Origin of the sequence: Alcaligenes sp., assembly GCF_050255915.1 — a bacterium.
Classification (GTDB): domain Bacteria; phylum Pseudomonadota; class Gammaproteobacteria; order Burkholderiales; family Burkholderiaceae_B; genus Alcaligenes; species Alcaligenes aquatilis.
The window spans coordinates 229326-286996 of sequence record NZ_JBFWIQ010000004.1 but is presented as its reverse complement, the minus strand read 5'-3'; the positions used below and the strand labels follow the sequence as shown (position 1 = coordinate 286996).

Sequence of the window (57671 nt, the reverse complement as noted above, 5' to 3'; positions counted from 1 at the left end):
TACAAGGACTGCACAAGCAGTTCGGCTCCTTTACCGCATTAGACCAGGTCAGCTTGGACATACAAGCCGGTGAACTGGTGTGTTTGCTGGGCCCCTCGGGCTGTGGCAAAACCACCTTGCTGCGCTGCATTGCCGGGCTGCAACAAGCCGATAAAGGCATCATCGTGATGGCAGGCCGAGACATTACCCACCTGCCGCCCCAACAGCGTGACTACGGCATTCTGTTTCAGTCCTACGCCCTGTTTCCCAATTTGACCGTGGCCCAGAACATTGCCTACGGCCTGTCTCCACGCAAGAACCTGGCTACCCAAGTACGTCAGCGCGTGTCTGAAATGCTGGACCTGGTAGGTTTGTCCGGATCGGAAAACAAATACCCGGCACAACTGTCCGGTGGCCAGCAACAGCGCGTGGCCCTGGCCCGTGCGCTGGCTCCCTCACCCTCGCTGCTCTTGCTCGATGAGCCCATGTCGGCTCTGGATGCCCAGGTGCGCGAACGCCTGCGCAGCGAGCTGCGCGATCTGCAAAAACAACTGTCCATTACGACCCTGATGGTCACGCACGATCAGGAAGAGGCCATGGTCATGGCCGACCGTATCGCCGTCATGGACAAAGGCCGCCTGGTGCAGTTTGATCGCCCCCAGGCCTTGTACCGCGCTCCTGCGGATCCGTTTGTAGCTGGCTTTATCGGTGATGCAAACTGGCTGCCCTTTACCCCCTTGCACGATTGCTCAGTACTGGTAGAGCGTGTCCGCCTGGACTTGAGCCAGGAAGCCCCCACCCGCGCCGGACGCCTCTTCATTCGTCCTGAGAACATTCGTGTGTTGGACAACAACAGCCCCGCTCCTGTCACCAATACCTTTTTGGCCGACATTGTGGATGGCATCTTTCTGGGTCGTCACTACAAGCTGACGCTGCGCCCCGAAGGTATGGATGGACTGACCGTGCAGGCCATCGTCAACCCCGAGCAGGGCGACCGCTTGCTTGATCCCTTGGCCGCGCGTCGCTGCCGAATCCAGCTTCCCAGCGAGGCGCTGCATGCCCACCACTGATTCCATGCCACAGCCTGGCACTGCGCCCCTGACATCCACCAGCCTGTATAGCCTGCCTGTAGCTAAAACCAGCGTGAAGAACCACCCCTTGATTCGCCCCGTGCTGCCGGCCTGGATAGGCTCGGCAGTACGACGCATCTTATTGATTGCCCTGTTTGCCCTGCTGATCCTCTTTCTGGCCTTGCCCATGCTGTTTATCTTGCTGCGCGCCATCCAGGACGGTGACGGGCAGTTAGTGGGCGTGGGGCAGTTCTGGTCGATTATCAGCGCACCCGGCTTTATGTCCATGGTGGGCCGCAGTGTGCTGGTCGGCGTAACCACGCTGATTATTGTCATCCCCGCCGCCTACGCCTTTGCCTTTGCCCTGCAACGCTGTTGCATACGGGGCGCAGGCATGTTCCGTGCCCTGGGCCTGTTGCCCTTGCTGGCTCCCTCCTTGATGCCGGGTTTATCGTTGATTTACTTGTTCGGCAATCAGGGCTTGCTGCGCCACTGGTTGGGCGGCGAGACAATTTATGGTTTCTGGGGCATTGTGCTGGGTGAAGCCTTCTACACCTTCCCGCATGCTCTGATGATTCTGAGCACGGGTCTGGCCCTGGCCGACGCTCGCCTGTATGACGCCGCCCGCGCCATGGGTGCGAACTCCTGGCGCCGTTTCCTGACGGTGACACTGCCCGCCAGCCGGTATGCCATCTTTTCTGCTGCTTGCCTGGTCTTTACGCTGACCGTCACCGACTTCGGTGTACCTAAAGTCGTGGGTGGCTCCTACAACGTACTGGCCATGGAAGCCTATAAAGCCGTGGTCGGTCAGTTGCAGTTCTCCAAAGGCGCCGCCATTGGCGTGCTGTTGCTGATTCCCGCTGTGCTGACTTTCTTTCTGGATCGCCACCTGCGGGCTCGTGCCCGTGGCCAGGCTCAAGGATCGCTGAGCGCCTATTCGCCCCTGCCACACCGTCAGCGCGACCGTTATTTCACCGCTGTCCTGATACTGGTTTCCCTGGCCATTCTGACGATTGTGGGCATGGCGGTCTGGGCCTCGCTGATCAAGTTCTGGCCTTACAACCTGAGCCTGTCCCTGAAGTCCTACGACTTCAACAATATGGACGGTGGCGGCTGGTTGGCCTGGCGTAACAGTCTGACCATGGCCTTGTTTACCGCCGTTCTGGGCTCGGCCCTGATCTTTCTGGGTGCCTGGGTACTGGAGAAACTGCCAGCCCGAGGCAAGGCCGAAAAAGGACTGTACGGCATGCTGCACATGCTGGCACTGGCCCCTATGGCCATTCCCGGTCTGGTGCTGGGCCTGGGCTACATCTTCTTTTTCAATCACCCCGAGAACCCCTTGGCGGGACTGTACGGCTCCATGACCTTGCTGGTGCTGTGTACCGTCATCCACCTGTACACCAGTGCTCACCTGAACTTTGTCACTGCTCTGAAAGCCATTCCCGGCGAGCTGGAAGCGGCGGCTGCGTCCCTGAAAGCGCCACGCCTTTCCACCTTGATGGGCGTGACCGTGCCACTGTGCCTGCCCGCCCTGCTATCGGTTTCGCGCTACCTGTTTGTATCGGCCATGACAACCGTGTCTGCCGTGGTCTTTCTGTACAGCCCGCAAACCGTGCTGGCCTCGGTCGCGGTCATGAATATGGATGATGCCGGCTTTATTGGCCCGGCGGCTGCCATGTGTACGGTCATCATGCTCAGCTCCGGCTTTGTCTGTCTGCTGGTTCATGTTCTGAGCCGTGCCGCCTTGCGCCGCAGCCAAGCCTGGCGTTCCACCTCTTCCCTTTCCCCAACCCGATAGGACCGCAATGCCATCCCCTACTTGCGCGAATACGCCATTAGCCACGCCACGCTCCCAGGCCCCGCGCCTTGAAGCCCTGATCTTTGACTGGGCCGGTACGCTGGTGGATTTTGGCTCCTTTGCCCCGACCCAAATTCTGGTGGAAGCCTTCAAATGCTTTGACTTGACCCTAAACCTGGACCAGGCCCGCAGCGCCATGGGCATCGGTAAATGGGACCACATCAAAGCCATGCTGGCACTGCCAGAGGTGCATGCCCAGTTCATGGCCCTGCACAATCGTGAGCCCGATGACAGTGATGTGGACCGTATCTACAACACCTTCTTGCCCATGCAAAACGAGCGCGTGGGCGAGTTTTCCACCGCCATTCCCGGTGCGCGCGAAACGCTGTCCTGGGCACGCCGCCAAGGGCTGAAAATTGGTTCCTGCTCCGGCTATCCGCGCCTGGTGCTGGACAACCTGCTGCAACACGCGCACCGCCAGCAAGTGCTGGTGGACTACCACGTGGCTTTTGACGAAGTCCCCCAAGCGCGTCCCTGGCCTGCCATGGCGTTGGAAAACGTCATTCGCCTGGAGATCACGAATGTCGGTGCCTGCGTGAAGATTGACGATACCCCGGTCGGTATCGAAGAAGGTCGCAATGCCGGCATGTGGACCGTGGGCTTGCTGCTGTCGGGCAACGCCGCTGGCCTGACCGAGCTGGAATTTCTGGCTCTGGACGAGCAAAGCCGCCAAACCCTGCGCGATCGCGCAGCGGCCACCTTTGCCCATGCCCAGCCCCACTACCTGATTGATACCGTTGCCCAACTACCCGCCGTGATTGAGCAAATCACCGAGCGCATGGCCCAGGGCGAATGCCCTGCCGACTCCCTCTAACCCCCACCCCCCTTTTGCTGTCACAAGGACACTTCTCCATGAAAACCATTGTTCTGAGCTCCTTGGCTGCCGCTTTGATGGGCGCCGCTTCCCTGGCTCAAGCCGCTACAACCCTGACCGTCTACACGGCGCTGGAAGCCGATCAGCTCAAGGCTTATCAGGCTGCTTTCGAGAAAAAAAATCCCGATATCAAGATCCAGTGGGTACGCGACTCCACCGGCATCATTACCGCCAAATTGCTGGCTGAAAAGAACAACCCAAAGGCTGACGCCGTCTGGGGTCTGGCCGGCTCCTCACTGGGTTTGATGGCCAGCCAGGACATGCTGCAACCCTACGCTCCCCAAGGCCTGGACAAGATCGACGCCAAAATGCGCGACCAGAACAACCCGCCTAGCTGGGTTGGTATGGACGGCTTTGCCGCTGCCCTGTGTGTCAACACCATTGAGCTGGAAAAAAACAAGCTCCCTATGCCCACCTCCTGGGAAGATCTGACCAAACCCGAATACGCCGGCAAGATTGTTATGCCTAACCCCGCCTCCTCGGGTACCGGCTTTCTGGACGTGAGCGCCTGGCTGCAACTGTTTGGTGAAGACAAGGGCTGGGCCTTCATGGACGGTCTGCACAAGAACATCGGTGCCTACACCCACTCCGGCTCCAAGCCTTGCAATATGGCCGCTGCTGGTGAATACACGATTGGCGTGTCCTTTGACTACCGTGGCGCTCGCCTGAAAGAAGAAGGCGCTCCCCTGGAACTGGTGTTCCCCAAAGAGGGCCTGGGCTGGGAAATCGAAGCCGCTGCCATCATGAAAGGCACCAAGAACCTGGAAGCCGCACAGAAACTGGCTGACTTCTCCGCCAGTGAAGAAGCCAACCACTTGTACAAGACCAACTTTGCCGTGCTGGCCATTCCTTCCATCGCCACGGCTAACCCACATCTGCCTACAGACCTGAACCAACGTCTGATCGACAACAACTTCGTCTGGGCCGCTGAGAACCGCGAGCGCATCATCGAAGAGTGGACCAAACGTTACGACGGTAAATCGGAAGCCAAGAAGTAATGAACACACAACACTACGATGTAATCGTGGTGGGGGGCGGCATCCTGGGCATGGCACATGCCTGGGCGGCTGCCCGCCGCAAGCTGAGCGTCGCTGTGCTGGAGCGCAGTCACCAGGCCCAAGGCGCCACCATACGTAATTTCGGTCAGGTTCTGGTCACTGGCCAGGCACCAGGCATCATGATGGATCTGGCTCGCCAAAGCCGCGGTCTGTGGTTGGAACTGGCTGAGCAAGCCGGTTTCCATGTACGCAGCAATGGCTCGCTGGTGCTGGCACGCAATCATCTGGAACTGGAACTGCTGGAGGATTTTGCCCAGGGCCGTGCCCAAGAAGAAAACGTCGCCTGCAAAATGCTCAACGGCAAAGAACTGGCCTCCCTATTTGATGGCCGTTTGGGGCATCACCACGGAGCGCTGCAAGGCTTTGATGATTTGCAGATCTACTCGCGCGACGCCCTGCCCGCCATCACCAGCAGCTTGCAAGCCATGGGCGTGGATGTGTACACCCAGGCGCATGTGCATTATGCGCAAGAAGGCCAGGTACACAGCAGCGCGGGCAACTTCACAGCCAACAGCATTTTTGTGTGCCCCGGCCACGACTACAGCAGCCTGCATCGCGACCTGCTCGACACTGTCAAACCCTCGGTCACCCGTTTGCAGATGCTCAAAGTGCGCGCGCAAGATACCGGCTGGGCTTTGGACCGCCCTTTGCTGACGGGTTTGTCCTGCCTGCACTACGGTGCCTTCAGCGATCTGCCTCTGGCAGACACGCTGCGTGAACAAGTACAACAACGCCATGGTGTCTTGCTGGATCAAGGCATCCATCTGCTGATCAGCCCCACACCAGAAGGTGACCTGATCATTGGCGACTCGCACGACTACGGTCTGCAAGCCAGTCCCTTCAATCAGGAGGACACCGATCAGTACTTGCTGGCTCTGGCAGAAACGGTGCTGGGTTGCCCGGTACAGATTTTGCAACGCTGGCAAGGCGTGTATGGCGCCAAAGGCCCTGGACCGTTTTCGGTTCTGCAAGCCGATGGCAGCACGCAAGTGACGGTCATGCACACCGGCTTGGGAATGACTACAGGCCTGGCCATTGGCGAACGCAATATTGCGGCGCGCTACGATTGATCAGTACCCCTGCCCTGCCGCTCCGGCAAGGCAAGTGCCAGAGATAACTGATCTGTATACTGGCCCAAAAAACGCGCAGCCCACGCTGCGCGTTTTTCTTTTCCTAAAGCGTGTGTCTGGATGGCGGAATCCAAGCCGCAAAATAGGGCAAATCTATGCATTTTCTTACTGGGAATTTCCCATGAGAAACCCAATAGAGTGGAATAAAATACGCCACACAATAGGCCAGAGCGGGCGCTCATGAGCTTTAGCAATCCACATAGCCATGTCGCCAAGTACCTCATCGCGATTGGCGATGAAATCCCAGCCTACCCCATGACAGGAACGGATCAATGAAAGACAGTGAGAGCGGGTTGCACTTTATAGACTGCAATCAAGAGCAGCATGCAACCGCCATTTTGGCAATTCTGAACGAGGCCATCGTGAACTCCACCGCACTCTACGACTATGTGCCGCGCCCGCCCGAGGCCATGGTGAGCTGGTTTGCCACCAAACGCGCCAATGACTTTCCGGTGGTCGGAGTGATCGATAAAACCGGCACACTGATGGGCTTTGCCAGTTGGGGCAGCTTTCGCGCTTTTCCCGCCTACAAATACACCATGGAGCACAGTGTGTATGTGCACCCGGAACACCGTGGCAAAGGTTTGGGCAAAATCCTGATGCAAGAGTTGATACGTCGTGCTCGTCAGGCCAATATCCATACGCTGGTCGGTTGCATTGATGCCAGTAATGCCGGCAGTATCCACCTGCACCAAAGCCTGGGCTTTACGCATGCCGGCACCTTCAAGGAAGTGGGCTTCAAATTTGGCCGCTGGCTGGATGTGGCTTTCTACCTGCTGACCCTGGATACGCCTGCCGAGCCGGTAGACGGCTGAAGAGTATCAAAAAAGCCCCCACGCTGCGCCTTCGGCTTGCTGCCCCCCAAGGGGGAGCTTTTGCCTTGGGGCGGCCCGGCGGCAAAAAAGCCCCCACGCTGCGCCTTCGGCTTGCTGCCCCCCAAGGGGGAGCTTTTGCCTTGGGGCGGCCCGGCGGCAAAAAAGCCCCCACGCTGCGCCTTCGGCTTGCTGCCCCCCAAGGGGGAGCTTTTGCCTTGGGGCGGCCCGGCGGCAAAAAAGCCCCCACGCTGCGCCTTCGGCTTGCGCTCCACCTCGCGGCTTGTATGCCGCTCGGATTCGCTAGGCACACAGCAGTCCGCAATGGACTGCTGTGTGTCCAGGCTCATCCCCGAGGGAGAGGTTTCGCCGGGGGCGCCGAGCCTTGGGGCGGCACGGCGACAAAAAAACCATCGCTGGCAGCACGCCGCGATGGTTTTTCTCAAACGGTTTGTCCCTGACTCAGGCGCTGGCTTTCGGCTTTTCGTAACAGACCGCAAAGGCAATCACGCCCAGCACAAGACTGAACATCCCCACACCCACTGCCACGGCAGCCACCAGGCCCAGACCAATTGCAATAAACACGCCGGGAAAGGCGTAGTTTCGCAACCAAGAAGGCTTCTTGGGAACAAGAAATAGCCCTAAAAACAAGAACCAGGGCATCACAATCGTCCAGAACAGACTGTCCATTAGCACGTCACGCATCATTATTCCATTGAAGTAGGAGGGGCTTGGGCGAGAGCTAGACACCCCCGCCGTTCTGGGTGGATTGTAAACGTCCTGAGGCTGGCCTCCCAGTATGGGCGACTGTTATAAAAGAGAATTATTGTTTTACAGCTAAAGGACACGCCATGAGTACGCTTAGCTTGACCAGCGCAGACCAGCACCGTTTCCAGGCCTATGCCGCAGGCGACGAAAAGGCCGAACGTGGCTTGATCGTGTTGCAGGAAATTTTTGGTGTGAATCAACACATACGCAACACCTGCGAGCGTTTTGCCGAGCAGGGCTACCGGGTCTTGTCCCCCGCCCTGTTTGATCGGCAGCAAAAGAATGTAGAACTGGGCTACACCGCCCAGGACGTGCAAGCCGGTCTGGCCCTGCGCAACGGCATTGCCCAGGATAAAACCCTGCTGGATATCCAGGCCTGCGTGGACGCCTTGGGTTCGCGCAAGATTGGCATTGTGGGGTATTGCTGGGGGGGCTCCTTGAGCTGGCTGGCCGCCTGCCACGTGCAGGGTCTGAAAGCGGCCAGTTGCTGGTATGGTTCGCAGATTGCCCAGAACGCCCAGGAACAGCCCAAGATTCCGGTGCAAATGCACTTTGGTGCCCAGGACCACTCCATTCCCGCCAGCGCCATTCAGACGATCAAAGACGCTCAGAAGGAGGTGGCCATTTACGTGTATGAGCCTGCCGGTCATGGTTTTGGCTGCGACCACCGCCCTGACTTTCACGAGGCGTCCTACAAACTGGCTCAGGAACGTACACTAGCCTTCTTTGCCGAACATCTGCGTTAACCATCCATGCTTGAATCCAGCGACGACCTGCTTGCCCTGTTGAACACCACCATGCCTTATGGGAAATACAAAGGTCGCTTGCTGGCGGACCTACCGGGGCATTATCTGAACTGGTTTGCCCGCGAAGGCTTTCCTTCCGGGCGGCTGGGTCAACTACTGGCTCTGATGCACGAACTGGATCATAACGGTCTGAAATCCTTGCTGGATCCCTTGCGCCCGCGTGGCCGGTAAGCAGACCAATACCTTACTGAAAAGCAGGCTGCGGCGGTCTGTCGACAGCCCGCTTGCTACTATCAACACTTCCTCTACGCCCCATTGTGAAGGACGTCATGACCATCGATCTCTCTGCCTTTCCCATCACCCGCAAATGGCCCGCTCAGCACCCCGAGCATCTGCAACTGTATTCCTTGCCCACCCCCAACGGCGTCAAGGTTTCCATCATGCTGGAAGAAATTGGCCTGCCCTACGAGCCGCATCTGGTCAGCTTTGAGCGCAACGACCAGCTCAGCCCGGAGTTTATTTCGCTCAGCAGCAACAACAAGATCCCGGCCATTCTGGACCCCAATGGCCCCGGCAATAAGCCGCTGGCCCTGTTCGAATCCGGTGCCATCCTGATCTATCTGGCCGAAAAATCCGGTCAGCTCCTGTCGGTTGACCCAGCCCAGCGCTATGAAACCCTGCAATGGCTGATGTTCCAGATGGGGGGCGTCGGTCCCATGTTTGGTCAGCTAGGCTTCTTTCACAAATTTGCCGGCAAGGACTTTGAGGACAAGCGCCCTCGCGACCGCTATGTCAACGAATCCAAGCGTCTGCTGGGTGTGATCGACAAGCACTTGGACGGCAAGGACTGGATGGTGGGCAACCACTACTCTATCGCCGATATTGCCCTGTTCCCCTGGATTGCCAACCTGATTGGTTTTTACGGCGCAGGCGAGCTGGTGGAGTACGAGCAATTCAAGAACGTGGCTCGCGTTCTGCAACAATTCCAGGCCCGCCCGGCAGTACAACGCGGCCTGAATATCCCTGTTCGCGATTAATGGATAAGCAGCGCCAATCAATGCTTATAAGCCAATATGCAATAGCCCTGCTATCAAACTGGTCTTTTTTGTTTCGCTTGGCGCCAATCCGTACAATTGGCCTCCTAAACATTCTGCGCAAGCGGTACTATTCCGTTTGCCAGGCTTGCCCATCAATCAAAAAACCAGTCTGCTCATAGAGCGGATACAGGCAAATCCACCAGCCTGATGAGCAAGCCTTCAAAGCCCTGGATTCTTTCCAGGGCTTTTTTTTGTGTACGGTTTGGCGCCTTCGCTGCTACGCTTTTGGCTCCCTGCGACCTTGCCAGAACACCGCCATGAAAACGCACCACTATGAATTGTTGATCAACTGGACCGGCAACACTGGAAACGGCACCCGTACACTCCATTCCTACTCACGCAATCATGAGCTAAGCGCGGCCGGCCTTGACACTATTGCCGCCTCTTCAGACCCCGCCTTTCGAGGTGATCCGGACCGTTGGAACCCCGAGCAGCTTTTCCTGGCATCGATCGCTCAGTGCCATATGCTGTGGTATCTGGGACTGGCGGCAGAAGCCGGCATTGTGGTCACGGCCTATGAAGACCGCCCTGTTGGCAGCATGATCGAACAGGCCAACGGGGCCGGTCAATTCGAGAGTGTTACCTTGCGCCCACGTATCACAATCACACCAGACAGTGACGCTGCCTTGGCCAAATCGCTTCATGATCGCGTGGGCGAATACTGTTTTATTGCCCGCTCGGTCAAAACCCCGATTGACCATGACGTCACGGTTCAGATACACGCCCCGAGGCCTCCGCAGCAGACATAAACATTACACTGCCGGCAAAGGAATGAACTGCTCATCATCCAGCGGTGGCAGCTTGATTCGGCCATGAAGCCAATCGTCCTTGGCCTGCTCGATACGGTCCTTGCTCGAGGACACGAAGTTCCACCAGATATGGCGTGGCCCCAAAGGCTCACCGCCCAGCAGCATCAAATGGCTGTTTTGCTCAGCAAGGATACGGGGGCTGTCGCCTTTGGCAAAGACCAGCATCTGACCGGCTCGATAGCGTTGTCCCCCCACTTCCAGCTCGCCCGCACAGATATAAATTGCGCGCTCTTCATGGCCGGTTGGCAAGGGTACGGACTGGCCGCATTGAACGCGCAACTCCATATAGAACAGGGGCGAGTCCACACTAACAGGACTAGACAAACCCAGCGCCGAACCGGCAATCAGGCGGCCTTCCAGGCCTATGTCCTGAATCAGGGGCAATTGCTCGGCTTCGTAATGCACAAAGTCCGGGTTCTGTTCTTCTTTGTGTTCCGGCAAGGCCACCCAAGCCTGGATCCCATCCATGCGGCCGCCTTGCGTGCGCATGGGTTCAAAACGCTCGGAGTGACTAATACCTGAACCGGCGCTCATCCAATTCAGCGCGCCGGGCGTAATGTCCTGCTCCACGCCCAGACTGTCACGATGCGTCATGGCCCCTTCAAACAAATAGGTGACGGTAGACAGGCCGATATGCGGATGTGGCAGCACATCGTTCTCCGTTCCTACCGGTGCCCTCAGCGCTTGCGGCCCCATGCGATCAAAGAAGATAAAAGGCCCCACCATACGCCGTTGGCGAAAAGGCAAAACGCGCCCCACCTCAAATGCTCCAATGCTGTGCTGACGTTGTGGAATAAGTAGCTCGACCATAGACACCTCTACTGGAAAGTCACACACATACAATCCCGATTACTATACTCTGGTCCCTGATTGGTTCGCCCACTCTCGCATGTCCACACTCTCACTCTTCGATCCCGTTCCCGGCCATGTGCTGACTCTGGATACCGGCCTGATAGCCCTGCCTGGTTTGGCCTTGCCCTACGCCTGCGCCTTGGCACAGGCCATTCAAGAACTGCTGCACAGCGCCCCCTGGCGACATATGCAGGTTCCATCAGGACATCGCATGTCGGCTGCACAAAGCAGTTGTGGCGTTTTGGGTTGGACATCGGACGAGCACGGCTACCGCTACAGTCCTACAGACCCGCAAACAGGTTTGGCCTGGCCAGCTATGCCTGCTGTATTCAAGGATTTGCTAACGCACATTGCCCAGGAGTCGGGCCATGGCCCTTTTCAGGCCGATACCTGCCTGATCAATTACTACGATGAGCAGGCGCATATGTCCTTGCATCAGGACAAAAACGAGCGCGACTTGCAGCACCCGATTATCTCGGTGTCCCTGGGACGTGAAGCCTTGTTTTTATGGGGTGGCGCAAAACGCAGCGACCCGGTGCGTACCCTGCGTCTACGCGATGGCGATGTGCTGGTCTGGTGGGGGCCATCCAGACTGAATTTCCATGGGGTGCGCAGACTGGAAGGCCCGGCCCATCCACACTGGGGCTCGGGCCGGGTCAATCTGACCTTCAGAAAAGCAGGCTAAGCGGGTGTAATCAACCCAGTTCGGGCGGTGCAAAACGACGGTTTTCCAGCACGGGCAAAATCCGGCGAGCATACGCCAGACGCTCCCGATCCAGATCCACCAACAGCAGGGCCGGTGCCTCTGCCGCCTGGGCCACGATCACGCCCAAAGGATCCACCACCAGACTTTGGCCGATATTGCGTTCGCCACATTCCCCCACGGCTACCATATAGGCCGTGTTCTCCAAAGCACGCGCCGTCGTCAGCACACGCCAATGGTGCTCTTTCAACGGTCCTTTCAGCCAGGCCGAAGGCGCCAGCAAGACTTGAGCCCCATCCACGCACAAGCGTCTGGCCAGTTCAGGAAAACGCAGATCGTAGCAAGTCATCAAACCGACCTTGAAACCGGCCACATCAATCAAGGCAGGGATTTCAGTGCCCGGCTGGACATAGCGCGACTCCTGCACCGAAAAGGCATCATACAAATGGAGCTTGTTGTAATGCGCCAGCACCTGACCATCACGCAGCACCACCAAAGTATTCCAGACCTTACCTTCCCCTGCCGGCGTATGAATGCAAAACACCACGGTCAAATCGGTATCGCGGGTCGCAACGCTCAGGCGGCTGACAAATTCCCCGTCCAGGGCCTGCGCGGATTTCAGGACCACTTCGGGGTCGGCCACATTTCTGGCCAGCACACCCTCAGGCAACACCAATAACTGCGCATCAGACCGTAAGGCCTGCTCGATCAACCCCAAGCATGCGCTCAGGTTTTCCTGCGAATCTCTGGATACGGCCATCTGGCCCAATGCAACTTTCATGACCACCTCCTTGAGTATGCTGCCTAAATGATTCTAACGCAGCACCCCGGCTTGGCCAGCCAACAGTCCGAGCACACAAAGGGTTCACCTGGTGATCAAACGTAAAACAACACTTTGCCCTTCTGTATCACTGATACGTTTGCCTATCGCTCCCTTCCCAGCATGTAAAAAAAAAAACATGAATTGAAATTAAAAAACAGCTCATATTTTCGTCAATACCCCAAATGCGTTTAACCACACTAAACAGGTTAGACGAATTCACGAACATTCCAGTAAGACTTTCCGCTTAATTAAGCGACTGAACAAGCAAACAATACAATAGCTTGCCGACCTGCAAGCTGCGCTCTGGGAGCTTATCTACACAACTTGCATTCTTCCCTCATGAACTTGAATTGGATTCAAGCAAGAAGCTCGGAACACAATACTTCCTGCCAAGCAAATCCTTAAAAACCATCAAATATATGATAATGAGATATAAAAAATAATCATATTTACAATGTCATAAAAGATATACAAACAGGCAAAATTACTCTTTCATTAAGCCGGACAAAAATGGCAGAAATTAGGGTTAGTCTTGATACAGTCTGGAAATTATCTGCTTTACTCCCTTCAAGGGATCGCTTAACCTTGACAATTTATGACCGGACATAATCAAAAAATCAACTTATCCTGGATAAGCCAATAAATCAAAGAAAGAGAAAAATCAGCTTAAAAAAAATGGGCCTGCTGCAAACATGCACAGGCCCACTCTTTAATTCCTAACACCACCCAATCGCCTGAAAAAAGGCATTGAGCCAGGGCTGAATGCCGCTTCGACATTAGACCTTCAATGTACCAATGATTGAAACTCAAAATAAGTAAAACAAAAAAAACCCCCGATTTCTTGCAAAATCAGGGGAAAGCTACCACAGGAAAATGATTGGATACAAAACACCCAATACCGTGATTCTATATAAAAAATATAAAAAAATCTCTATACGTTGCTTCGGACTAACGCTGTAGATCATTAAATTAATTTGTGCTAGGACGTAATAAAAACTAAAAATTTAAAAAGAACTTCAATACCCTGCAGTTACATAACCTTATTCAAGCTCTAGAAATCTTGAGTCAGACACCAGGACTGCGTGACAATAAGGCCTCTTACGGGTGGACGTGCCACCCCTCTTGTTTCTCAGGCTTTTATCTTGTCTTCATCACACGACTCTTTATCCCCACGCCAGGTTCTGCTGGCGATTCTGGCCTTGGCAGTGGGTGGTTTTTCCATCGGTACGGGCGAATTTGTCATCATGGGTTTGCTGCCTGATGTCGCCCAGGATCTCGGTATCGATATTCCCACTGCGGGCCATTTAATCAGCGCTTATGCGCTGGGCGTGGTTATCGGCGCGCCAGTGTTAGCTGTGCTCGGGGCGCGCTGGCCTTGGCGACGCCTCTTGATTGCCTTGATGGGCGCCTACGCCATAGGCAATTTTCTGACCGTCATCGCCCCCAGCTATGAAACCGTGTTAGTCACCCGCTTTTTGGCAGGCTTTCCACATGGCACTTACTTTGGTGTTGCGGCTCTGGTGGCCGCCCGTTTGGTGCCGCCCCATCGCCGCGCACAGGCGGTGGCCTATGTCATGCTGGGATTGACCGTCGCCACCTTATTAGGTGTACCCATTGCGACCGCTTTGGGCCAATGGCTGAGCTGGCAGGCGGCCTTTACTTTTGTCAGCATCATTGCCCTGATCACCATGGCACTGGTGCTGCGGTTTGTGCCTTTTGTCCCTCCCAATACCTTGGCCAGTCCCTTGCGCGAGCTAGGCGCCCTGAAACGCAAGCAAGTCTGGTTGACTCTAGGTATAGGCGCGATTGGCTTTGGCGGCATGTTCTCGGTATTCAGCTATGTGAAATCCACGCTGATGGAGCTGGCCGGGCTGTCAGCAAGCGCCATTCCCGTTGTACTGGCTCTGTTTGGGGTCGGTATGATCTTGGGTAATCTGCTGGGCGCACGCTATGCTGACCGCTATCTGGATCGCAGTATCCGTCTGGTGCTGATCTGGGCAACCGGTGTGCTGCTCTTGTTCATGATTACGGCCCACCACCCTATTCTTGGCCCTTTGAATATCATGCTGATCGGCACCTTGGTGGCTTTGGGTCCAGCCTTACAAATTCGTTTAATGGACGTGGCCGGAGATGCCCAAACACTGGCTGCTGCCTTGAATCACTCCGCCTTCAATATGGCCAATGCCTTGGGAGCCTGGTTAGGCGGCCTGACGATTGCGGCTGGTTGGGGCTGGACCTCCACCGCCTGGGTCGGCGCCCTGCTGGCATTGGGCGGCTTGGGCCTGCACACCCTTTCACTGCGCATCAAAGAATAAGGACAGAAATTGCCCCCAAAGCAATGGGCGTCGCTATATAGCTACAACAACGTCAAGACAGGCAAACTTGCTACTTCCCAATAGCCGTGGCAGAACAAGCAATCCGCCAGTCGTCCCCAAAAAAAGGCCTGTGATTGCAAGAATCTCGCAATCACAGGCTTTTTTTCAACCCTCTCTCGACGAACCAGCTCTTTACGGCTTACAAATTCGGCTCAAGCCTTACCAGTCAATGCAGGGCGGGCCGCCAGCCAACCGGCATAGCTCATTGCGAAACTGACCAAAATACACAAGCCCAGAGCCCAGCCCCAGCTATCGAACAGATCATGCAAGCCGCCCATGGCGGGCGGACCAAAGGCAGCCAGCAAATAGCCCATGCATTGCGCCATTCCTGACAGGGACGCCGCCTGCGAAGTGGAGGTCGACCGCACGCCGATCAAGGCCAGGGCAATCAAGAACACGCTACCGCTACCGATGCCAAACAGGACCGCCCACAGCAGAGACCAAGACGGCAAGACCAAAAAACCCACAAAGGTCAGGGTCTGCAACAAGGCGCCGGCCAAGGCAACGGCACGCTGATCATGCAAACGACTAAGCACAGGCATGAGCAGCAAGGCGGGAATGGCCGTCGCCAGCTGCATCAAACCGTGAATCTGGCCGGCATGATCCGCTTCAAAACCATAATTGACCAACATCACAGGCAACCAGCTAGCAATCATGTAGTAAGCCACCGAGTTCAAACCCATATACAAGGTGATGTGCCAAGCCAGGGGCAAGCGCCACACTGACACGCTGCTGGCAGCCGCGGCTGGTGCACGTTGAGCCGCACGGCGATCCGCTCCCAGTTGGGTGGCCCACACCGCGACACTGGCCAGTGCCATGACACCCACCACAATCAGGGACGACCAGCGCCAGCTTTGGCCTGTCCACTCTGCCATTGGCACGGCCATCGCAGAGTTGAAAGCCGCCACCAGGCCCATAAACAGCACATACAAAGAGGTCATGAAGCCAATACGCAGGGGGAAATGGCGTTTGACCAGGGACGGCAAAAGCACATTACCCAATGCAATCCCGATGGCCAGCAAGCCGATACCGGCAAACAGTTCCGTCGTGCCCCCCAGGACACGCACCACCACGCCAATGGCGATCAGCACGGAAGCAATAAACAGGGAACGGGACAGCCCCACCTTACGGGCGATGGAGGCAGCCAGCAATGAGACCACGGCAAAGATGAACAAAGGCATGGCGGTCAACAACCCAGCCTGTGTCGAGGACAAGGACAGGTCGGCCTGGATCAGCTCCAGCAAGGGGGCTATCCCCGTAATCGGAGCCCGCAGACTGCCGGCGATCAGCAAAACACCGATCAGCACCAGCAAGGGATGGGAGAGCCAGGAAGGTCGAGCAAGGGACATGACAGGCAGCTAGTAGGTGAAAACCCTAGTCTATCTTGTTTCATACTCGGCGCGAACAGGATATTATGACAATTTATACCTCAAACCAGACAAACCATGAGTTTTAGCACCAATCCTCAGGGCGGACCTGTCTTCAGCATCAAAATGGAGATGGGCAGTACGACCGAAAATCCACTGCACACCCATCCCAATGGGCAGTTGATCATGACGCAATATGGCTCCGTCACTCTGCAAACTGACCAGGGCTACTGGATGGTGCCACCGCTGTGTGCCGTCTGGGTACCTGTCGGGATTCGTCATCGCGCCCGCGCCGACGATCAGGCGCTGATTCATTTCCTGTACATACAGCCCGGCCTGGATCAATTGCCGGATCACTGCTGCACCCTGGATTTGAGCCCCATGGTGCGCGAAATGATTATTCATTTAAGCGATCTGAATGCTGACTACGAACCGGGTAGCCAAACGCACAGACTGGCCTTGGTCCTTTTGGAAACCCTGAATCAGATGCCTAGCCGCCAATTGCATGTGCCTGTGCCCGAGGACAAGGTCTTGCAAACGATTGCACAGCATATGCAGCAACAGCCTGACACACGTCCCACGATGGCCGACTGGGCCAAAGCGCTGGCCATGAGTGAGCGCACCCTGGCCCGACATATGCTAAAACACACAGGGATGAGCTTTGGGCGCTGGCGTCAACAATTCATGATTATGCTGGCCCTGCAAAAACTGGGTTCGGGAATGTCCGTAAAGAGCACGGCCAGGGAATTGGGTTACACCTCTATCAGTGCCTTTATCAGTGTTTTCAAATCTATTTTGGGCGAAACCCCCAGCCGTTATATAAGCCAAACCTATTCTTCTTGAGCCTCTACGACCCTCACCACACGCATCCATGTCCTCCACACACCTGTCCCGCCCCGGGTCTCTGCAGCGCTTATTAAGTTGGTTCCAGATCTCTCATATGTCGGCGGGGCTGATTGCCGTGCTGGTAGGCTATACCAGCTCCGCTGCCATTGTTTTTCAGGCAGCGCAGGCGGCCGGAGCCAGCACTGCCGAGCTGGGTTCCTGGATGTGGTCTTTGGGTATTGGTTTGGGCCTGCTGTCGGCAGGTCTTTCACTACGCTACAAGATTCCGATTCTGACCGCCTGGTCCACCCCCGGCGCCGCACTGCTGGCCACCGGCCTGCTTGGCCTGCCCATGTCTCAGGCAGTGGGTATTTTCCTGTTTTCGTCTCTGCTGACCACAATTTGCGGTCTTAGCGGCAGTTTTCAAAAGCTGATGCAGTACATGCCGCGCAGTATTGCCGGCGCCATGCTAGGCGGCATCTTGCTGCGCTTTGGCCTGGATCTGTTTGGTGCCATGCAGACTCAGTGGTTGCTGTGCCTGAGCATGTTCATCGTGTTCCTGGTGGTGCGCCAGTGGTCGCCCCGCTATGCCGTGCCTCTGGCACTGGTAGCCGGTGTCACGATTGCCGCCCTGCAAGGTTTGCTGAAAATGGATATTTTGAGCTGGACGCCTGCAACGCCGGTACTGGTCTGGCCCGAGTTTTCCTGGACTGCCCTGATCGGTGTCGGCATTCCGTTTTTCATCGTGACCATGAGCTCGCAGAACATTCCAGGCGTGGCCGTGTTGAAAGCCCATAATTACGATGCCCCTAACTCCACCGTCATCAGTTGGACCGGGATTATCGGCCTGGTCTTTGGCCCCTTCGGTGGCTATGCCTACAATCTGGCCGCCATTAGCGCCGCCCTGTGCATGACGCCGGAAGTGGATGCAGACCCGCGTCAGCGCTATCGTGCCAGTGTCTGGGCCGGTATTTTCTATTTTGCCGCCGGTATTTTTGGTGCCACTGTCGTCAGCCTGTTTGCAGCCTTCCCCACAGAATTGATTGCCGCCATCGCGGGTCTGGCCTTGCTGGGCACGATAGGCAACAGCATTCACATGGCATTGGAGGCTCCGGATACTCGTGACGCAGCGCTGGTCACCTTTTTGACTACCGCCTCGGGCATGAGCCTGCTCAATATCGGCAGCGCTTTCTGGGGCCTGGTTTTTGGTATGGCTATGTATCTGATTCAGAAACGAAAAGTGTCCTGAACTGGCGATTTCCCCGATCTTTGTTCAAGACGGCAAACAAGCTTCACATTTGCTTGCTTGGCCGTCCTGTTCATTTGGCACACTACAGGCGTGACCACTTTTCTCTAACGGAGGTGCTTCATGCCCGCTTTATCTCAAGCTCAACAAAAAGCCGCCGGCGCTGCTTTGTCCGCCAAACGAGGAGAGACTCCCGTATCCAGCCTGAAAGGGGCGTCGATAGAAATGTATAAAACGCTCAGTGAAGGTGAGTTGGAAGAACTGGCCAGCACCGATACCGCGCGCCGCAATCTGCCTGAGCACAAAGAGTAATCAGACCGCCAGAACGCGCACGCCGCTTTGCTCGAAGGCCTGATGCAAACGCTGCGCAAACTCGGCCGCACCGGCCTGATCCCCATGCAGACACAGGGTATCGGCCGACAAAGGCACCGTTTTACCTGACAAGCTGGTAACGGTGCCTTGCTCTATCATTTGCATGACTTGCTGCACGGACTGATCGGCGTCGGTAATCATGGCGCCAGCTTGCTGACGGGGTGTCAGACTGCCATCATCCTGATAACTGCGGTCAGCAAACACCTCTTGAGCCACCGTCAAACCCGCATCACGGCCGGCCTGCACCTGCACACTGCCTGCCAACGCATACAGAATCAGGCTGCGATCAATATCGGCTACCGCCTGGGCAATGGCTTTTGCCAATGCCGCATCGCGGGCGGCCATATTGTAGAGCGCGCCATGCGCCTTGACGTGATGCAGGGCGGCACCCTGTGTGCGGGCAACGGCAGCCAAGGCACCCACCTGCACCACCACCATGTCATAGACCTGCTCGGGGGTAACCGCCATTACCCGCCGACCAAAGCCTGCCAGATCTGGCAGACCGGGGTGGGCACCCAGCTTCACGCCATGGCTTAGCGCCAAAGCCACCGTCTGACGCATCGTGCCAGGATCGCCGGCATGAAAGCCGCAGGCGATATTGACCGACGTCACCCACGGAATCACCTGCTCGTCATGGCCCATGACCCAGGGGCCAAAGCTCTCGCCCATGTCGCAGTTCAAATCAATACTCAAGCTCATGGAGTTCCCTCTGATAATCCATCCAACCTGCCTGCGGCCTGGGCAATGCAACGCCTGAACCACAGCAGCTCTGCCGCATTATGCGTGCGCGGATGCCACAACTGGTAAAAACGCATCAGCGGAAAATGAACCGGGCAAGGCAGAACCGTAATCGGCAGAATGCGGGCATAGTACTCGGCAAACTGGCGGTTAGTGGTAAATACCATGTCCGTGCGGCTCAAAATGCCAGGCACCAGACCGAAATACGGCACTACCATCTGTACATGACGGCTGATGCCCTGCTCGGCCAAGCAGCCATCAATAAAGCCGCGCTTGTCCGTCACATGAGCTGAAGGGGCCAGATGCGGCATTTCCAGATAATGCTGCAAGGACAGGCCACGCTGCGCCAGCGGATGATGACGGCCCAGCATACAGACCACCTCGTCATCAAACAGGCGCGCCAGATGCAGCTTTTCCGGAGGCTCCAGCCAGTTGCCGATCACCACGTCCAGTTCGCCCTCCTCCAGGGCCTGCACGTAGTCCAGATCCGGGTTGATGGTATGAACCACCAAGCGGGCCTGCGGTGCCTGACGACGCACCCGCTCCGCAATATCCGGGATAAAAGCACCGTCCAGATAGTCCGGTGCCCCCAGGTTGAAAACCCGAGTAGACTGACTGGGATCCATGGGTTCCGCGCTAGCAGAAATTCGCTCGATCGCTTGCAAGGCTTCCGTAGCATGAGCCAGCAAAAAGGGACCGCGCTCGGTAGGCACCATTCCCTTTTTACCGCGCAACAAAATCGGATCGCCCGTGATTTCGCGCAAGCGCCGCAAGGCATTACTGACGGCTGGCTGGGACATGCCCAAGCGGATAGCCGTACGCGAGACGCTGTGCTCTTTGAGCAGCGACTGCAATACCCGCAGCAAATGCAGATCTAGTTGTTCTCGTAATTTTGGCATGGTCTCAATAATACAAGCGCTGGCCCGCGCCGTTGATCCGTGTAGACACTCATACGCCTATATAGTGAACATCATTCCAAGCAAATGTTCGCGTCCTAAGCAAATGCTATCTTCGATCCGTAAAAAACCAGTCGAGTGAGATCATGGAGACAAGACCAATTCGTTTTATTTATCGCGGCGAAGTACAGGAAGTGGCCCAAGCCCCGACCACGCGAACCGTTTTACAGTATATCCGTGAGGATCTGCACTGCACCGGCACCAAAGAAGGCTGTGCCGAAGGTGATTGCGGCGCCTGCACGGTCATGATTGGCGAACTGGACCAGAACAATCAACTGCAATTACGTGCCGTCAATGCCTGTATCCAGCTACTGCCTACGCTCGATGGCAAGGTGCTCTACACCATTGAAGATCTACGCCAGGACGATGGCACCTTGCACCCTGTACAGCAAGCCATGGTGGACTGGCACGGCGCCCAATGCGGCTTTTGTACGCCCGGCTTCATCATGTCGCTGTGGGGTCTGTACATGACGCACTCACCTGAAAACGGCCCGGTTTCCCGAGAACAGATCGACGATGTGCTCTCGGGCAATCTGTGCCGCTGTACCGGCTACCGCCCCATTATTGATGCGGCCAAGGCCATGCACAGCTACCCGGCAGTCAGCATGGATCGCCAATCCATTGAAGACAAGCTGCGTGCCATTCGTCAGGACGGCATGCTGGCCTATGAATATCAGGGTCAGACCTTCCACGCCCCCCGCACCCTGGACCAGTTGGCCCAATTGCGCGAGCAATATCCGCAAGCCCGCATTCTGGCTGGCAGTACCGATATAGGCCTGTGGGTGACCAAGCAATTCCGCGATCTACCGCATCTTATTTATATCGGCCAAGTCGTTGAACTGCGCGAGCTGAAAACCACCGAGGACGATCTTTACATTGGTGCAGGCGTGTTGCTGAACGACGCTTTTGATGCCCTGATCAAAGACCACCCCGAATTGACGGAACTGCGCCAGCGTTTTGCCTCCTTCCCTATTCGCAACGCCGGTACTTTGGGCGGTAACGTGGCCAACGGTTCGCCTATTGGTGACTCCATGCCGGCCCTGATTGCCATGCGCACTCGTGTCGTGCTGCGCAAAGGTGGGCTTGAGCGCGTCATGCCTTTGGAAGACCTGTATCTGGCCTATCAGAAAACCGCCATGGAACCGGGCGAGTTTGTACAAGGCCTGCTGGTCCCACGCCACAAGGGCCAATGGCAATTTCGCACCTACAAGCTGTCCAAGCGGTTCGACCAGGACATTTCTGCCGTGTGCGCCGCCTTTGCGGTGGAGCTGGATGGCAAAATCGTCAAACAGGCCCGCATCGCCTTTGGTGGCATGGCCGCCACTCCAAAACGTGCCAGCCACGCCGAGCAGGTGCTACAAGGCCAGGAATGGAACGAGGAAAACGTACAGGCTGCCATGCAGGCACTACAGCAGGACTACCAGGCCCTGAGCGACATGCGTGCCAGCAGTGAATACCGCAACCAAAGTGCGGCCAATTTGCTGTACCGCTTCTTCCTGGAAACCCACCCTGAACACGCTTTGAGTCCCGCCCAGTTGAATGTCTTTCACCGAGCTCAAGCCAGCCTGGAGACTTTGTGATGAAAATTGACAGTATCGACCACCTGAACACCGCCACGGCGCAACGCGTCGGCGTGTCCTTTTTGCACGAATCGGCAGACTTGCACGTGAGCGGCACCGCCACGTATACCGACGATTTACCCGAATTGCAGGGCACAGCCCACATTGCGCTGGGCCTGTCGGAGAAAGCCCATGCCCGTTTGCTGGAAGTGGATCTGGACGCCGTGCGCCATGCACCCGGCGTCATTGCCGTGCTAACCGTTGCGGACATTCCCGCCGCGAATAATTGTGGCCCGATTCTGCATGACGACCCGATTCTGGCCGATAGTGTGGTGCATTACGTTGGCCAGCCCATTTTCGCGGTGATCGCCAAATCCCACGACCAGGCACGCCGTGCCGCGCGCCTGGGCAAGATCAGCTATGAAGAGCTACCTGCCATCCTGACACCACAAGAAGCCAAAGCCGCCAATGCCGGGGTTCTGCCCTTGATGAGCCTGAAACAAGGCGACGCCAGGAAAGCGCTGGAATCGGCACCGCACCGTCTGCAAGGTACATTCCAGTGCAATGGTCAGGAACAGTTTTATCTGGAAGGTCAGATTTCCTACGCTGTGCCCAAGGAATACGGCGCCGTGCATATCTGGTGCTCCACGCAGCACCCTTCGGAAATGCAGCAGTTGGTTGCCCACTGCCTGGGCGTTGGCGCACACAAGGTTCACGTGGAGTGCCGTCGCATGGGCGGCGGTTTCGGCGGCAAGGAATCCCAATCGGCCCTGTACGCCTGCGTGGCCAGTGTGGCCGCCGTCAAGTTACAACGCCCCATCAAGCTGCGTCTGGATCGCGACGACGACTTCATGATTACCGGCAAGCGTCACGGTTTCTACTACGAATACGATATTGGCTACGACGACGAAGGCCGCCTGCTGGGCGCCCGTCTGGACATGACCGCCAACTCGGGTTTTTCTGCCGACTTGTCCGGCCCGGTGGCAACCCGCGCCATCTGTCACTTTGACAATGCCTACTACCTGTCTGATGTAGACATGAGCGCGCTGTGCGGTCGCACCAATACCCAATCCAACACGGCCTTCCGAGGCTTTGGTGGACCGCAAGGGGCTTTGGTGATGGAAGTGGCACTGGACACCATTGCCCGCCGTCTGGGCAAAGATCCACTGGATGTGCGCCGCATTAACTTCTACGGAAAAGAAGACCGCAATGTGACGCCGTACGATCAAACCGTGGTCGATAACGTCATTCACGAACTGGTGGCCGAGCTGGAAGAGACCAGTGAATACCGGCAGCGCCGTGAACACATTCGTCAATTCAATGCCAGCAGCCCAGTTCTGAAAAAGGGGCTGGCACTGACGCCGGTGAAATTCGGTATTTCCTTTAACGTGCCCGCCTTTAACCAGGCCGGTGCTCTGGTTCACGTCTATCGTGACGGCACCGTCCTGGTAAACCACGGTGGCACGGAAATGGGCCAGGGCCTGAACACCAAGGTGGCCCAGGTGGTTGCCCATGAGCTGGGCCTGAATCTGGAGCATATCCGGGTCACGGCCACCGATACCACCAAAGTAGCCAATACATCGGCCACCGCCGCCTCTACCGGGACCGACTTGAACGGTAAAGCCGCTCAGGATGCGGCCTACCAGATTCGCCAGCGCCTGACGACAGTGGCGGCCCAGCTGTTCTCGGTTGAAGAATCCAACGTGAAGTTCGAGCGCGGTCAGGTCCAGATCGGTGACCAGACCATGCCCTTCTTCCAACTGGTTGAGCACGCCTATCAGGCCCGTGTCCAGCTATGGTCCGATGGTTTTTATGCCACCCCTGGCCTGCACTGGGACTCTAAAGTCATGAAGGGTAACCCCTTCTACTATTTTTCCTATGGTGCTGCCGTCGCTGAAGTGCTGATCGACACCCTGACCGGAGAATCCCGTCTTTTGCGTGCCGACGTGCTGCACGATGTCGGCAAATCCATCAATCCGGCCCTGGATATTGGCCAGGTTGAGGGCGCCTTTATTCAAGGCATGGGCTGGCTGACGACGGAAGAGCTAGTATGGAACGCCCAAGGCAAGCTCACCACGCATGCGCCGTCGACCTACAAGATCCCGGCCATCAGCGACTGCCCCATAGACTTTCGCGTCAATCTGTTCGATGGCCACAACGCCATGGATTCGATTCACCGCTCCAAAGCCGTGGGCGAGCCGCCCTTGCTGCTGCCCTTCTGCGTGTTCAATGCAATCCGCGATGCGGTCGCCAGCGTAGGAAACTACCAGATCGAGCCCGAGCTGAACGCTCCCGCCACTGCCGAAGCCGTCATGCGGGCGGTTGCGGCGATTCGAAAAGCGAAATGAGTAGCTGGCCCTCTCTTGCCCTCGCCCGCCTGAAAGCGGGCGAGCGGCTGGTTTTGTGCTCGGTGGCCTTGGCAAAAGGCTCCACCCCGCGCACCACGGGTACGGCCATGCTGTTCAGCCAAACTGAGCAGTGGCTGACCATTGGTGGCGGACACCTGGAATGGGTGGCGGCGGAGCAGGCACGCGTCATGCTCAGCCAGCCCGGCGGCCCCGGCTGGAGCATGAGCCGCCTGCCACTGGGCCCCAGTCTGGGCCAGTGTTGCGGCGGGGTGGTCACCCTGCTGTACGAAACCCTGGGTGAGGAAGACTTGGGCTGGCTGGAAGCGCTGGACAGCGCCGTGCGGGCCGGTCAGGCGACCAGCCGCCGTTCGCAATTGCTCTTGGACGGCAACAAGCAGGTTGATATCCAAAGCCCTTCGATTGTGGATGAATCCCGGCTGGACTACGACGGCTCGCAAGGCGTCTGGATGGAAGACCTGCCGCCCCCACCCCTGACCATTCTGCTGTTTGGGGCTGGTCACGTGGGCGAGGCCTTGGTGCAGATTCTGGGCACCCTGCCATGCCAGGTTCTATGGATTGACGAGCGCCCCGAGCTATTTCCCGCCCAGGTACCCAGCAATGTCAGCCTGGAAATTACCGACATCCCCGATGCCCTGATTGAACAAGCACCAAGCAATAGCTATTTTCTGGTAATGACGCATAATCACGGCCTTGATTTGGCGCTGTGCCAAAAGATCTTGCGCCGCCCCGATACCGCCTATGTGGGCCTGATCGGTTCCATGACCAAACGCCGTCAATTCGAGCGCCGCCTGCAACAGCGCGGTATGCCCGAATCCCGTATTCAGGAACTGATCTGCCCCATTGGCGTGCCAGATATCAAGGGCAAGGCCCCTTCGATTATTGCCGTGGCTGTCGCCGCCGAATTGCTGGCCCACGCCTATGAAATGGGCCAGCTCAGTCGCTGATGCGACCTCGACTTCTAGGACACTATGACTACCTCTTTACACTCCGCCTGCGCCTACCGTGCCCAACTGCTGTACTTTGTTGCAGACCCCGCCACACTGGAAGATCCTTCCGAAGCCGTGCGCTACCACAGTGACGGTCTGTTGCTGGTCAACGAGCAAGGCCAGATTCAGGCCTGTGGCGACTGGGCCGAACTGTCGCGCAGCCTGCCTGCCGGTACAAAAACCGTGGATCTGAGCGGGAAAATCATCATGCCGGGCATGATCGATACCCACCTGCACTTCCCGCAAACCGACATTATTGCCTCCCCTGCCAGCGGCCTGCTGCCTTGGCTGGAAACATATACCTTCCCGACTGAGGGCCGTTTTGGCGATAGCGACCATGCCCGCGAAGTAGCTGGCGTGTTTCTGGACGAATTGCTGCGCAACGGCACGACCACCGCCCTGGTCTACGGCAGTGTGCACCGTCAATCCGTGGATGCCTTCTTTGAAGAAAGCCACGAGCGCAATCTGCGCATGATTGCGGGCAAAGTCATGATGGACCGCAACTGCCCGGACTATCTGCAAGATACCGCCGAGTCGGGCGCACGCGACTCGGAAGACCTGATCAAGCGCTGGCACGGCAAGGGCCGCCAATTGTACGCATTGACCCCCCGTTTTGCCCCTACCTCCACCCCGGAACAATTGGCCGCTTGTGGTGAACTGGCCCGCGCCTATCCCGATGTCTTTCTGCAAACCCACGTGGCGGAGAACAAGGACGAAATCAAATGGGTGAGCGAGCTGTTCCCCAAGAACCGCAGCTATCTGGACGTATATGACAGCTTTGGCCTGCTGCGCCCCCGTGCTATTTACGGCCACAGCATCTGGCTGGATGAGCAAGACCGCGCCCGCATGCACGATACCGGCAGTATCGCGGCCCACTGCCCCACGTCCAATCTGTTCCTGGCCTCCGGCCTGTTCGACTTCCAGTCCATTCGCCACAGCAAGGTGCTGCACACCCTGGCCACCGACGTGGGCGGCGGTACGTCCTTCTCCATGCTGCGCACCATGAACGAAGCACACAAGGTAGCCCGTCTGAACAATTACCACCTGACCGCCGCATCCATGTTCTATATGGCCACCGAAGGCGCTGCCCACGCGCTGGACATGCAAGGCCAAATCGGTACGCTGGCTCCGGGTGCCGAGGCCGATTTTATTGTGATGGATCCCAAGGCAACGCCCTTGATGGCGCGCCGCAGCACCATGCTGAACTCGCTGGAAGAGCAACTGTTCGTACTGGCCCTGCTGGGTGACGATCGTTGCATTCAAGCCAGCTACAGCGCAGGCCGCTGTGTGCATCAGCGCGATCACTAAAGCAGACCAAAAAACGCATGCCCGGCTTCTATCCTCCCCCCATGACTGAAGCCGGGAACGAATTTTCTTCCTTATCGGCCCGCCAAAGCACATTACGATTTCACGCGGATTTTACGCTGCCAACGATACATTGAGCCCGTCAGCAGAGAACCAGTTCCGGTTCCCTCGAATTCTTGGCGAGATTTCTTTATGTCCGGCACATCTATTCAGGTGCAGCGCAACGCTTTGTTCTACCTGTTAACCCAGGTTCTGGGGGTCACTTTCTTGTTTCTCTGGTTGGCCAGCCTGACTCAGGGCTGGTCACCGCTTAACCCCTTGCTGGCTATCAGCCATCAGCCCGGCCATATGGCCCATGAAATGAAAGAGGCGCAAGGCTTGTTGACCGGCCTGATTGCCGCCGCCGGACTGTCATTTGCCGCTTGGAAACTGTTGCGTTTGCGTGGACAGGATGCCGTGGCAGGCAAGCGCATCATGCTGCTCGGCACCGCCCTGTTCCTGGCCGTTCCCTTGCTGATGCTGATGTTGCAGCGCTCTGCCTCCTCCTACGGACTGCCGTCCATGTACCTGTCGATACCCGAAATCAAACCCTTGCTGGGTGTGGGGGCAGTCGTAGCGGTGGGAGCCGGTCTACTGCATTTGTACTTTGCAGGCTGGGCCTTGAACCAGTCCCGCCTGCGCTGGGGTGGCCTGTTGGCAGGCCTGCTGTGCGCGTTCTTGCTGGGCTTGCTGGAAACCGACCAAGAACGTCTCGATCTGCCGCAGGTCTTTGCCTCGCTGGCCATTGTCTGGTTGTTAGGCAGCTTGGCCTTCTATCCGCTGATTGTGAACCCCAAACGCTGGTCTGCTTCCCATAGCAAGCGCGCCACCGTCGCACAGGCCTGGGAACATCTGGCCAGCATTCAGGTACAGCGTCGTCGAACCTTGGGGGTGTTTGGTGGCCTGATGGTCGTGATTCTGCCTTTCTTTGCCCCCACCTGGGCCAACGATTCGCTGGTCTTTCAATTCACCCGCATGGCCGGTCTAGGTCTGGTGCTGATTGCCGTCCTGGGCCGTTGCTGGTGTATGTTGTACCTGGGTGGGCACAAAGGCTCCAGTCTGATCAGCCAAGGCCCCTACTCCATCAGCCGCAACCCGCTGTATCTGTTCTCACTTTGTGCTGTCACCGGCATGGGCGCACTATCTGGCAGCCTGCTGCTTGGTCCCGTGTTGGCACTATTTGTCTACGCCGTCTTCAATAATGTGATCGACGAAGAGCAGGTTTTGCTGCAAAAGGTTTTTGGCCAGGATTATCAGGACTACTGCCAGCGCGTCCCTCGTCTGGCCCCACGCCTGAGCCTGTGGAACAGCCCGAACGAGCTGCAAGTGTCCCTGACTGGATTGGCCCGCACCTTGCGCGATGCCTTGCCCTATTTCCTGATCTGGCCCGTCTTTGCCCTGGCACAGTGGTTGCAGATTAATGGCTGGGTACCCGTACTTCTGCGTCTACCCTGATTGCCCCCAAGTGCAGTAAGCTGAACAAGAACTGTCCCAACCCTGTGGAACAAGCTGTCATGCGTGTCCTGATTGTTGAAAACGATACAACCATTGCCGAAAACCTTTATACCTATCTGGAGCTGAAAGGCTTTGCGGTCGATGCCGCCTACGACGGCAATGGTGCGCTGACACTGCTGCAAGAACAGGATTTTGATGCGCTGGTACTGGATCTGGGCCTGCCCGGTCTGGATGGCTTCGGTGTCCTCCAGGCCCTGCGCCAATCCAAACAAACGCCCATCCCCACGTTAGTCCTGACGGCTCGCAGCCAGCTCGAAAGCAAACTCACCGCCTTTGACCTGGGAGCCGACGACTATCTGATCAAACCCTTTGCTCTGGCCGAAGTCGAGGCGCGGCTACGCGCCCTGATGCGTCGTGGCCCACCACAAGTACAGCACGGTTCGCTACATTGGGGCAGTCTGGAATACAACCTGGATACGGCGCTGGTCAGTGTGGATGGACAAGAGCTGCACCTGAGCTTCAAAGCCCGCCAGTTGCTGGAAGCCTTGTTACGCGACCCGCAAGCCATTCTGACTCGCCGCTCTCTGGAAAAAACACTGTGGCCTCAGGGTGCGCCTTCACCCGAGGCCTTGCGCAGCCAAATCCATCTCTTGCGCCGTGCTCTTTCCGAAGCAGGTGCAGGTACCGTCGAAACCTTGCCTGGTATGGGCTGGCGCTTGCAACAGGAGAGTTAAGAGATGGCCAAAGCGCCACGCCGAAGCCGCTTCATGAGCACCCTCACCCAGCGCGTGTCCTGGGCCCTGACCCTGATTGCCGCCTTGTTGGTCATCATCATGGGTGGGCTGGCCTATGTGGCCTTTGCACGCATGGAAGACGAGATGGTCAATGCCATGCTGATCTCCTACGCCCGCAACCCTAGCCTCTTGCCCGATAGCGCCTACAACCGTAGCGAAGCCTTGGGGGCAGAACTGGACAGCTACTGGTTCCTGCCAGGCCAAACCCTGGACAACCTACCTGAATTTGCCCGCGTCCCCAGACCGGGGATTTACGAGTTCCATATAGGCAGCGATACCTGGCACGTACTGCGCCAGGATAAAGAGCAAGGGCAACTGTATCTGGTGTATCGCGCTACCCCTCACGAAGACCGGGTGCGCGAGTTTGGTCTGATTCTGCTCCTGATCGGTTCTGCCACGATTTTGCTGGTTTTTTTGCTCGGACGCCGGGTCGCTCGCCACGCCGTGGCTCCCATGCTGACCCTGTCCCGTCACCTGGAAAACTGGGCACCTGGGCGCTCCGGCCTGCCCGAGCACCAGGACGATGAGGCTGGACGTCTGATCCGGGCCTTTAATCGCATGCAGGAGCAGGTTGAAGAACTGCTGACTCATGAACGCGAGTTCGCCGCTAATCTGGGCCATGAACTCCGTACAGGGCTCACCGCCATACGCAGCGATTGCGAGCTTTTGTTGCTGCAACTGCCCGAAGGCCCGCAACAACAGCGTCTACAGCGCATGATGACGCAAGCCGATGCGGTCACCGCCAGTCTGGATGCCGCCGAAAGCCTGGCCTATACCGCAGAGCGCCATATGCGCGAGGTGGACATTCACGAACTGGCTCAACAAACCTGGCAGGCCGTCGCCCTGCTGGATGCGAATAGCCACCAAGTACGCTGGAGCAACTTAGTGCCCGACACCTTGCTCTACACCCTGGACCCCTATGCCCTGTCCATGCTGCTGCGCATCCTGATGCGCAACGCCATCGACCATGCCGCACCCTGCAAACTACAACTGAGCTGGATTGCGCCCTCCGTCCTGGCTTTGCAAGATGACGGCCCCGGCATCGCCACGCAAGATCAAATTCTGATTTTTGAGCGCCATTTCAGCCAAGGCAAGCAACTGCCCACAGGACTGCGTACAGAGGGCCACAGAGGCATCGGACTGGCACTGGCCCGCCAACTGGCGCTGGCTCAAGGCTGGAGCTTGAGCGTACAAGGTGGACCGAACGGCAAAGGCTGTGTATTCAAGCTGGATCTGGATCCGTCATGATCTTCTGAAACAGCAAGGTCATCTGTGCTAACAGCGTCGCCCAAAGCAATAAAACTCATTGCGACAGGCCAGTCTAAAGAACAAGTAAGCTTTTATCGAGCGCAAGGCCCAACCCTTGAAAAGACATTTCAAAAGGCAGGTCTCTGAGCACAAAAAAACCCGGCCTGAAAAGGCCGGGTTTTTTATTTTGCCTAAGCAAACAAGCTAAAGACTTACTGGCTTTCCAGGAAGCTCTTCAACTTGTCAGCACGGCTAGGATGACGCAACTTGCGCAAAGCCTTGGCCTCTATTTGACGAATACGCTCACGCGTGACATCAAACTGCTTGCCCACCTCTTCCAGGGTCTGGTCGGTGCTCATCTCGATACCGAAACGCATGCGCAGCACTTTAGCTTCGCGTGGCGTCAGGGAATCCAGGACATCTTTCACCACGTCGCGCATGGAACCGTGCAAAGCCGAATCCGATGGCGAAACAGTGTTGTTGTCCTCGATAAAATCGCCCAAGTGGGAATCGTCATCGTCACCGATAGGCGTTTCCATGGAGATAGGCTCTTTAGCGATTTTCAGGATCTTGCGAACCTTGTCCTCGGGCATGTCCATCTTCTGGGCCAGGGTTGCGGGATCGGGTTCAACGCCGGTTTCCTGCAAGATCTGACGATTGATACGATTCATCTTGTTGATCGTTTCGATCATGTGAACCGGAATACGAATCGTGCGGGCCTGGTCAGCAATCGAACGCGTAATGGCCTGACGAATCCACCACGTTGCATAGGTGGAGAATTTGTAGCCACGACGGTATTCAAACTTGTCCACCGCCTTCATCAAACCGATATTGCCTTCCTGAATCAGATCCAGGAACTGCAAACCACGGTTGGTGTACTTCTTGGCAATCGAGATCACCAGACGCAAGTTGGCCTCGGTCATTTCGCGCTTGGCTTTACGAGCTTTGGCTTCACCGGTGGTCATGCGTTTGTTGACTTCTTTGAGATCCTTCAAAGGCAGAACAACGCTGGTTTGCAGGTCGATCAGCTTTTGCTGAACTTCCTGAATGGCAGGGATGTGGCGTTCCAGAATGGCGCTGTAAGCGTGGTTGCCAGCAACCTCTTGCACCACCCAATCCAGATTGGTTTCGTTGCCTGGGAAAGCCTTGATGAAATGCGCACGTGGCATATCAGCACGATCCACACAGATGTTCAGGATTTCGCGTTCGTGCTGACGCACAATTGCAACCTGCTCACGCATGGTGTCGGCCAGCTTTTCCACCATCTTGGCGGTAAAGCGAATGCCCATGAATTCGTTCAGGATGGTTTCCTGTGCCTGCACGTAACCGGGGCTCTTGTAGCCATCGGTCTCGAAAGACACGCGCATCTTGTCAAACCATTCGCCAATGATGTCGAATTTCTTGAGCGACTTGTTGCGCAGGTATTCAATCTGCTTGCTGCTCATGCCGCCGGCTGGACCTTCGTCCTCATCGTCAGCGCTCACGCCGGAACCGGCGTATTCCTCGCCATCATCGTCCACCAGGCCGTCAACCACTTCGTCGATCTGCATGACGCCTTCACGCACACGCTGAACATAGGCCAGAATTTCGTTAACCGTGGTTGGGCAGGCGGCAATCGCCATCACCATGTGCTTCAGACCATCTTCGATACGCTTGGCGATTTCAATTTCACCTTCGCGAGTCAGCAGTTCCACCGAGCCCATTTCGCGCATGTACATACGCACAGGGTCAGTCGTGCGACCGAAGTCGGAATCAACCGTGGTCAAAGCGGCCTCAGCTTCGTCCTCAACATCGTCGTCGCTGGATGCCATGGGCGCGTTATCGCTCATGAGCAAGGTATCAGCGTCGGGAGCCTGGTCGTAAACCGAAATACCCATGTCACTGAAGGTGCCGATAATGCCATCAATGGCTTCGACATCCACCAGATCATCGGGCAGGTGGTCATTGATTTCACTGTAGGTCAGGTAACCGCGATCCTTACCCAGCTTGATCAGGGCTTTGAGGCGGTTGCGACGGGCTTCCTGTTCTTCAGGGCTCAGTTGGCCACGTACCCCAAAAACGTCTTTTTCGGCTTTGGCGCGCTTGGCACCACGCTTGGCCACCGGCTTGAGATCAGGAATGACCTCTTCTTCGCCCATTTCGTCGTCATCGACAAAATCGATACCGTCGTTATTGGCATTTTTTGCAGGACGTCCACGGCGACCGCCGGTAGCGGCTTTAGCCGCTGTTTTCTTGGCAGCCGCTTTTTTAGCTACCGTTTTTTTAGCAGCCGCCTTTTTAGCTGCCTTTTTGGCAGGCGCTGCGCCTGGCTCTCCACTTTCGTGAAGCTCATCGAGCTCTACCGAGCTTGATGCCCCTGATTTTGCTGTCGCGGCCAAGGTTTTCTTAGCAGACCGAGAGACCGTCGTCGAGGTTTTACCAGTCGTTTGAGTCATATTTTCTTCCATAGACGCCATTTACCCCTGTGGCACTAAATGTGTAGCCACCGAGTCGTACAGGCAAAAGAGCCTGATGATGAGCGTGTTCACAACCGGCTTGCGCCTGGGCGTGTTGCGCGAGCGAACCCTAAGTCATTTAATCCCTGGCTCATGGGCTCAAGGCATAAGGTGGTTCACAATCCGCTAACCCGCCGCATTTGCTTGCGTACCAGTTTTAACCCCCTGGCCGGCCACAAACACCACACATAACCCATTATTTTACTTCACTTGCCGAGTATAAGCAGCATTCAACAAAGCAATACGGCGTGTCAATTCTTGATAACGCTGACGCTGCTCGGGCTCTTTCAAGCCCGTAGTGATCAATGCCGACTGCTCTGCCTTGATCGCATCCAGTTCGATGCGATGCAGCGCATCACGCCATTCGCCTTGGGGATCGGGCAATTCTTCCTCGCCCAAAAGCTCCGTGGCCAGCGCCTCAAGCACTGGGGCCAAGTCAGACTCGGGGTCCACGGCCTCCAGCAACGCGCCGGCGTGACGCGCCGAACTGATATTACTTAAGGCGATCAGCTCTTGCACCAACCGTAAGTGGGGGCTTTGTGCCAAAATTTCAAGCTGTTGATCGCCTAGTCCTCCCACCAAAGTGGGATGCCCAATAAGCAAGCGCAGCAATCGCTTAGCCATCGGGGTCACGGTACGGCTGCCACCGAGGACAGCACGCTCTTGCCGTTGGCGATTATTCTTGCCCCCCTTGCCTCGCCCTGATAGCGGCCGCTCCTGGTATTGTTCCTGAGGCTGCCAACCGGGCTCATCTTGCCAGCCATCCATCGGCAAACTGTCGGCAAAGGAACCATCAAAGCCGTCCTCAAACGGGGCCATCTCATCCGTTGCGGGCGCAGCTTGTATCGGTACAGCAGGCCTGGCGACCAGGCCGTCCTGTGCCGGTGGCGTATCGACAACAGCTCGACGCAACGGCTCTACCGTACTCAAACGCTGCGCCAGCTCTTCCGGGGTGAGCAGCACCATGCGGGCAAATTCATGTTGAATCTGCACCTTCAAAGTGCTGTCGGCCAGCTCCAGCAACAAAGGCAACGCTTCGTGTACACAGGCCGCGCGACCTTCTGCCTCGTCCATACGATGATGGGCAGCCAGTTCATCCAGGAAAAAGCGTGATAACGCCGCTGCTTGCTGGGCTTGCTCGCGAAACGCTTGCGCGCCGTACTCACGAACAAACGAATCCGGGTCGTGGTTATCCGCCAAAAACATGAAGCGGATGGAGACATCATCACGAACCAAGGGTAAGCAGGTATTCAAGGCACGCCAGGCAGCTTTGCGCCCAGCCCTGTCACCATCAAAGCAAAACACCAGCCTGTCGCTGGCGCGCATTAATTTGGTGATGTGGTGTTCGGTGGTCGCGGTGCCCAATGTCGCCACAGCGTTATGCAAGCCATGTTGCGACAGCGCCACCACGTCCATATAACCTTCAACAATCAGGACAAAGCCTTCTTGGCGTATGCCCTGACGCCCTTCCCACAAGCCGTAAAGCTCATGCCCTTTGGAAAACAGCGTCGTTTCTGGTGAGTTCAGGTACTTGGGTTCGCCTTTTTCGATCAGACGGCCACCAAAGCCAATGATATGGCCTTTGGTACTGCGGATCGGAAACATGACACGCGAACGAAAACGATCGTAGCGACGACCATCCTCGGACTCGATCACCAAGCCGGACTCAACCAGTTGCTTGTCTTCGTATTGCGGAAAAACAGCCGATAGCCCGCGTCGCTCGGTACCTGTCCAGCCTAGGCCGAAACGGGCAGCCGTCTCCCCATCCAGGCCACGACGTTTTAAATAATCGATCGCAATGGGAGATTGTTTTAGCTGACGCAGGTAATGCCCCTGTGCCGTCTCAAGAATATGATGCTGGCGCGATAGCTCGTCTTTACGACGCGCATCGGCAGCACGTTGGCGTGGGGTGCGATCTGCTTCGGGCACAGTCATTCCGACGGACCCAGCCAAGCTGCGTACCGCCTCGGGGAATGAAGCCCCGGTGTGTTCCATCAGGAACGAGATAGCCGATCCGTGAGCGCCGCAACCGAAGCAATGGTAAAACTGCTTGGTCGGACTGACTGTAAATGAAGGGGATTTTTCGTTGTGAAAAGGGCACAGGCCAAGCAAGTTGGCCCCGCCTTTACGCAACTGCACATATCGCCCGACGACATCTACGACATCGACACGGGCGAGCAGTTCCTGAACAAAAGATTCAGGGATCAATACAAGCGTGGGGGCAGTTGCTGGCTGCGGATGCGTTTGTAGTGGCGCTTCACGGCGGCTGCGTGTTTACGCTTGCGCTCAGCCGTTGGCTTTTCGTAGAATTCGCGCGAGCGCAGCTCGGTCAACAGACCGGTTTTTTCAATAGTGCGTTTGAAGCGGCGCAAAGCAACTTCAAAAGGTTCGTTTTCTTTCAGGCGAACAATGGACATGTAATCCCTGACCTTTGTAAAAAGAGTTAGCGTAACAGATAGCCCAATATGGTAGCACGATTGCAGGCATACACCAAGCAAGGCGCAATTAGGCTATCCACCAAGTATCTGAATACCAACGATCAAGCCTGACCTGTACCCTTACGGATCCAGGCGTCCAGCTGATGAGGGCGAATGCTATCGTAGTCCTCAAAAGGCTGATGAATCCAGGGATTTGTGGGCAACTTGGACACGTAGTAGTCTGGGTCGACTTGTGCGTGGCCTTTCCACCACAAAACAGCGGTTTTCAGCTCGGTGATCGCAGGAAACTGTGCACGCAAGTGATCGCGTACACGCATAAAAGTCTTGCCGGTATCGACCATATCATCGACCAGCAGCACATTGCCATCCAAGGTGCCACGGGTAATGGTGATGTATTGCGCAATATCCAGATCGCCCTGTTCGGTACCGGCGGCCTCACGATAACTGCTGGTGGCCAAAATACCCAAGGGCACATCATAGATGCGCGAAATAACGTCTCCCACTCTCATGCCGCCTCGAGCCAGGCAAACAATTTTGTCGAATTTCCAGCCTGATTCGTGAATGCTCAGGGCCAATTGCTCAATCAGGCGATTGTATTGTTCCCAGGAAACCCATTCATCAGTATCGCTATTTGGGGGCAGACTCATATGTATTCCAGATATAAATGCACTAGCTGCGCTTTGGTACCTGCAAAACAAGAGTCTGGTAGGCCAACGCAGCGTCCAGAACGACAAAGCGGCCCTTCAGGCCGCTCTGTACGCACCGTACAACGGTGCAAGGCATTATACCGCGATAAATCGCTTATTTGGTAAACGGATCGCGCAATACAATAGTTTCGTTGCGATCTGGCCCTGTGGAAACCATGTCGATAGGCACATCGCACAGTTCAGCAATACGTTCCAGATAACGACGAGCGTTGATAGGCAGCTTGTCGTAGTCGGTCACGCCCACTGTGGACTCGGTCCAGCCGGGCATTTCTTCCAGAACAGGTTCGGCCTCAGCAACCGCGTGTGCACCGTAAGGCAAAACGTCCAGGAACTCGCCCTTGTAGCGGTAACCCACACCAATCTTGATTTGCTCAACGCCGTCCAGCACGTCCAGCTTGGTGATGCACAGACCGGAAATACCGTTGATCATGACCGAGCGCTTCATGGCAGCCGCATCAAACCAGCCACAACGACGGGGACGGCCGGTTACGGAACCAAATTCCTTGCCCACGGTAGCCAGACGCATGCCGGTGTCATCCAGCAATTCGGTTGGGAATGGACCCGAACCCACACGTGTCGTGTAGGACTTGGCAATGCCCAGCACGTAGCTCAGTTCCTGAGGACCGACACCCGAACCCGCAGAAGCCGCACCGGACAGACAGTTGCTGCTGGTAACGAAGGGGTAGGTACCGTGGTCAATATCCAACAGCGCACCTTGAGCACCTTCAAACAGAAGCTTTTGCCCTGCTTTTTTGGCTTGGTACAGGTTGTTGGACACGTCAGCCACCATAGGAGCCAGCTGTTCAGCGTGCTTCATGGCCAGATCACGAACCTGCTCGGCGGAGACCGCTTCGGCGCCCAGGTACTGGGTCAGCACGAAGTTGTGGTAATCCAGCGCTTCGGAGAGTTTTTCGTCGAAGATTTCGGGATCGTACAGGTCCTGAACACGCAGGGCACGGCGTGCCACCTTATCTTCGTAGGCAGGGCCAATACCGCGACCAGTAGTACCGATCTTGCCATCGCCTTTACGCTTTTCACGAGCCTGGTCCACAGCGATGTGGTAGGGCAGAATCAGTGGGCAGGCGGGCGAGATCTGCAGGCGCGAACGCACGTCCAGACCGGCCGCTTCCAGCTCGGCAATTTCGGTCAGCAGGGCTTCGGGCGAGAGCACCACGCCATTGCCAATGTAGCAAGTGACGTGCTCGTGCATGATGCCCGAAGGAATCAGGCGCAGAATTGTCTTCTTGCCATTAATCCACAATGTATGGCCAGCGTTATGCCCACCCTGGAAACGAACCACGCCATGCGCGGACTCGGCCAGCCAGTCGACGATCTTGCCTTTGCCTTCGTCACCCCACTGGGTGCCAATCACCACAAGGTTTTTGCTCATGTCTAGTATCAGAATAAAGGAGGCCGGCGCGGTGCCGGACCGATAACAATCACCAACGCCATAAACCGTCTGGTTTACAGCGCCCTAACTTGCCACTGACCGTCCGACAAGACCAGCTCGCGGTCGATCACGAATTCATCCAGATTCAGCTCCTGACCGGGCAGCATCTGAATCACAATTTCACCGTTTTGACGCAACTGCCTGACCGCTGCACTCAGGGCCGCATCATTGCCCCAGGGGGCACGTACCGCGCGGGCCGCCTGAGCCGGCGCCAGGCCAGCCGAGAGCTTGCGCAAATCCAGGCTGAAGCCGGTTGCAGGACGAGCACGGCCATACATGCGGCCAATACCGTCAAAGCGTCCGCCCTTGACCAGGGCATCGTGCCAGCCTTCCGCATAAACCGAAAAGATCAGGCCAGAATGGTAGGCATAACCGCTGCCGATATCGGCCAGGTCCACTGTAATTTCGTGGCCAGGCAAGGCATCAATAAAGCTGCGCAGGCTACCCAAGGCTTCACGAACCTCGGGCTCATCGGGCAAAACGCTGCGAGCGCGCTCCAGCACGCTGCCATCACCATACAAGGAAGTCAGAGCCAACAGATAGCGAGTAGTTTCGGGCAGACAACCCGACTCACGACCAAGGGCACGCAGGCCCGACACATCCTTGGCGTTCAGAAGCTCACACACTTCTGCCACGCGGGTTTTCAAAATAGGATCGCGCTCGATCAGGAAGCGCCCCAGATCGGGGTAGTTCAAGTCCAGACGAGGATGATGCACCCCTGCCCGACCCACGCTTTCCAGCGCCAGTTGCACCACTTCCAGATCGGATTCGATACCGGCATGGCCGAAGATTTCCGCGCCGATCTGCAATAGCTCACGGTCCGACAGCAAACCAGCCGGACGAGCATGCAAGACCGAACCACAGTAGCAAAGCCGAGTCACGCCTTCGCGGTTAAGCAAGTGAGCATCAATACGAGCTACCTGGGGGGTCATGTCGGCGCGTACGCCCATCGTACGACCCGAGATTTGATCGACGACTTTGCTGGTCCGCAGATTCAAATCTGTGCCAGAAACCGCCTGCAGGGATTCCAGATACTCCACCAGCGGCGGAGCGACCAGTTCGAACCCGTAAGTACGATACAAGTCTAGCAAATCGCGGCGCAGCTCTTCGATGCGACGCGCCTCTGCAGGCAAGATATCAGCCAGGCTCTCTGGCAACAACCAATTGGACATACTCGTGCCTCGGACTACTTATAAACGAAAGTTCCAGCCAAACAAAAAGCGACTTAGGGCTTGTAAGCCGCCTAAGTCGCATGCGAAGTGGTGTTAGTAACTTACACGCTAGTATAAACGATCAGGGCCGCGGGTGGAACACCCAACGGCCCTAAGTTCTCTAGCGGGGATCAGTTCGCAGGTGCTGCGGGTGATCCTTGCTCGCCCCAATACTTGAAGAAATCAGAGTCAGGACTGATGACCAACGTATCGGTCTGTTTGCTGAAAGCACTACGATAGGCTTCCAGGCTGCGGTAGAAACGGTAGAACTCGGGGTTCTTGCCATAACTATCGGAGTAAATAGCAGCGGCTTCACCATCACCCTGACCACGAATGGCCTGAGCTTGTGCGTAGGCATCAGCCAGCAACTCTTCACGCTGACGTTCGGCTTCGGCACGGATACGCTCGCTTTCAGCGGCACCGGTTGCACGCAAGCGGTTTGCTTCTTGTGTACGCTCGGCTTCCATACGGCGGTACACCGATTCCGAAATCTCGGGAGCGAAGTCAATGCGGCGCAAACGCACATCAACCACTTCCACACCCAAAGGACGAGCACGCGCTTCAACGGCAGTCAGCACCTCGCGCATAATGGCATCACGTTCGGTAGACACCACTTCTTTCACGGTACGGACGTTCACCGAAGCGTTCAAAGCGTCACGAATCTGAGCCTGCAAACGCTCGACCGCACCACGATCCGTTGCGCCAAAAGTCACGTAAAACAGGCGTGGATCGGAAATACGCCATTTGACGTAAGAGTCGATCAACAGGTTCTTCTTTTCAGCGGTCTGAATACGCTCGGGGTCCTTGGTTTCAATTGTCTGCAGACGCTTGTCAAGGAACACCACGTTTTCAAATGGCGGCGGCAACTTGAAGTGCAAACCGGGCGTTGTAATGGTATCGCGCACTTCACCCAGGGCAAAAACAAGCGCCGCATCGCGCTCACGCACGATAAATACGGAAGACAGCAGCAGACCGACAATTACCGCCAGGGCCACCAGAGCAGGAAATAAACGTTGCATCAAGCTCTCCTAGCGTGCGTATGGGGAATAAGGGCTGACCAGCGAACCCAGCGAAGTATCCAGGCCGGCTGAGTTAGCAGGTGCCGGCGCTTTGGATACCGAAGCTGGTGCGGGCGAACGGCTTACCTGCCCTTGCACCGACGCAGAAACGACCGGGGCTGACGGCTCCATATCGGTACGGCTACCTACCTGACGCACGATCTTGTCCAAAGGCAAATAGAGCATGTTGTTATCGCTACGGGTATCAACCAGTACCTTGCTGGTGCTTTCCAGAATTTCCTGAATCGTGGACAGGTACAGACGATCCCGCGTTACACCCGGAGCCTTCACGTACTCGGCCTCAACGCTGCCAAAACGTGCGGTGTCACCCTTGGCATCACCAATCACACGAGCCTTGTAACCCTCGGACTCCTGCATCATGCGAGCCACTTGACCAGCAGCTTCGGGCAATACCTTGTTGGCGTATGCCTGACCCTCATTGATCTGACGCTCGCGGTCCTGACCGGCCTTGACGGCATCATCAAAGGCCGCTTGAACCTGCTCGGGCGGCTGCACGTTCTGGATAGCCACGGTACTGATCTGAATACCGGTACGGTAACGGTCCAGAATGGACTGAGCCAGTTGCTGCACGTCCGACGCAATCTGCGTACGGCCGGAATACAGAACGGTATCCATAGGCTGTTTGCCCACGACTTCACGCATGGCGGTTTCTGCCGCCTGACGTACCGATTCGTCCGGATTATTGGTGTTGAACAAATAGTCCGGTGCACCGGTAGGCAACAGGCGATACTGAACCACGTACTGCATATCAACGATATTCTCGTCGGTCGTCAGCATCAGGGACTCAGGCAGGACTTTGTTGCGCGCACTTCCGCGGTAACCCACCTCGAAGGTACGCAACTGGGAAATATTGACAGTTTGGTAATCTTCGATCGGAGCAGGCCAGCGCCATTGCAGACCGGGATTCAAGGTTTTGGTGTACTCGCCAAAACGAGTCACCACGGCAACCTGACCTTCTTGCACGATGGTAAAGCCACTGGCCATCCAAAGACCTACCGCCACCACGCCGCCGATAATCAGCAGCTTGGGGGAGCCTTTAGGCATGGAGGGGCCATTACCACTCCCCGGAGGCATGCCACCCGGAGGGGAACGACGTCCCTTTTTGCCAAATAGAGATCCCAAGCGACTATTGAAGTCACGCCACACCTCGTCGAGGTCAGGCGGGCCATCTTGTTTCTCGGGGCGGCGAGGTGGCTCGGAACCGTTTTTGCCACTGTCTCGTCCCCAACCGGGATCATTGAGATTGAATATTTTATTGTTCAGACGCATTGTTTTCCGCGAAATGACCTGATTCGACGATTGCTGCACGCAACCCGTCCAATCCGATGCGCTCTAAAGCGCTAACAAAGACTCGGGCAATAGTACCATGTTCGTCCCGCTCTACCCGTGGCTCATAGCCAGCCTGGTCAATTTTGTTGTAGACCAGAATACGAGGTATCTCATGGGCCCCGATGTCCTCCAGAACCTTATGAACTTCAGCGATTTGCTCATCGCGTTGAGGGTTGGCGGCATCGACCACATGCAGCAATAAATCCGCATGGACGGTCTCTTCCAAAGTGGCCCGGAAAGCCGCGATCAAGGTCGGCGGCAATTCTCGAATGAAGCCCACCGTATCCGAAATCACGACCTGCCCAGCCCCTTCAATCCAGATACGGCGCGTCGTGGTGTCCAAGGTAGCAAATAACTGGTCGGCCGCGTAGGCATCCGCCCGAGTCAAGGCATTGAACAAGGTGGATTTACCCGTGTTGGTATAGCCCACCAGTGACACCGACAACGTCCCGCTGCGAGTGCGGGCACGGCGCTGGGTACTGCGTTGACGCTGCACCTTGGCCAGACGTTCTCGCAAGGTACGGACTTTGTCGCCAATCATGCGGCGGTCCATTTCCAACTGTGATTCACCTGGACCACGCATCCCGATCCCGCCCTTTTGGCGTTCCAGGTGAGTCCACATCCGGGTCAATCGGGAAGTCAGGTGCTGCAACTGCGCCAGTTCGACCTGCAACTTACCTTCATGGCTTTGCGCCCGCAGGGCAAAAATATCCAGAATCAGAGCAACCCGGTCGACAACGCGCAATTCCAGCTTACGCTCCAGGTTACGCTGCTGTGCCGGGCTCAAGGCATGGTCAAACAGCACCACTTCGGCCTCTGTCGCCTTGGCCAGCGCGACGGCCTCTTCCAGCTTGCCTGTACCAATGTAGTAAGCAGAATCTGGGCGGGAACGACGCACGACCAACTGTTCCACAATCTGGGCGCCAGCACCTTCGGCCAGCATGACGAATTCTTCCGCATGGGCTTTATAGTCCAGCTCGCCCATATCCACACTAATGACCAGTGCCTTCAACGCTTGCTCCAGAAATAAAGACCCGCCCGCGGGCTCCGCGAGACGGGTCTTTCAGAGTACAAAGAACTGGGTGAGGATTTATTCAGCCTGCTCATCCGCAGCCAAAGTAACAGGGCGTGCAGGAACGACGGTAGAGATCGCGTGCTTATACACCATTTGAGTGACGGTATTGCGCAGCAGTACGACATACTGATCGAAGGACTCGATCTGACCTTGCAGCTTGATGCCGTTGACCAGGTAGATCGACACAGGGATATGCTCCTTGCGCAGCGCGTTCAAAAACGGGTCTTGTAGAATTTGCCCTTTATTGCTCATTGGTGATGCTCCGGTTATGTTGTTTTTCCAGAAATGGAAGCGAATCCCACTACTTTACCGGGTTTTCCCTGAATTCGCACGTTCCAAACTGGAGATTTTTATCTAATAAGTGTATATCAGGCGCCTTGCCCTAAAATCTGCCGCAAACTGTTACACAGTCGGGCACACTGCTCGGGCGATCCTACCGTAATACGTAAATATTGCTCAATGCGTGGCTGACGGAAGTGACGAACCAAAATCCCCTGCTCGCGCAGGGCTTGCTGAATACCCGCTGCCGAATGCTTAGGGTGCGTTGCCAACAAAAAGTTCGCTTTCGAGGGTAAAACCTCAAAACCCAACTGCTCCAGATCGGCACGCAACTGTTCGCGAGCATCAATCACCGCCTGGCATTGACGGTCAAAATACTCCGTATCCTTCAAGGAAGCCACGGCGCCCACCTGGGCGATGGTGTCCATGGGGTAGGAGTTGAAACTGTCTTTCACCCGCTCCAGAGCCTGGATGATGTCGGCACTGGCCAGGGCATAACCAACACGCAGGCCTGCCAAGGCACGTGACTTGGACATAGTCTGGATCACAACCAGATTGTCATACTTTTCCAGCAGGCTGACCGAAGAGGTACCGCCGAAATCCACGTAAGCCTCGTCCACCACAACCGTGGTATCCGGGTTGGCAGCCAGAATGGTTTCGATATCTTCCAGAGACAGCGGAATACCGGTAGGTGCATTGGGGTTGGCAAAGATAATGCCGGCGGGCGGCAGGCTGCGCTTGCGCACATAGTCCTGCACATTCAGCGTGAAGTCCTCACGCAGGGGCACGATATCAGCGGGCACACCAAAGTACGAACAGTAAGTGGTGTAGAAGCTGTACGTGATATCGGGCAGCAGGACCGGACGCACACCACGCAGGAACAGGGCGCTGAACACATGGGCCAGCACTTCGTCCGAGCCATTGCCCAAAAAGACATTATTGGCTTTGACGCCATGGTTGTGCGCCACGGCGTCACGCAGCTCCTGCGCGCTGTAAGACGGGTAAAGACGTAAATCGTCGGTCGCCGCCTGGCGGATCGCTTCCAATGCCTTAGGCGACGGACCGAAAGGATGCTCGTTTGTGTTCAGCTTCAAGAGGTTATCCAGCTTGACCTGCTCACCTGGTACATAGGGAGAAAGCCCTGCTACATGATCACTCCACAAACGGCTCATTACGCGTCCTTCAGATAAGGGTTTTTAGACGATTTGAACTCGATGCGCAAAGGCGTGCCTTCCAACTTGAAGGCCTCGCGAAAACGCGTCTCCAGATAACGGCGATAACTGTCCGAAATGGCATCCAGGGCGTTGCCGTGAATCACCACAATCGGCGGGTTCATGCCACCTTGGTGAGCATACCGCAACTTGGGACGGAAAATACCTTTGCGTGGCGGCTGTTGCTGTTCCACCGCTTCTTGCATGACACGCGTAAGTTTGGGAGTCGACAGCTTGGCGAACGCGGCGGCGTGTGCGGCATTGACCGACTTGAGCAAGGGATTGATGCCCTGCCCTTTCAGAGCCGACAAAGTATGCATCTTGGCAAAGCTCAAAAAACGCAGTTTGCGATCGAACTCACGCTTGATCCACTCGCGCTGGTACTCGTCCAGCCCATCCCACTTATTGATGCCGACAACCAGCGCACGGCCGGTCTCTACCACGAAGCCGGCAATGCTGGCGTCCTGGTCGGAAATTTCCGTGTGGGCATCAATCATCAGCAAGACCACATTACATGCTTCAATCGCCTGCAAGGTCTTGATAACAGAGAACTTTTCCACCGCCTCGAATACCTTGCCGCGTTTGCGCAAACCGGCCGTGTCGATCAGGGTGTATTCCACCCCGTTGCGCTCGAACTCGATTTCAATGGCATCACGCGTGGTACCAGGCTGGTCGAACGCAATCACGCGATCCTCACCTACCAAGGTGTTGATCAGGGTGGACTTGCCCACATTGGGGCGGCCCACAATCGCCAACTTGATACGATGCTGAAACTCCTCATCGTCCTGGCCCTCGCTATCAGAATCGGGGCTGGGCACCTGCTCCAGAGCCAGATTGATCAGCTCTTCCACGCCATCGCCGTGCGAAGCGGAAATCAGGTAAGGCTGGCCCAGACCCAGTTCGTGAAACTCTGCCCCACCGGCCTCATAACGCATGCCTTCGGCTTTATTCACGGCCAACAGCACTTTTTGACCCAGCTTGCGCAGCAACTGCGCAATTTCCAGATCCAGGGCATTGACACCTTCACGGGCATCGACCAAAAAGACAACGACATCGGCCTCGGCAATTGCTTGCTGAGTCTGGCGAGCCATCTCCAGCAACATACCGGTTTTAGCGACAGGTTCAAAACCGCCCGTATCGACCACAATGTAGGGACGTTCACCCACCCGGCCTTCGCCGTAATGACGGTCGCGGGTCAGGCCCGGGAAGTTCGCCACCAGAGCCGCGCGCGAGCGCGTCAAGCGGTTGAACAAAGTGGACTTGCCAACGTTGGCCCGACCGACCAAAGCCACTACGGGCTTAAAAGAAACGCTTTTCAATTGATTCCAACCAAGACCAAATTACCATTGCCGGTCTGGACCAGAACCCCGCGTGGGGTTCCGACCAAAGGCGACACAATGGCACCACCGCCGACACTGACCCGGCCCAACAAGGTGCCGTCCAGTCGCGATAGAAAGTGAACATAGCCTTCCATGTCACCGGCGGCAAGCGCCTGGGGCATGACGGCCAAAGGAGCCAGACTACGGTTACGCAACGCATTCTGCGTCCAGATCGTTTGCCCGTCAGTCATGGCAAACGCTTCAATCTGGCTGCGGCTATTGGCGGCATACAACATATGGTTGTCCGCTGCGATACCGGTACCGGCCGAAAATTCCCTATCCCACACCAAGCGCCCACCTTGGGAAACGTCAAAGCAGGCTACGCGCCCCTGATAGGTGGCGCCGCACAACAAAGGATCGACGACCTGGGGAGCACCCACAACGTCATTAATGCGCTCCAGGTCGGTTGCACCGCGAGAAACAGAGATACTACCTTCCCACACCAGATTTCCCTGAGCGGCGTCAATCGCCATCAGGCGACCATTGGGCATACCTGCCAGCAACAAACCGTCGATAATGCGCATCTGCATGCTGGTTTTCAAGGACAAGGCCGGACCAGGACGCTGTAAGCTCCAACGCAAATCACCCGTACTGGCATCAAAGGCTTGCAGGCGGTAGTCGCTAGTGCGCACGACAACCACACCAGCACCAACGGCAGGAGGCACATTCACGGCACTGCTGCTACGGCTGCGCCACAATTCCTTGCCCGAGTCGTCAAACGCAATCACGTTGCCATCCACTGAAGCCACGGCCGTCACTACGCCATCCGAACCTGCACCAGCCGTCAACTTCTTGCCGGCATTGGTTGACCACTGCACACGACCCGTATCCAGATCCACCTTGCTGACCTGACCCGAGACCGATGCAGCGTAGACCGAAGAGCCAGTCACTTGCGGTGCAAAGCCCGAATCTGCCCCGCTGCCAATAGAGGTGCTCCAGCTAATTTTGGCGGCCACACCGGGAGTGTATTCCGTCAAGGGAGTGGGCTCGAAACGTGGGTCCTTGCTGGAGAACATGGAGCAACCAGCCAAAGCGGTCAGACTCAAAGCCAGAGCACTCAGACGCAAGACACGCATGGCAGAGGATGAGGATGGGCGAATAGTAGAAAGAGACATGCGTTAAGCTCCTGCCAGGGCATCAAGTTTGATCTGGACCAACTGCGAAATAGGGTCTTGCTTGAGCAACTCCACGGCCTGTTTCCAGGCGTCGCGCGCTGCATCGTTCTGTCCTTGAGCGGCCAGAATATCGCCTTTGCGATCCGCAAACAGACCGGCAAAGCTGGCAGGAGGATTTGCCAGTTGAGCCAGCGCTTCGTCATAATTCTTTTGTTCCAGCAAGATACCGGCCAGACGCAGACGTGCCAGCGGGGTCAGCGCGGGGTCGTGGTTGGTTGTGACCATCCACTCCAGTTGCTCTCGAGCAGGCGTCAGATTGCCGCGTTGCTGCAAGGCCTGGGCAGCCAGCAGAACACCGCGAGAGGTGTAGCCAGACTTGGGAAAATCGTTACGCAAGGTCGTGCTGGCAGCCAGCACGCGGGCATCAGCCTCTTCGCCGGTCTGGGCAGCAGCACTTTCCAGCGCCTCAAAGTAACCCATGGCCTGACCTGCCTGATGGCCCTGGTACCACTGCCAACCGCGCCAGCCCGCTACCGCAGCCAACGCGGCAAACGCCAGCACAATGCACAAGGTGCCCCAGCGGTCCCACCATGCTCGCATGGCATCTAGTTTTTCCTGTTCTTCAAGATCGTAGGCCATGCTCAAATCCTTGCTGACAAAACACTGGCGAGTTCAGAAAAATCAACAGACTGTTGCTGCTCGGCGCCATCCGCAGCACGCAACCATTTCACACTGGCCTGTTCTTTTTGGAGTTCATCGTCACCCAAAATAACGGCGGCCTGCGCGCCACTGGCATCAGCCCGTTTGAACTGGGACTTGAAGCCACTGGAGCCTGCATGGACGATCACCTGCAAACCGGCATCACGCAATTGCTCGGCCAACAGTGAGGCCTTGCGCTGGGCAGCCTCGCCTTGGTGAACCATATAAACCTGACATTCGGGAATGGCTGGCTGCTCGCCATCTTGCGAGCACAGATCCAGCAAACGCTCCATGCCAATGGCGAAACCCACGGCAGGCGAAGGTTTGCCACCCATCAATTCGATCAGGCCATCATAACGGCCACCACCGCACACCGTACCTTGTGCACCCAGGCGATCCGTTACCCACTCGAACACAGTCAAGTTGTAGTAGTCCAGACCACGCACCAGGCGCGGGTTCAGTGTGTAGGCAATGCCGGCATCGTCCAGACGCTCGCACACGCCCTGAAAATGCGCACGGGACTCTTCACCCAGGAAGTCGAACAGGCGTGGAGCTGCATTGGCCATTTCCTGCATGGCCGGATTTTTGGTATCCAGCACACGCAAGGGATTGGTATACATGCGGCGCTGGGCCTCTTCGTCCAGCACATCCTTGTGGGTTTCCAGATGTTCGATCAAGGCCGCACGGTGGGCGGCACGCTCTTGCGCCTGCCCCAGGGAGTTCAGCTCCAGACGAATGTCCGTCAAACCCAGCTTCTTCCACAAACGGGCCAGCATGACGATCAGCTCGGCATCCACATCCGGCCCGGGCAGACCCAAGGCCTCCACGTCGATCTGATGGAACTGACGGTAGCGGCCACGCTGCGGGCGCTCATGACGGAACACCGGCCCCATTGCATAAACACGATGAGGGCGATCGTACAAGAGATTATGTTCGATAGTGGCGCGTACCATGCCCGCCGTAAATTCGGGGCGCATGGTGAGCTTGTCGCCGTTGAGCGAGTCGGTAAAGGAATACATTTCCTTCTCGACAATGTCGGTGACCTCGCCAATACCACGGGCAAACAACTGGGTATGTTCCAGCACGGGGGTACGCATATTGCGATAGCCATAGCTGGCCAACCAGTCCCGCACCAGAGCCTCCAGGGCTTCCCACTGTGCGCTTTCACCCGGTAAGGTGTCTTTCATGCCCGTCAGGGCGCGGAGCTTTTGAAACTGCTGCGTCATAATTCTAATGGTTTGCTCGCCATAGACTGACAAGCGTGTTGATCAAACCGTTGGAGCCTTGCCATAGCGGCGCTCAACGTAATTCTGGACAATGGTCTGAAATTCTTGAGCGATAGTATCACCCTTCAGGGTCACCACCCGCTCGCCATCCACATAGACGGGTGCCGAGGGCACTTCCCCGGTTCCCGGCAAGCTGATGCCGATATCGGCGTGGCGGCTTTCCCCTGGACCATTGACCACACAGCCCATCACCGCGACGTTCATGGTTTCCACGCCGGGATACAGATCTTTCCAGACGGGCATCTGGTCACGCAAATAGCCTTGAATATCGTTGGCCAGCTCCTGGAACACCGTACTGCTGGTGCGACCACAACCCGGACACGCCACCACCATAGGGGTGAAGGCACGCAAACCCATGGTCTGCAAAATTTCCTGAGCCACCACCACTTCACGGGCACGATCGCCACCGGGTTCGGGCGTCAGGGAAATACGAATGGTGTCACCAATGCCTTGCTGCAACAAGACGGCCAAGGCGGCGGTGGAAGCCACAATACCCTTGCTGCCCATCCCCGCTTCGGTCAAACCCAGATGCAGGGCGTAATCGCAACGCGCGGACAAATCCTGATAAACCGTAATCAAATCCTGCACATGGCTGACCTTGCAAGACAGCACGATACGCTTGCCGTCCAGACCCAGCTCTTCGGCACGCTGGGCATTGCTGATGGCCGAAAACACCAGGGCATCACGCATGACAGCTTGCGCCGTCCAAGGGTGTGCGCGTTGATTGTTCTCGTCCATCATGCGGGCCATCAGCTCGTGATCCAGGCTGCCCCAGTTCACACCGATACGCACGGCCTTGTCGTAACGGCAGGCGATTTCAATCATCTTGGCAAAGTTATCGTCCCGACGCTTGCCTCCGCCCATATTGCCCGGATTGATCCGGTACTTGGACAAGGCTTGTGCGCATTCCGGAAAGTCGGCCAGCAGCTTGTGCCCGTTGTAATGAAAGTCCCCCACCAAGGGAACATTGACACCCATGCGGTCCAATTGCTCACGGATCGCCGGCACTTCTCGCGCGGCTTCCGGGGTATTGACGGTAATACGCACCAGCTCGGAACCCGCACGCGCCAACTCCTTGACCTGGATGGCCGTTGCAATGGCATCGACCGTATCCGTATTGGTCATGGACTGCACCACGACAGGAGCCGAGCCCCCCAGTTTCACGACATGATCGCCCCAGCGCACATCCACCGTGCGCGTCACCCGTTTGGGTTGAGCACCAACCGGCAAGGGCTGGCAAGCAGAGGGAGTTCCGGGACCCTGCGTCATTTCTTCAAATCCTTAAGCCAATCAAACACCAACCATTGATCAGGAACCCAGCCCCGATCAATGGCGTAAAAACCGGCTACCAACAACAAAACAATAATAATTAGAATCCAGATCCAGCCTGAACCACCGCGTGATTCGGCATATAGGCCCAAATCCGTACTGGCCAGCCCCGAACCGGAATGATCACGCGGTACGGGCTTGGGGGCTGCAGTATCACTGACCTGAGATTCCAGCATGACCAGCACTGCCGAGACATCGGTCTCGAGAAAGCGCGCATAATTGCGCACCATGCCACGCAAGGGCTGCCCCCCGGGCAACTGACTCCACTCCTGAGCCTCCAGAGCCTCCAGTTGCCGAACCGAAAACTTCAGGCGGGTGGAGGCTTCGTTCAGCGTACACGATTGCGCCAGACGCAACTCACGGAGTGTGGGACCCACACCTGAGCCCGCTTCCGGCGCCGATTGCTTGGTAGGATCCAGAGTCTCGCTCATGCACGTTCCTGTTTGATTTGAATGACGGCCCGATCAGGCAAACGCTGCTCGATACGGGTGCGATCACGAATATCACCCGCCAACTGCCCGCAAGCAGCCGCAATATCGTCGCCACGCGTCTTTCGTACGGTAGTGACCACTCCGCCATCCATCAGCCTTTGGGCAAACTGTTTGACCCGTGCGGCAGAGGAGCGCTTCAGACCGGACTGCGGAAAAGGATTAAAAGGGATCAGATTAAATTTGCAGCGCACAATGCGCGCGATATCCAGCAATTCCTGCGCATGTTGGTCGGTATCGTTGATGCCGTCCAACATGATGTATTCAAAGGTAATGAAGTCACGCGGGGCATGCTCCAGATAGCGATTACAGGCATCCAGAAGCTCGGCCAGCGGATACTTCTTGTTCAGCGGCACCAGACGGTCGCGCAACGCATCATTGGGCGCATGCAGCGACACAGCCAGAGCCACCGGGCAATCTTTGGCCAAACGATCCATCATGGGTACCACACCGGAGGTGGATACCGTCACGCGACGGCGCGACAGACCGTAGGCATTATCGTCCAGCATCAGGCGCAAGGCACCGAGCACCTGATCATAATTAAGCAAGGGCTCGCCCATGCCCATCATGACCACATTGCTGATGACGCGCGTACTGGTTTGTTCAGCTTCCCCGATACGGGCCGTTTCAGGCGCACCCAGCAAAGCACGGCGGGCAAACCAAAGCTGACCAATGATTTCAGAGCTTGTCAGGTTGCGGTTGAAACCCTGGTAACCCGTGGAACAGAATGGACAGGCCACGGTACAACCAGCCTGACTGGAAATGCACAGGGTGCCCCGATCATCCTCGGGAATGAAAACCGCTTCGACGGCGTTATTGCTGCCTACATCAAACAGCCATTTACGAGTGCCGTCGGTAGAAATGTGTTCGTGCGACATGCTGGGCGCAGTGACAACGCAATTGGCGCTCAACTGCTCGCGGAACTCGCGCGCCAGATCTGTCATCTGCCCAAAATCGTCCTGTTGACGCTGGTGTATCCAGCGCTGCAATTGGCGCGCACGGAAAGGCTTGCCGCCCCATTGGGCAACCAGTTCAACAAGTTGCTCCGGGCCCAGGCCCAGAATATTGGTAGGTTCGAGCGATGACATAAAAATAATACCTTCACGCGGTCTGGCGACTCATTTTTTGCAGAAATGCAAAAAAGCCTCTTCTTGTAGGACTTACCCGGCACACCAGAGTTCCAGTGGGCCGGGCAAGTCTTGATCAGAGTGCCGCCGGTACTGCGCGGTTTAGCCAATTAACGGCTGTAAACGTTGCACTCTGGGAAGAAGAAAGCGATTTCGACAGCAGCAGTTTCAGGAGCGTCGGAACCGTGAACAGCGTTGGCGTCGATGCTCTCAGCGAAGTCAGCGCGGATGGTGCCAGCGTCAGCTTTCTTGGGGTCGGTAGCGCCCATCAATTCGCGGTTCTTGGCAATGGCGCCTTCACCTTCCAGAACTTGTACGAATACAGGACCGGAAACCATGAAGTCGACCAGATCCTTGAAGAAAGGACGCTCGGCGTGCACGCCGTAGAAGCGCTCGGCTTCGCCACGGGACAGGTGAACCAGGCGACCAGCGATCACTTTCAGGCCAGCGCCTTCAAAGCGGGAAATAATCTGACCGATCACGTTTTTAGCAACAGCGTCGGGCTTGATAATGGACAGAGTGCGTTCAATAGCCATGTGAAAATCCAAATAAGAACAATATAGTGTAGTCTTTGCTGCGTAAAGCAAAATGCAGATCCGACGGTTCGCGCTAAATTTTTTAATGAAAACAAGCACTTTCATCAGATTTACGGCAACCCGGCATTTTACCACGCCAAAGACGCACGGCCACATCTTAAAATAGTGCATCTTACATTCGTTTTTTACCCAGGATTAGTCCCGCCCTATCTGGCACCGAACGTGCCAAAAGGGGCAGGCAGACCGCATCACCATGACCAACTCATCCGCAACGACCTCCGACGAGCAATTATCCAAGAGCTTTGAACCCCAGGAAATCGAAACGCGCTGGTACGCGCGCTGGGAGCAAGCCGACCTTTTCAAGGGAGGCCAGCACGTCCAGCCCTTGGGTGATCATCAGTCCGAACCCTTTGTCATTCAGTCCCCACCACCGAACGTCACCGGGACTTTGCATATGGGCCACGCCTTTAACCAGACCATCATGGATGGCCTGACGCGCTACCACCGCATGAAAGGCGACGATACGGTCTACATTCCTGGCACCGACCACGCCGGGATTGCCACCCAGATCATTGTGGAGCGCCAGCTCGATGCCCAGAACATCAGCCGCCACGACCTGGGTCGCGAAAAATTCCTGGAAAAAGTCTGGGAGTGGAAAGAGAAATCCGGCAACACCATTACCAGCCAGTTTCGCCGTCTGGGCGCGTCCTGTGACTGGAGCCGCGAATACTTCACCATGGACGACAACCTGTCCCGTGGCGTGCTGGAAACCTTTGTCCGCCTGTACGAACAAGGTCTGATTTACCGTGGCAAGCGCCTGGTGAACTGGGACCCTGTACTGGGCACCGCCGTGTCCGACCTGGAAGTAGTCAGCGAGGAAGAAGACGGTCATCTGTGGGAAATCCGCTACCCGCTGACCACACCCCAGGGTGATCTGACCCACCTGACGGTGGCCACCACCCGTCCGGAAACCATGCTGGGCGACGTTGCCCTGATGGTGCACCCTGAAGACGAGCGCTATATCGGCCTGATCGGCCAGACCGTTACCCTGCCCCTGGTCGGCCGCTCCATCCCGATCATTGCGGACGATTATGTAGACCCAGCCTTCGGCACCGGTGTCGTGAAGGTGACCCCTGCTCACGACTTCAATGACTATGCTGTTGGCCAACGCCACGGCCTGGAAATGATCAGCATCCTGACACTGGATGCCCACATTGCCGACACCGCCCCCGAAGCCTATCAAGGCCTGGAGCGCTTTGCCGCGCGCAAGCAAATCGTGGCCGACCTAGAAGCCCAGGGCCTGCTACAGGCCGTCAAGCCACACAAGCTGATGGTGCCACGTGGCGACCGCACCAATACAGTCATTGAACCCATGCTGACTGACCAGTGGTTTGTAGCCATGAGCAAGCCCGCTCCGGAAGATTCACTGCACCCCGGCAAGAGCATCACCAAGGTTGCCCTGGATGTGGTGGCCGATGGCCGTGTGCGCTTCTACCCCGACAACTGGTCCAACACCTATAACCAGTGGCTGAACAATATTCAGGATTGGTGCATTTCCCGTCAGTTGTGGTGGGGTCACCAAATTCCCGCCTGGTACGCCGAAGACGGTAGCCTGTTTGTCGCCCGTTCCGAAGAAGAAGCTCTGGAACAAGCCCGCGCCGCTGGCGTGACCGGCCCACTGCGCCGCGACGAAGACGTGCTGGATACCTGGTTCTCCTCCGCCCTGGTGCCCTTTACCGATCTGGGCTGGCCTGAAGAAACTCCAGATCTGGCCCGTTACCTGCCCTCCAGCGTGCTGGTCACTGGTTTCGACATTATTTTCTTCTGGGTTGCCCGCATGGTCATGATGAGCATGCACCTGACCGGCCGCGTTCCATTCAACACCGTCTACGTTCACGGACTGGTGTGCGATATGGAAGGCAAGAAGATGAGCAAATCCAAGGGCAATACCATTGACCCTGTGGATTTGATCGACGGCATCGATCTGGAAAGCCTGATCCACAAACGCACGTTTGGCCTGATGAACCCCAAGCAGGCACAAAGCATTACCAAACGCACCAAGAAAGACTACCCCGACGGCATCCCCGCCTTCGGCACGGACGCACTGCGCTTTACCATGGCCGCCTACGCCACTCTGGGCCGCAATATCAACTTCGACATGAAGCGTTGCGAAGGCTACCGCAACTTCTGCAACAAGCTGTGGAATGCCACCCGCTTTGTGTTGATGAACACCGAAGGTCATGAGCTGCACGCCGACGCACCCGCCGAACTGAGCTTTGCTGATCGCTGGATCATCAGCCTGTTGCAAGGCCTGGAACAGGACGCCGAGCGCGGTTTTGCCGACTACCGTTTCGACAACGTCGCCAATGCCATCTACCACTTTGTATGGGACGAGTACTGCGACTGGTACCTGGAGCTGGCCAAGACCCAGATCCAGAACGGCACGCCCGAGCAGCAACTGGGCACCCGCCGCACCCTGATCCGCGTACTGGAAGTGGTGCTGCGCGTAGCGCACCCTATCATCCCCTTCATCACGGAAGAACTGTGGCAGAAGGTCTCGGTGGTGGCTGGTAAACGTGCCGCTGACGAAACCACCAGCATTTCGGTCCAGCCCTACCCAATTGCCAACCCCGCCGCGGTTGATGAGCAGGCAGTGGCCCAGGTTGCCGAACTGAAAGCCCAAGTGGACGCCATCCGTGCCCTGCGTGGCGAAATGAACATTTCGCCCGCTCAGCGCGTACCGCTGATTGCCCAAGGCAATGCCGAAACCCTAAAAGCCAACAGCCCGTATCTGGCTGCGCTGGGCAAGCTGGAAAGCGTGGAAATTGTCGATCAACTGCCTACCGATGCAGGCGCACCGGTACAAGTGATCGGCACCACGCAACTGATGCTGCACGTAGAGATTGACGTGGAAGCGGAGCGTATCCGCCTGTCCAAGGAAATTGAACGCCTGCAAGGCGAAATCAGCAAGGCCGAAGCCAAACTGGGCAACGCCAGTTTTGTGGAGCGTGCCCCAGCAGCCGTAGTGGAACAGGAACGACAGCGCGTCATTCAGTTTGGCGAAACCCTGGCTAAAGTCCAGCAGCAATTTGCTCGCCTGAACTAACGGCCTCCCAGCACAAAAAACTGACTGCAATAAACGACACCCCAAAGATTGGATGCCTATCCAACCTTTGGGGTGCTTTTATGACGAAGCAGGATAGATAGCCCAGATTGGCTGCATCATGGCACAACCGTGCCCAACAATGGCGTGCTCAGTCCCGACTTGCCTCAAGACCATACATCAAAGGGACGCCAGCCTGGCCTACGGGTGCATACATTCGCCGCCCCGGGCCCTCATGCATCTGCTTAAAACCCTTCCAGCCATTTGAATACGGATACTCTTCCAATTTTCGCAAACGCAAACCGGCCTCCAGCAAGACACCAACCAGTTTAGCCAAGCCCCAACTAAACTCCACACTGGGATGCGGGTTCTCAAACTCCTGCATACCTTCAGTTTTGCCTGAAAGCAGCAACCCTTCGCCTGATTCCGCTACGTAATCACCCACCCCTTCCGGGAACACCATGGGCTGGGTATTGAAATAATCGTATTTCAGCGCCCAGTGCTCATCAAAGCAAAGCGCAAAGGGGTGGAACTCCACCAGCACCAAACGCCCTCCAGGCTTCAAAACAGAAGCGACGCCCTGCGCCCACGCCCTTAAATCCGGCAACCAACACAAGACACCATAGCTACTGAATACAATATCGTATTGCAGCCCCTGACTGGCAGCCTGCCTTAACCACTGCACCACGTCTTCGCGATGAAACGCAGCCGGAATACCCGTATCTCGAGACAGGGCCGTCGCAAAGGAAATCGCTTCATCGGCGATATCAACCCCAGTCACTAGTGCCCCAAGCGTGGCCAAACTCAAACTATCCTGCCCGCAATTGCATTGCAAATGCAGCAGTGAGCGCCCCTTGAGTTCACCTAGCAGCTCCAGCTCCTCTGGAAACAAAGTAGAACCACCACGGCGAAAGAACTGAGCCTGATCCCCTTTATGACTATTATGGGCAAGTGTTGCCGCATTCCAGGACTGGCGATTTTGTTGCTCAACTTTACTCATAACCCCCTCATGGGCCACCCTAGGCAGCACACCATCAGATTACTTGCCCAATGTCATACCCACCCCAAGCCGCTTATGACACTCCCCCGTCATCAAGCGAGGCCAGGAAACGCTCATCTGCCTTGTTAAGCTCACCACGCTGACGGGCCTGTTCGATCAACTCCGGGCGCCGCAAGGCGGTCAAACGCAAAGACTGCTCACGCCTCCATGCCTGGATGCGACCATGATGACCGGACATCAAGACCTCAGGCACAGCCTGATCGCGATAAACCTCGGGACGCGTGTAATGAGGGCTGTCCAACAAGCCACTATTGTCGGCATGGAAAGAATCCTGACGAGCCGAATCGGCATCATTTAACACGCCGGGCAAGAGGCGGACCACGCTGTCGATAATCGCCAGCGACGCGATTTCACCGCCAGACAGCACAAAATCACCCAAAGAAAGCTCCTGGGTGACGCGTGCATCAATAAAGCGTTGATCTATCCCTTCGTAGCGACCACAAACCAGAACCGCGCCGGGGCCTTGAGCCAGCTCCTGAGCCACAGCCTGATTAAAGCGTCGCCCTGTAGGGCTAAGTAAAATCACTTCCGGCTTATCGCCACGGTCAGCCAGAGCCTGATCCAAAGCGTCGTTCAAGGGATCAGCCAGCATGACCATACCAGGACCACCTCCGTAAGGGCGGTCATCCACTGTGCGGTGCACATCGGTAGTGTAGTCGCGCGGATTCCAGGTCCGCATCTGCCAGATGCCCTGCTTGTGCGCACGGCCAGTGACACCAGCCTGGCTGACCACATCAAACATGTCCGGGAACAGGGTCAGGGCATCAAATCGCATGAGGACTCGGCAAGAGAAAAAGCAGATACGCGTTATAAACCCGGCCAGTCAAGCCAAAGCACCACACGCGCACAGGATTGAAACGATCAGATCGCCCAGTGGCTGTGCAACTCGCGGGCGGACATATCCACCGTATGCACAATGGCTTGCACAAAGGGAACCAGCTCTTCTTGTGGCCTACCCTGTTCGTCCTTTTCAGGTGTAAAGACACCCTCGGCATCCCAGGAGCCACGATGCACGACCAAAATAGAATGCGCGCCGTTATCCAGCACCTCTACCACTTCGCCTAAGCTTTCAGCTTGGCCGTCCTGCTCGCCAAAAAAGCGGCAGCCGATCAGATCGACCCAATAAAATTCGTCTTCGTCCGCTTTGGGAAAAGCGGCACGGGATACCCAAACGGTATGCCCCTTAAGAGCTTGAGCCAGCTCTCGATTATCCAGACCTTCAAACTGCGCCACGATGGTTGCCCCATGCTGCTTTGCGGTTTGCACTTGTCTGGGTGACGCAGACGCAAAAACGCCCGCCTGAGATTCAGGCCGGGGCGTTTTTAACCACCACGTTTTTACATTCAGCAGCGCTTTGGTTTGCATGGAGTGCGGCTGGATTTTGACCCAACCACGTACGCCATAAGCGGAAACAATGCGTCCAAGCTCAACAAGGTCAGCAGGAATCGCTGGTTGCTTCACACTAACACCACTAAAAAAACAGGTGAATCAACTTAGGCAGCCGAAGCAACCTTAGCCGAGTATTCTTTCAACAGGCGAGCCACAGCAGGCGAAACCTGAGCACCGTTGTCGGTGAAGTGCTTAACGCGGTCCATTTGCAGACGCAGGTTTTCATGACCTTCGCCAGCAACGGGGTTGTAAAAACCCAGACGTTCGATGAAGCGACCATCACGGCGTTGGCTCGCCTCGGCGGCTACTACGTTGTAAAAAGGACGCTTTTTGGAGCCACCACGGGCCAAGCGAATTACCACCATTGATAATCCCTTTATTGTGTAAGGTAAACAAAAAATTCTAGCACTATTCTGGCACGTATGCCAAAAGTAACACGCTAAGATAGCAGATTCAGTGCTAGATACGCAACAGACAAAACAGTATTCTACCGCCGTCAGCTTACCGACGGCGTAAAAAATGCAGAGTTTTTTCAGCTTGCTGGTCTTGAGCCAACAGTTCATTGCCAGTTTGGCGACAAAAAGCCTGAAAATCTTGAATAGCGTGCTGATCGGTTGTAATGACCTGCAACACTTGCCCGGACTCCAACTGCGCCAAGGCTTTCTTGGCACGC

53 protein-coding genes (2 of these 53 cut by a window edge) are annotated in these 57671 nt (G+C 56.5%); 23 read left to right on the top strand and 30 right to left on the bottom strand.

Annotated elements, in window-relative coordinates; genetic code table 11:
- From AB7E06_RS07230 to AB7E06_RS07205, 6 genes are all read left to right on the top strand, one after another.
- Positions 1-1049, top strand: the 3' portion of a protein-coding gene (locus AB7E06_RS07230; protein ID WP_094197020.1) for a putative 2-aminoethylphosphonate ABC transporter ATP-binding protein. 28 nt of this gene lie to the left of the window's left edge; 1049 of the gene's 1077 nt are visible here — the last part of the coding sequence; its start codon lies beyond the left edge, outside the window; it ends in the stop codon at positions 1047-1049.
- Between the two features lie 91 nt (positions 1050-1140).
- Positions 1141-2847: a putative 2-aminoethylphosphonate ABC transporter permease subunit gene (locus AB7E06_RS07225; protein WP_420866722.1), complete on the top strand. Its 1707-nt coding sequence runs from the start codon at positions 1141-1143 to the stop codon at positions 2845-2847.
- Positions 2848-2854: 7 nt separating this feature from the next.
- Positions 2855-3721 (top strand): phosphonoacetaldehyde hydrolase, encoded by an 867-nt coding sequence (gene phnX, locus AB7E06_RS07220; protein ID WP_108727629.1) that lies wholly within the window; start codon positions 2855-2857, stop codon positions 3719-3721.
- Positions 3722-3759: 38 nt separating this feature from the next.
- Entirely contained in the window at positions 3760-4779 is a 1020-nt protein-coding gene (locus AB7E06_RS07215) for a putative 2-aminoethylphosphonate ABC transporter substrate-binding protein (protein ID WP_094197023.1), read from the top strand.
- Positions 4779-5909, top strand: coding sequence for a TIGR03364 family FAD-dependent oxidoreductase (locus AB7E06_RS07210; RefSeq protein ID WP_427955939.1), 1131 nt, complete (start codon positions 4779-4781; stop codon positions 5907-5909). The genes AB7E06_RS07215 and AB7E06_RS07210 overlap by 1 nt, the downstream gene beginning before the upstream one ends.
- 332 nt (positions 5910-6241) lie before the next feature.
- Positions 6242-6784, top strand: coding sequence for an N-acetyltransferase family protein (locus AB7E06_RS07205; protein ID WP_427955936.1), 543 nt, complete (start codon positions 6242-6244; stop codon positions 6782-6784).
- 459 nt (positions 6785-7243) lie between these two features.
- Here AB7E06_RS07205 and AB7E06_RS07200 read toward each other — a convergent pair whose 3' ends face one another.
- Positions 7244-7486: a hypothetical protein gene (locus AB7E06_RS07200; RefSeq protein ID WP_230017856.1), complete on the bottom strand. Its 243-nt coding sequence runs from the start codon at positions 7484-7486 to the stop codon at positions 7244-7246.
- A gap of 146 nt (positions 7487-7632) precedes the next feature.
- On the opposite strand from AB7E06_RS07200, the gene AB7E06_RS07195 reads away from it, so the two are divergent.
- From AB7E06_RS07195 to AB7E06_RS07180, 4 genes are all read left to right on the top strand, one after another.
- A complete protein-coding gene (locus AB7E06_RS07195) occupies positions 7633-8295 on the top strand; it encodes a dienelactone hydrolase family protein (RefSeq protein WP_094197027.1) in 663 nt (220 codons plus the stop codon).
- A gap of 6 nt (positions 8296-8301) precedes the next feature.
- Positions 8302-8526: a DUF3820 family protein gene (locus tag AB7E06_RS07190; RefSeq protein WP_094197028.1), complete on the top strand. Its 225-nt coding sequence runs from the start codon at positions 8302-8304 to the stop codon at positions 8524-8526.
- A 98-nt stretch (positions 8527-8624) separates the two neighbouring features.
- The gene (locus AB7E06_RS07185) at positions 8625-9332 is read left to right on the top strand and encodes a glutathione binding-like protein (RefSeq protein ID WP_094197029.1); all 708 of its coding nucleotides are present in this window, start codon (positions 8625-8627) and stop codon (positions 9330-9332) included.
- Positions 9333-9649: 317 nt separating this feature from the next.
- Positions 9650-10141, top strand: coding sequence for an OsmC family protein (locus tag AB7E06_RS07180; protein WP_346548307.1), 492 nt, complete (start codon positions 9650-9652; stop codon positions 10139-10141).
- A gap of 3 nt (positions 10142-10144) precedes the next feature.
- Here the strand turns inward: AB7E06_RS07180 and AB7E06_RS07175 are convergent, their stop codons facing one another.
- Entirely contained in the window at positions 10145-11011 is an 867-nt protein-coding gene (locus AB7E06_RS07175; RefSeq protein ID WP_346548306.1) for a pirin family protein, read from the bottom strand.
- Positions 11012-11090: 79 nt separating this feature from the next.
- On the opposite strand from AB7E06_RS07175, the gene AB7E06_RS07170 reads away from it, so the two are divergent.
- Complete coding sequence (locus AB7E06_RS07170) at positions 11091-11738, top strand: alpha-ketoglutarate-dependent dioxygenase AlkB (RefSeq protein WP_249459494.1); 648 nt, start codon at positions 11091-11093, stop codon at positions 11736-11738.
- A gap of 10 nt (positions 11739-11748) precedes the next feature.
- Here the strand turns inward: AB7E06_RS07170 and AB7E06_RS07165 are convergent, their stop codons facing one another.
- The gene (locus AB7E06_RS07165; protein ID WP_094197033.1) at positions 11749-12537 is read right to left on the bottom strand and encodes a deaminated glutathione amidase; all 789 of its coding nucleotides are present in this window, start codon (positions 12535-12537) and stop codon (positions 11749-11751) included.
- A 1184-nt stretch (positions 12538-13721) separates the two neighbouring features.
- Here AB7E06_RS07165 and AB7E06_RS07160 point away from each other — a divergent pair.
- Positions 13722-14894 (top strand): MFS transporter, encoded by a 1173-nt coding sequence (locus AB7E06_RS07160; RefSeq protein WP_094197034.1) that lies wholly within the window; start codon positions 13722-13724, stop codon positions 14892-14894.
- A gap of 212 nt (positions 14895-15106) precedes the next feature.
- Here AB7E06_RS07160 and AB7E06_RS07155 read toward each other — a convergent pair whose 3' ends face one another.
- Complete coding sequence (locus tag AB7E06_RS07155; RefSeq protein ID WP_094197035.1) at positions 15107-16303, bottom strand: MFS transporter; 1197 nt, start codon at positions 16301-16303, stop codon at positions 15107-15109.
- 96 nt (positions 16304-16399) lie between these two features.
- On the opposite strand from AB7E06_RS07155, the gene AB7E06_RS07150 reads away from it, so the two are divergent.
- The 3 genes from AB7E06_RS07150 (at position 16400) to AB7E06_RS07140 (ending at position 18704) form a co-directional block, all read left to right on the top strand.
- Positions 16400-17164 (top strand): helix-turn-helix transcriptional regulator, encoded by a 765-nt coding sequence (locus AB7E06_RS07150; RefSeq protein ID WP_346548301.1) that lies wholly within the window; start codon positions 16400-16402, stop codon positions 17162-17164.
- Between the two features lie 28 nt (positions 17165-17192).
- Positions 17193-18395, top strand: a complete 1203-nt coding sequence (locus AB7E06_RS07145; protein ID WP_249459500.1) for a benzoate/H(+) symporter BenE family transporter — start codon at positions 17193-17195, stop codon at positions 18393-18395.
- A 120-nt stretch (positions 18396-18515) separates the two neighbouring features.
- Entirely contained in the window at positions 18516-18704 is a 189-nt protein-coding gene (locus AB7E06_RS07140; protein ID WP_264671755.1) for a DUF3008 family protein, read from the top strand.
- Here the strand turns inward: AB7E06_RS07140 and AB7E06_RS07135 are convergent, their stop codons facing one another.
- Complete coding sequence (locus AB7E06_RS07135) at positions 18705-19463, bottom strand: LamB/YcsF family protein (protein ID WP_230017849.1); 759 nt, start codon at positions 19461-19463, stop codon at positions 18705-18707.
- Positions 19460-20401 carry a LysR family transcriptional regulator gene (locus tag AB7E06_RS07130; protein ID WP_094197040.1) on the bottom strand — a complete coding sequence of 314 codons (942 nt, stop codon included), beginning with the start codon at positions 20399-20401 and terminating at the stop codon, positions 19460-19462. Before AB7E06_RS07130 ends, AB7E06_RS07135 begins: the two co-directional genes overlap by 4 nt.
- Positions 20402-20544: 143 nt before the next feature.
- On the opposite strand from AB7E06_RS07130, the gene xdhA reads away from it, so the two are divergent.
- The 7 genes from xdhA (at position 20545) to AB7E06_RS07095 (ending at position 30213) form a co-directional block, all read left to right on the top strand.
- Positions 20545-22038 carry a xanthine dehydrogenase small subunit gene (gene xdhA, locus AB7E06_RS07125; RefSeq protein ID WP_094197041.1) on the top strand — a complete coding sequence of 498 codons (1494 nt, stop codon included), beginning with the start codon at positions 20545-20547 and terminating at the stop codon, positions 22036-22038.
- Complete coding sequence (gene xdhB / locus AB7E06_RS07120; RefSeq protein ID WP_427955922.1) at positions 22038-24365, top strand: xanthine dehydrogenase molybdopterin binding subunit; 2328 nt, start codon at positions 22038-22040, stop codon at positions 24363-24365. Before xdhA ends, xdhB begins: the two co-directional genes overlap by 1 nt.
- Entirely contained in the window at positions 24362-25330 is a 969-nt protein-coding gene (xdhC, locus tag AB7E06_RS07115) for a xanthine dehydrogenase accessory protein XdhC (protein WP_427955919.1), read from the top strand. Before xdhB ends, xdhC begins: the two co-directional genes overlap by 4 nt.
- A 24-nt stretch (positions 25331-25354) precedes the next feature.
- Positions 25355-26680 (top strand): guanine deaminase, encoded by a 1326-nt coding sequence (gene guaD, locus AB7E06_RS07110; protein ID WP_108727642.1) that lies wholly within the window; start codon positions 25355-25357, stop codon positions 26678-26680.
- A 189-nt stretch (positions 26681-26869) separates the two neighbouring features.
- Complete coding sequence (locus AB7E06_RS07105) at positions 26870-28171, top strand: isoprenylcysteine carboxylmethyltransferase family protein (protein ID WP_346548296.1); 1302 nt, start codon at positions 26870-26872, stop codon at positions 28169-28171.
- 59 nt (positions 28172-28230) lie between these two features.
- Entirely contained in the window at positions 28231-28905 is a 675-nt protein-coding gene (locus tag AB7E06_RS07100; protein ID WP_094197045.1) for a response regulator transcription factor, read from the top strand.
- A 33-nt stretch (positions 28906-28938) separates the two neighbouring features.
- Positions 28939-30213, top strand: coding sequence for a HAMP domain-containing sensor histidine kinase (locus tag AB7E06_RS07095; RefSeq protein ID WP_346548293.1), 1275 nt, complete (start codon positions 28939-28941; stop codon positions 30211-30213).
- A 212-nt stretch (positions 30214-30425) separates the two neighbouring features.
- On the opposite strand, the gene rpoD is transcribed toward AB7E06_RS07095, so the two are convergent.
- The 19 genes from rpoD to ndk all read right to left on the bottom strand — a co-directional run bounded on the left by rpoD (position 30426) and on the right by ndk (position 51446).
- Positions 30426-32648, bottom strand: a complete 2223-nt coding sequence (rpoD, locus tag AB7E06_RS07090) for an RNA polymerase sigma factor RpoD (RefSeq protein ID WP_094198377.1) — start codon at positions 32646-32648, stop codon at positions 30426-30428.
- A gap of 261 nt (positions 32649-32909) precedes the next feature.
- On the bottom strand, positions 32910-34916 hold the full coding sequence (gene dnaG / locus AB7E06_RS07085) for a DNA primase (RefSeq protein WP_094197047.1): 2007 nt from the start codon (positions 34914-34916) through the stop codon (positions 32910-32912).
- Entirely contained in the window at positions 34913-35125 is a 213-nt protein-coding gene (gene rpsU, locus AB7E06_RS07080) for a 30S ribosomal protein S21 (RefSeq protein ID WP_003799344.1), read from the bottom strand. Before rpsU ends, dnaG begins: the two co-directional genes overlap by 4 nt.
- Before the next feature lie 122 nt (positions 35126-35247).
- The gene (locus tag AB7E06_RS07075; RefSeq protein WP_021446480.1) at positions 35248-35793 is read right to left on the bottom strand and encodes a phosphoribosyltransferase; all 546 of its coding nucleotides are present in this window, start codon (positions 35791-35793) and stop codon (positions 35248-35250) included.
- Between the two features lie 154 nt (positions 35794-35947).
- Entirely contained in the window at positions 35948-37243 is a 1296-nt protein-coding gene (locus AB7E06_RS07070) for an adenylosuccinate synthase (RefSeq protein WP_009455867.1), read from the bottom strand.
- 74 nt (positions 37244-37317) lie between these two features.
- Positions 37318-38475: an ATP phosphoribosyltransferase regulatory subunit gene (locus tag AB7E06_RS07065; RefSeq protein ID WP_395029262.1), complete on the bottom strand. Its 1158-nt coding sequence runs from the start codon at positions 38473-38475 to the stop codon at positions 37318-37320.
- A 170-nt stretch (positions 38476-38645) separates the two neighbouring features.
- Positions 38646-39533, bottom strand: a complete 888-nt coding sequence (gene hflC / locus AB7E06_RS07060) for a protease modulator HflC (RefSeq protein ID WP_094197050.1) — start codon at positions 39531-39533, stop codon at positions 38646-38648.
- 9 nt (positions 39534-39542) lie between these two features.
- Positions 39543-40862: an FtsH protease activity modulator HflK gene (gene hflK / locus AB7E06_RS07055; RefSeq protein WP_395029263.1), complete on the bottom strand. Its 1320-nt coding sequence runs from the start codon at positions 40860-40862 to the stop codon at positions 39543-39545.
- Positions 40846-41934, bottom strand: coding sequence for a GTPase HflX (gene hflX / locus AB7E06_RS07050; RefSeq protein ID WP_094197052.1), 1089 nt, complete (start codon positions 41932-41934; stop codon positions 40846-40848). Before hflX ends, hflK begins: the two co-directional genes overlap by 17 nt.
- Positions 41935-42012: 78 nt before the next feature.
- Positions 42013-42249, bottom strand: a complete 237-nt coding sequence (hfq, locus tag AB7E06_RS07045; protein WP_003799329.1) for an RNA chaperone Hfq — start codon at positions 42247-42249, stop codon at positions 42013-42015.
- Positions 42250-42365: 116 nt separating this feature from the next.
- A complete protein-coding gene (hisC, locus tag AB7E06_RS07040; RefSeq protein ID WP_108727647.1) occupies positions 42366-43448 on the bottom strand; it encodes a histidinol-phosphate transaminase in 1083 nt (360 codons plus the stop codon).
- Positions 43448-44806 (bottom strand): ribosome biogenesis GTPase Der, encoded by a 1359-nt coding sequence (gene der / locus AB7E06_RS07035; RefSeq protein WP_108727648.1) that lies wholly within the window; start codon positions 44804-44806, stop codon positions 43448-43450. The genes hisC and der overlap by 1 nt, the downstream gene beginning before the upstream one ends.
- Positions 44803-45981 (bottom strand): outer membrane protein assembly factor BamB, encoded by a 1179-nt coding sequence (gene bamB / locus AB7E06_RS07030; protein ID WP_094197055.1) that lies wholly within the window; start codon positions 45979-45981, stop codon positions 44803-44805. The genes der and bamB overlap by 4 nt, the downstream gene beginning before the upstream one ends.
- 3 nt (positions 45982-45984) lie before the next feature.
- Entirely contained in the window at positions 45985-46620 is a 636-nt protein-coding gene (locus AB7E06_RS07025) for a YfgM family protein (RefSeq protein WP_395029264.1), read from the bottom strand.
- A gap of 2 nt (positions 46621-46622) precedes the next feature.
- The gene (hisS, locus tag AB7E06_RS07020) at positions 46623-47906 is read right to left on the bottom strand and encodes a histidine--tRNA ligase (protein ID WP_321267002.1); all 1284 of its coding nucleotides are present in this window, start codon (positions 47904-47906) and stop codon (positions 46623-46625) included.
- Positions 47907-47948: 42 nt separating this feature from the next.
- Positions 47949-49235 carry a flavodoxin-dependent (E)-4-hydroxy-3-methylbut-2-enyl-diphosphate synthase gene (ispG, locus tag AB7E06_RS07015; RefSeq protein WP_395029265.1) on the bottom strand — a complete coding sequence of 429 codons (1287 nt, stop codon included), beginning with the start codon at positions 49233-49235 and terminating at the stop codon, positions 47949-47951.
- Positions 49232-49726, bottom strand: a complete 495-nt coding sequence (locus AB7E06_RS07010; RefSeq protein ID WP_094197059.1) for a helix-turn-helix domain-containing protein — start codon at positions 49724-49726, stop codon at positions 49232-49234. The genes ispG and AB7E06_RS07010 overlap by 4 nt, the downstream gene beginning before the upstream one ends.
- The gene (gene rlmN, locus AB7E06_RS07005) at positions 49723-50871 is read right to left on the bottom strand and encodes a 23S rRNA (adenine(2503)-C(2))-methyltransferase RlmN (protein WP_094197060.1); all 1149 of its coding nucleotides are present in this window, start codon (positions 50869-50871) and stop codon (positions 49723-49725) included. The genes AB7E06_RS07010 and rlmN overlap by 4 nt, the downstream gene beginning before the upstream one ends.
- Positions 50872-51020: 149 nt before the next feature.
- Entirely contained in the window at positions 51021-51446 is a 426-nt protein-coding gene (gene ndk, locus AB7E06_RS07000) for a nucleoside-diphosphate kinase (protein ID WP_009455885.1), read from the bottom strand.
- A 253-nt stretch (positions 51447-51699) separates the two neighbouring features.
- Here ndk and AB7E06_RS06995 point away from each other — a divergent pair, with 253 nt between their 5' ends.
- Positions 51700-54552 (top strand): valine--tRNA ligase, encoded by a 2853-nt coding sequence (locus AB7E06_RS06995; RefSeq protein ID WP_395029266.1) that lies wholly within the window; start codon positions 51700-51702, stop codon positions 54550-54552.
- A 148-nt stretch (positions 54553-54700) separates the two neighbouring features.
- Here AB7E06_RS06995 and AB7E06_RS06990 read toward each other — a convergent pair whose 3' ends face one another.
- From AB7E06_RS06990 to AB7E06_RS06970, 5 genes are all read right to left on the bottom strand, one after another.
- Complete coding sequence (locus AB7E06_RS06990) at positions 54701-55549, bottom strand: class I SAM-dependent methyltransferase (protein WP_108727652.1); 849 nt, start codon at positions 55547-55549, stop codon at positions 54701-54703.
- A gap of 73 nt (positions 55550-55622) precedes the next feature.
- A complete protein-coding gene (gene trmD / locus AB7E06_RS06985; protein WP_108727653.1) occupies positions 55623-56384 on the bottom strand; it encodes a tRNA (guanosine(37)-N1)-methyltransferase TrmD in 762 nt (253 codons plus the stop codon).
- A gap of 86 nt (positions 56385-56470) precedes the next feature.
- The gene (gene rimM / locus AB7E06_RS06980) at positions 56471-57070 is read right to left on the bottom strand and encodes a ribosome maturation factor RimM (protein WP_094197064.1); all 600 of its coding nucleotides are present in this window, start codon (positions 57068-57070) and stop codon (positions 56471-56473) included.
- A 32-nt stretch (positions 57071-57102) separates the two neighbouring features.
- Entirely contained in the window at positions 57103-57363 is a 261-nt protein-coding gene (gene rpsP, locus AB7E06_RS06975; protein ID WP_009455906.1) for a 30S ribosomal protein S16, read from the bottom strand.
- Between the two features lie 136 nt (positions 57364-57499).
- Positions 57500-57671 carry the 3' portion of a sulfurtransferase TusA family protein gene (locus AB7E06_RS06970; RefSeq protein ID WP_009455909.1) on the bottom strand. 83 nt of this gene lie beyond the right edge of the window, so only the last 172 of its 255 coding nucleotides appear in the window; its start codon lies off the right edge, out of view; the stop codon is at positions 57500-57502.

Bases quoted from the DNA above. Each gene is read 5' to 3' on its own strand.
- AB7E06_RS07075 (WP_021446480.1), bottom strand. From the start codon at position 35,793: ATGAGTCTGCCCCCAAATAGCGATACTGATGAATGGGTTTCCTGGGAA.
- rpsP (WP_009455906.1), bottom strand. From the start codon at position 57,363: ATGGTGGTAATTCGCTTGGCCCGTGGTGGCTCCAAAAAGCGTCCTTTT.
- AB7E06_RS07155 (WP_094197035.1), bottom strand. From the start codon at position 16,303: ATGTCCCTTGCTCGACCTTCCTGGCTCTCCCATCCCTTGCTGGTGCTG.
- AB7E06_RS07170 (WP_249459494.1), top strand. From the start codon at position 11,091: ATGTCCACACTCTCACTCTTCGATCCCGTTCCCGGCCATGTGCTGACT.
- rpsU (WP_003799344.1), bottom strand. From the start codon at position 35,125: ATGTCCATTGTTCGCCTGAAAGAAAACGAACCTTTTGAAGTTGCTTTG.
- hflK (WP_395029263.1), bottom strand. From the start codon at position 40,862: ATGCGTCTGAACAATAAAATATTCAATCTCAATGATCCCGGTTGGGGA.
- ispG (WP_395029265.1), bottom strand. From the start codon at position 49,235: ATGACGCAGGGTCCCGGAACTCCCTCTGCTTGCCAGCCCTTGCCGGTT.
- xdhC (WP_427955919.1), top strand. From the start codon at position 24,362: ATGAGTAGCTGGCCCTCTCTTGCCCTCGCCCGCCTGAAAGCGGGCGAG.
- AB7E06_RS07210 (WP_427955939.1), top strand. From the start codon at position 4,779: ATGAACACACAACACTACGATGTAATCGTGGTGGGGGGCGGCATCCTG.
- AB7E06_RS07190 (WP_094197028.1), top strand. From the start codon at position 8,302: ATGCTTGAATCCAGCGACGACCTGCTTGCCCTGTTGAACACCACCATG.
- AB7E06_RS07200 (WP_230017856.1), bottom strand. From the start codon at position 7,486: ATGCGTGACGTGCTAATGGACAGTCTGTTCTGGACGATTGTGATGCCC.
- hflC (WP_094197050.1), bottom strand. From the start codon at position 39,533: ATGCAACGTTTATTTCCTGCTCTGGTGGCCCTGGCGGTAATTGTCGGT.
- AB7E06_RS07105 (WP_346548296.1), top strand. From the start codon at position 26,870: ATGTCCGGCACATCTATTCAGGTGCAGCGCAACGCTTTGTTCTACCTG.
- AB7E06_RS06990 (WP_108727652.1), bottom strand. From the start codon at position 55,549: ATGAGTAAAGTTGAGCAACAAAATCGCCAGTCCTGGAATGCGGCAACA.
- hfq (WP_003799329.1), bottom strand. From the start codon at position 42,249: ATGAGCAATAAAGGGCAAATTCTACAAGACCCGTTTTTGAACGCGCTG.
- AB7E06_RS06995 (WP_395029266.1), top strand. From the start codon at position 51,700: ATGACCAACTCATCCGCAACGACCTCCGACGAGCAATTATCCAAGAGC.
- AB7E06_RS07185 (WP_094197029.1), top strand. From the start codon at position 8,625: ATGACCATCGATCTCTCTGCCTTTCCCATCACCCGCAAATGGCCCGCT.
- AB7E06_RS07135 (WP_230017849.1), bottom strand. From the start codon at position 19,463: ATGAGCTTGAGTATTGATTTGAACTGCGACATGGGCGAGAGCTTTGGC.
- ndk (WP_009455885.1), bottom strand. From the start codon at position 51,446: ATGGCTATTGAACGCACTCTGTCCATTATCAAGCCCGACGCTGTTGCT.
- AB7E06_RS07010 (WP_094197059.1), bottom strand. From the start codon at position 49,726: ATGAGCGAGACTCTGGATCCTACCAAGCAATCGGCGCCGGAAGCGGGC.
- phnX (WP_108727629.1), top strand. From the start codon at position 2,855: ATGCCATCCCCTACTTGCGCGAATACGCCATTAGCCACGCCACGCTCC.
- AB7E06_RS07205 (WP_427955936.1), top strand. From the start codon at position 6,242: ATGAAAGACAGTGAGAGCGGGTTGCACTTTATAGACTGCAATCAAGAG.
- AB7E06_RS07130 (WP_094197040.1), bottom strand. From the start codon at position 20,401: ATGCCAAAATTACGAGAACAACTAGATCTGCATTTGCTGCGGGTATTG.
- guaD (WP_108727642.1), top strand. From the start codon at position 25,355: ATGACTACCTCTTTACACTCCGCCTGCGCCTACCGTGCCCAACTGCTG.
- AB7E06_RS07165 (WP_094197033.1), bottom strand. From the start codon at position 12,537: ATGAAAGTTGCATTGGGCCAGATGGCCGTATCCAGAGATTCGCAGGAA.
- AB7E06_RS07180 (WP_346548307.1), top strand. From the start codon at position 9,650: ATGAAAACGCACCACTATGAATTGTTGATCAACTGGACCGGCAACACT.
- xdhA (WP_094197041.1), top strand. From the start codon at position 20,545: ATGGAGACAAGACCAATTCGTTTTATTTATCGCGGCGAAGTACAGGAA.
- AB7E06_RS07100 (WP_094197045.1), top strand. From the start codon at position 28,231: ATGCGTGTCCTGATTGTTGAAAACGATACAACCATTGCCGAAAACCTT.
- rlmN (WP_094197060.1), bottom strand. From the start codon at position 50,871: ATGTCATCGCTCGAACCTACCAATATTCTGGGCCTGGGCCCGGAGCAA.
- AB7E06_RS07175 (WP_346548306.1), bottom strand. From the start codon at position 11,011: ATGGTCGAGCTACTTATTCCACAACGTCAGCACAGCATTGGAGCATTT.
- bamB (WP_094197055.1), bottom strand. From the start codon at position 45,981: ATGTCTCTTTCTACTATTCGCCCATCCTCATCCTCTGCCATGCGTGTC.
- AB7E06_RS07070 (WP_009455867.1), bottom strand. From the start codon at position 37,243: ATGAGCAAAAACCTTGTGGTGATTGGCACCCAGTGGGGTGACGAAGGC.
- AB7E06_RS07025 (WP_395029264.1), bottom strand. From the start codon at position 46,620: ATGGCCTACGATCTTGAAGAACAGGAAAAACTAGATGCCATGCGAGCA.
- AB7E06_RS07095 (WP_346548293.1), top strand. From the start codon at position 28,939: ATGAGCACCCTCACCCAGCGCGTGTCCTGGGCCCTGACCCTGATTGCC.
- AB7E06_RS07215 (WP_094197023.1), top strand. From the start codon at position 3,760: ATGAAAACCATTGTTCTGAGCTCCTTGGCTGCCGCTTTGATGGGCGCC.
- AB7E06_RS07195 (WP_094197027.1), top strand. From the start codon at position 7,633: ATGAGTACGCTTAGCTTGACCAGCGCAGACCAGCACCGTTTCCAGGCC.
- xdhB (WP_427955922.1), top strand. From the start codon at position 22,038: ATGAAAATTGACAGTATCGACCACCTGAACACCGCCACGGCGCAACGC.
- trmD (WP_108727653.1), bottom strand. From the start codon at position 56,384: ATGCGATTTGATGCCCTGACCCTGTTCCCGGACATGTTTGATGTGGTC.
- AB7E06_RS07065 (WP_395029262.1), bottom strand. From the start codon at position 38,475: ATGTCCAATTGGTTGTTGCCAGAGAGCCTGGCTGATATCTTGCCTGCA.
- AB7E06_RS07150 (WP_346548301.1), top strand. From the start codon at position 16,400: ATGAGTTTTAGCACCAATCCTCAGGGCGGACCTGTCTTCAGCATCAAA.
- rpoD (WP_094198377.1), bottom strand. From the start codon at position 32,648: ATGACTCAAACGACTGGTAAAACCTCGACGACGGTCTCTCGGTCTGCT.
- hisS (WP_321267002.1), bottom strand. From the start codon at position 47,906: ATGACGCAGCAGTTTCAAAAGCTCCGCGCCCTGACGGGCATGAAAGAC.
- AB7E06_RS07145 (WP_249459500.1), top strand. From the start codon at position 17,193: ATGTCCTCCACACACCTGTCCCGCCCCGGGTCTCTGCAGCGCTTATTA.
- AB7E06_RS07140 (WP_264671755.1), top strand. From the start codon at position 18,516: ATGCCCGCTTTATCTCAAGCTCAACAAAAAGCCGCCGGCGCTGCTTTG.
- hisC (WP_108727647.1), bottom strand. From the start codon at position 43,448: ATGAGCCGTTTGTGGAGTGATCATGTAGCAGGGCTTTCTCCCTATGTA.